Here is a 57,671-nt window from a genome sequence, read left to right on the forward strand (position 1 = left end):
TGGTCGTCGAAGACTTCTGCCCCATCACCGATGAGGCGCACACCGAGCTGCTGCAGACGCTCCTGGTGTTGGAGATGTTCTATCGCATAGAGATCGACCTGCCCCCCGACGATCCGCTGCCGCTCAAACTCGTCGACCAGCGCGCCGCGGAAACCAAGGGCGTGAGTGACTTCCTGTGGGTGCGCATCAACGACGTCCCCGAAACCCTCGGGGCCCGGACCTACGCCGCCGACGCCGACATCGTGCTGGAAGTCACAGACCCGCTCGGGCTGGCTGGTGGGCGCTTCCAGTTGCAGATCCGCGACGGCACCGGCAAGTGCGCGCCCCACGACGGATCCCCCGACATCGAGATCGGGCTGGCCGACTTGGCCACCATCTACATGGGGGCGCACCGGGCCTCCCAGCTGGCCCGCGCCAACCGCGTCACCGAGGTGCGCCGGGGAGCTCTGGGCGAGCTGGACGCCGCCTTCAGCACCGACCGCGCGCCCTTTTGCGGCACGGTGCTGTGAACGGGAGATGTTGCGCAACACCAGCTTCCACCAGTATGCAAATCCGCGTGCCGAAACGCCGAGGACGGAAGACCGATGGCCGACCCCGGCGAGCTCGAACGCTCAAACGCTTGCGCGGCTCCCGGCGGCTATCCTGGAGCGAGGTCGGGATTTCACTCCATGGCGCAACGCCTGTTATTGTCGCCTACGCGGTCTCGGCCGACCACAAGCGCCGTTAGCTCAGTTGGTAGAGCAGCTGACTCTTAATCAGCGGGTCCGGGGTTCGAAACCCTGACGGCGCACCAGCCCACCGAATGGTTATTCGGTGGCTTCTCCACTCGATGGGGGCTCGGCCGATGGTTAGCGATCTCCGAGAAATCCTTGCCTCCCCCGCGAGCCCCATCGCCCCCGCGGCGGGGTTCTCCAAAGGGGACTTGTGAAAACTGAGCTGAAGTGGATCGAACCTTACGAGGGCCACTTCCACGCCAACATCGACGACCGCAGCGAGTACCGAGTCCACGCCGTCTCGACCGGCGGCTTCCGCGCCGAGCGCGTCGATGACGGCTTCGTGCACCACGACCTGGGCCGGGCCGGCACGGCCGCCGAGGCGCAGGCGATCTGTCAGGACCTGCACACCCGGGCCATGCGGCGCGCCGCGTGGGAGGCCTACATGGCCGAGAACGACCCGCCCGGCTGGGAGTAAGCCGGACCGCCGCCGCCACGCTCAGAGCGCCTGATCGAGGCGCTGCAGCAGCGGTGCGGGTTCGAGCCCGGTTATTGCGAGGTCGACGACATGGCCACCAACCAGCCCTGGGCCGACGACATTCCGGTGTACGTGCAGGCCGGCCGCGTCATCGATTCCTGACCCGGCGCACCGCCACCACCACGACGAGGGCCCCGACCCCGGCCAACGACGCCAGCACCACCGGCTTCTGCACGAAACCGATCACTCGGACCTTGAGGTCGTCGGCGAGGCGCCGAGGGTTGGCCCGCTCGGCAAGCGAGTCGACGGTGGCCGCCAGCTGGTCACGGGCGACGTCGATGTCCTGCTTGATGGCTTCGGGGTCCCGGTCCGCCACTGTGTCCTCCAAGTCGCCCACTATCCGGCTCATGTACCTGCCCGAACTACCCTAGATCAGCTGGCGGTAACCCCAACGCTCCGGTGAACAGAAAGGGACTTACCTTGACCGAGACCACGCGGCTTGCACCGGGCGACAAAGCGCCCTCCTTCAGCCTGCCCGACGCCGACGGCAACAAGGTATCCCTGGCCGACTACAAGGGGCGTCGCGTCGTCGTGTACTTCTACCCGGCCGCCTCGACACCGGGCTGCACCAAGCAGGCGTGCGACTTTCGGGACAGCCTGGCCGAGCTCAACGAAGCCGGCCTCGACGTCATCGGGATCTCCCCCGACAAGCCGGAGAAGCTGGCCAAGTTCCGCGACGCCGAGAAGCTGACGTTCCCGCTGCTGTCCGACCCCGAACGCAAGGTTTTGGCCGCCTATGGCGCCTACGGGGAAAAGCAGATGTATGGCAAGACGGTCACCGGCGTCATCCGCTCGACGTTCGTGGTCGACGAGAAGGGCAAGATCGCTGTCGCCCAGTACAACGTGAAGGCGACCGGCCACGTCGCCAAGCTGCGCCGCGACCTGTCCGTCTAGGGGCGATCGCAAGCGCGGCGGAGCCGGGCGCAGCGGGTCGCCACCATCCGGTCTAGCCGATGACGGCGGCCTCGGTGTACTCGGTGATGGGCCGCGCGATCCCCTGCTCGTCGCAGACCCGCTGCAGCTTCTCCAGCGTCTCGTCGATCCCCGGTCCGAGCCGCTTGCCGGGCGTGAACGTGGCCGGAAGGTGCTGCATGCCCTGGATCACGCCGATCGTCGGGTAGTGCACGGTGCCCTCGGGGTCGCAGCGGTAGTCGGGCATCCGGTCGAGCACCGCCGTGAGCATCGACTTGAACACGACGCGCGCGACGTTGGAGCCGATGCAGCGGTGGATACCGAGCCCGAAGCTGAAGTGCCGGTTGTTCTTTCGGCTCAGGTCCACTCGATTCGGATCGGGAAACACTGACGGGTCGCGGTTGGCCATCGCCCAGGACAGCCACAGGCGATCGCCCTCCTTGAACCGCGTGCCCGCTATTTCGAGGTCGGCGGCGATGGTGCGGCCGTCGCCGGGCGCGGGCGTGAAGTAGCGCAGGAACTCCTCGGTCGCCGAGTCGAGCAGCGTTTCCGATTCCCGCCTCAGCAGTTCACGCTGCTCGGGATTTTCGCCCAGCCATTCGAGGGCGTGCGCGGTCAGCGCCGTCGTCGTGTCGAAACCACCGCCGATGATCAAGCTGAGCATCCCGAGCAGTTCGGCGTCGGGCGCGGGCTCGCCGTCGATCTGCAGCCTTGCCAACGCGTCCACTATCCCGGGGCGGGGGTTCCCGCGGATCTCGAGCAGGTGGTTGAACAGGTCCGCTACCATCGCCATCGTCTGCTCCAAAACCCTTGGGGCATCCGGGGAATCGGCGGGGGTGTAGACGTTGGCGTGGGCCGGCTCGCAATACAGCTGCCACTTCTTGAGAGGAACGCCCATGATCGCCAGGGTCAGGACCGCGGGCACGACGTTCGCGAGATCGTCGACGAAGTCGATCCGTCCCGCTTCGATTTTCTCGTCGATGCTGGCCCGCACGATCTCGTCGACAAACGGCTTCCAGCGCCTGACGGCCGCCGGCGACAGGTAGGGGTTGAGGATGCTGCGGTAGGCGGAGTGCTCGGGTTCGTCCATCTCGAGCATGCCGCCGCGGACCCCGGTGCCCTGCGGGAGCGTGGGAATCGTGATGCCCTTGTAGCCGGTGCCTTCGCCGGTCACGTCGTGGTCGTTGGACACCTGCGGGCAGCGAGCGAGCTCGAAGACTTCCCGATTACCCGCGGCCACCCAATGCCCGTCGTAGGTGTCGGTCCACGCCACCGGACACCTGGCATGCATGTCCTGCGTGATCTCGGTGAACCGTTCGCGGTACTCGGGGGTGTGACGGTCAAAGTGGTAACGGTGGATCTTGCCGGCATCTCCGGTCAGGGTGTTTTCCGTGCTCACGGTGGCGTCTCCTGCGGACGAGTGGCTGCATCTAGAAGCAGTATGCGACGAGACGGTCCGTCTACAAAGGCAATCCGGGGTCGAGTTTCGCGGGTTGCCCCAGCCGCCTAGCCCAGGTTGGCCAGCAGCAGCGCCTCGCTGATCGCCGCGCGTTCCAGCACGCCCAGGTGCAGGCTCTCGTTGACGCTGTGGGCCTGCGTCGCCGGGTCCTCGACTCCGGTGACGAGGATCTTCGCCTCCGGGAAGGCCTCGGCGAACTCGGCGATGAACGGAATCGACCCGCCCATGCCCATGTCGATCGCGTCGACCCCCCACGCCTGCCGGAACGCGGCGCGCGCGGCGTCGTAGACGCTGCCGGTGGCGTCGATCGCGTAGGGCTCGCCGATGTCGCCGCGGGTGACGCTGACGTGCGCACCCCACGGCGCATGCTGTTGCAGGTGCGCGGTCAACGCGTCCAGGTGTGCGGTCGCGTCGCCGCCGGGCGCGACGCGCATGCTGACCTTGGCGCGGGCCCGCGGGATCAGCGTGTTGGACGCCTTCTCGATGGGGGTGGTGTCGATGCCGATCACGGTGATGGCGGGTTTGGCCCACAGCCGCTGCGGCGCGGAGCCCGAACCGATTTCGGACACACCGTCCAGCAGGCCGGAGTCGGCCCGCACCCGCTCGGGCGGGTAATCGACTGCGGCGGCAGTGCTTTCGTGCAGACCGGCGACGGCCACGTTCCCGTCGTCGTCGTGCAGGCTGGCCAGCAGCCGCACCAGGACGCTCAGCGCGTCGGGCACCACGCCACCCCAGATGCCGGAGTGCAGGCCGTGGTCCAGCGTGGCGACTTCGACCACGCAGTCGACCAGGCCGCGCAGCGTGACCGTCAGCGCCGGGATGTCGGTGCTCCAATTGTCCGAGTCGGCGATGACGATCACGTCGGCGGCCAGCGCGTCGCGGTGGGCGGCCAGCAGCCGGCCCAGGGACGGCGATCCGGATTCCTCTTCCCCCTCGACGAACACCGTGACGCCCACCGGCGGGCGCCCGCCGTGCGCCCGAAATGCCGCCAAATGCGTTGCGATGCCGGCTTTGTCGTCGGCACTGCCGCGCCCGTAGAGCCGGCCGTCGCGCTCGGTGGGCTCGAAGGGCGGCGACACCCATTGGCTGCGGTCGCCCTCGGGCTGCACATCGTGGTGGGCGTAGAGCAGCACGGTCGGCGCGCCGTCCGGCGCGGGGTGGCGCGCGATGACCGCCGGCGCTCCGCCTTCGCTGACGATCTGCACGTCGCCGAAACCGGCCTGCGACAACAGGTCCGCGACCGCCCGCGCGCTGCGGTGTACCTCGTCGCGGCGGCCGGGGTCGGCCCACACCGATTCGACGCGCACCAGGTCTTCCAGATCGCGGCGCACCGACGGCAGCAGCTCACGGACGCGCTCAACCAGATCGCTCATGGGATCGAGGCTAGTCGGCCGTCGTCTCCAGGATCGCCACCGCGGCGGCGGTATCGCCCTCGTGCGTCAGCGACACGTGAATGATCACGTCGGCCAGGTGTTTGGCGATGTCGCCGCTCAGCCGAACCCGCGGGCGGCCCCACATGTCGGTGACCACCTCGATGTCGCGGTGGATGTCCTCCGGCAGCACCGGCCGCTGGGCGAACCGCGATCCGGACCAGGCCTTGATCACGGCCTCCTTGGCGGCCCAGCGGGCCGCCAGGTGACGTGCCGCCGACGAGCTCTTGTCCGACGCGTCGCGGCGCTCCCCCGGGGTGAACGTCTCGGAGAAGACGGTGCCCGGCTGGTCGACCTGCTCGGCGAAATCAGGGATGGAGACGAGATCGATCCCCACACCGACAATTCCCATGGGTCGCCAGGCTAACGGACCGACGTCATCCGGCGGAGACCTGGTAGGCCTCGCCGTCACCCAGCCGCGAGTCCGGGTTCAGCAGCATCGCCGCCTCCTGACGCTTCTCCGACTGGTCATGGTCGAAGCGGCGGTTCGGCGGCCGCTCGTACATCGGTGCGCCACCGGCGATCGCCGATGCCAGCCGCCGCTGTCCGGCCAGCAGCCGCGCATCCGCGCGCCGCTGGTAGTCCGCGCGCTGCTGCGGGTCGAGCGCCGCGACGAACGCCTGCGGGTGTACCAGCGCCACCAGCCCCGAAACATGGCCGAAGCCAAGGCTGGTCACCAAGCCGGCCTTGAGCGGGAACTTCTCCCCGAGCCGCAGCGTCTCGCGCACCCACACGAAGTGGGCCGAGCCGGCCAGCTCGTCGTCGACGCAATCCAGGCTGCGGTTGGGCGGGATCACCCCGTCGCGCAGCATCTGGCACAGGCCCATCATCTGGAAGACCGCCGCGCCGCCCTTGGCGTGCCCGGTGAGACTCTTCTGCGACACCACGAACAGCGGCGCGCCCTCGGAGCGGCCGAGCGAGTCGGCGAGCCGCTCGTGCAGTTCGGTCTCGTTGGGATCGTTGGCCAGGGTCGACGTGTCGTGCTTGGAGATCACCGCGATGTCGTCGGCGCCCACACCGAGCTTGCCCAGCGACCGGGCCAGCGCCGAATCCTTGCCGCCGCGGCCGGCGCCCAGCGCGCCCAGCCCCGGCGCCGGGATCGACGTGTGCACGCCGTCGGCGAACGACTGCGCGTAGGCCACCACGGCCAGCACCGGCAGACCCATCTTCAGCGCCAGGTCGCCGCGCGCCAGCAGGATGGTGCCGCCGCCCTGGGCCTCGAGGAATCCGAGCCGGCGCCGATCGTTGGGCCGGGAGAACTTCGAGTCGTGGATGCCGCGACCACGCATCATGGACGTGTCGGCGGTGGCCGCCATGTCACCGAAGCCGATGATGGCTTCCAGCGTCAGGTCGTCGAACCCGCCGGCGACCACCAGCTCGGCCTTGCCGAGACGGATCTTGTCGACGCCCTCCTCGACCGACACCGCCGCGGTCGCGCACGCGCCCACCGGGTGGATCATCGCGCCGTAGCTGCCGACGTAGCTCTGAATGACGTGCGCGGCAACGACGTTCGGCAGGACCTCCTGCAGGATGTCGTTCGGCTTGTTCCGGCCGAGCAGGTTGCCGTGATACATCGTCTGCATCGACGTCATGCCGCCCATGCCGGTGCCCTGCGTGCTGGCCACCAGGCCCGGGTGCACCCACCGCATCAGCTCGGCCGGGGTGAATCCCGACGACAGGAACGCGTCGACGGTCGCGACGATGTTCCACAGCGCCACCCGGTCGGTCGAGCTGGCCATGTCCTGGCTGATGCCGAACACGGTCGGGTCGAACCCGGTCGGGATCTGCGCGCCGACGGTGCGCGACAGCTTGGTCTTGCGCGGCACCCGAATCTCGGTGCCCGCCTTGCGGATGACCTGCCAGTCACTGGAGTCGGGCACCGGCCGGATGATCGTGTGCTCGGGGTCGAACTCGACGAAGGCGCGCGCGTCGGCCTCCGAGGACACCACGAACGCGAAGTCCTTGTCCAGGAACACCGACACCAGCAGCGGCGACGCGTGATCGGGGTCGATCGCGCCGTCGTCGACGAACTCGCGGATGCCGCAGCGCTCGACGACGGTGTCGTGGTAGCGCTCGACCAGCTCGGACTCGTCGACCAGATCACCGGATTGCGTGTCGTACCAACCGGGTTGGGGGTCGTCCTCCCAGCGGATCAGGCCGGTGGTCCAGGCCAGCTCCAACACGCCGGCGGCCGACAGTTCGTTGTCGACCTCCATCTCGAAGCGGGTCCGCGACGACCCGTAGGGGCCGAGTTCCGCGCCTCCGACGATGACCACCAGGTCGGCCGGGTCGACGTCGAGGTCCGCCCATTCCGGCGGGGGCGCCGGGGTGAAGCCGCGCGGTGGGGACGGCAGGGCGGCGATGGTGCCGTCGGCTGCCGGAGCTTCGGCGTCCTCGCCCGATGCCGAGGTGGCCTGCTCGCGGGCCTTGGCGGCCAGCTCGGCCATGTCGAGGTTGGCCTCGCCTAGCCCGCCGGTCAGGTCCGCCTTGATCGGCGCACCGGCCGCGGCCACCTTGGACTCGATGTCGCAGAGCGACAGCAACATTGCCGCCATCTCGTCGGTCGAGTACGTGGTGACGCCGGCCTCCTCGACCGCATCCACGATGGCGTCGTTGTGGCCCATCAGCCCGGTGCCGCGGGTCCACCCGATCAGCGCGTGCGCCAGGCTGACCCGGGACGCCCACGACGACTCGGCGTGCCAGCGGCTCACCAGGGCGTCCAGCGCCGACTTGGCTTCGCCGTAAGCGCCGTCACCGCCGAACATTCCGCGGTTCGGCGAGCCCGGCAGCACCACGTGCAGCCGCGACGCGATGTCGCGCTCGGCGCCGATCTTCGACAGCCCGCCGATCAGCCGCTGCACCGCCCACAGCAGCACCTTCATCTCCATCTCGGAGCGGGAGCCGGCCTCGGACAGGTCGCCCGCGACGCGCGGGGCCGCGAACGGGAACAACAGCGTCGGGGTCTGCGCATCCTTGATGTGAATCGATTGCGGCCCAAGGCTTTCGGACTGCTCGGTGCCCACCCACTCGACCAGCGCGTCGATGTCGGAGTAGGACGCCATGTTGGCCGCGACCACCCACAGCGCCGCGCCGAATCGGGCGTGGTCGCGGTAGAGCCCGCGGTAGAACGCCAGGCGCTCGTCGTCGAGCTTGGACGTGGTAGCGATGACGGTGGCGCCGCCGTCGAGCAACCGCCCGACGACCGACGCGGCGATCGAGCCCTTGGAAGCGCCCGTCACCACCGCGACTTCGTGACTGTAGGGACCGGGGTCGGGGTTCTCGGCGCCCGCCGCGATCCGCCCGTACAGCGACGCGTGAATCTGTCGGCCCGCCGCCAGCGCCTTGCCCTGCCACCAGGTGGCCTGCGTGGCCACGACATGGCCTGCGCCCTCGAACCTTTCGGACAGCTCCACCCAGCGGGCGTCGATGTCGCCCTCATCGGTCAGCCAGAGCTTGACCAGGTCTTCGCGGGCGCTGGCCCACCGGTCGTCGAACAGCACGGCCTTCTTCGGCTCGAACACCGGCGCCACCAGGCGCGGCCAGTCGGCGCCGAGTTCGGTGGTCACCAGGTCGATGAGCTCGGCATCGGTGGCCGCCGGCGAAACGCTGACCGGGTCGTCCAGTCCCAGCTGGTTGAGCACCAGGCGCGCGGCCGAGGCCAGCACGCCGTCGCGACCGGTGATCTGGTCGGTGAATTCGCCCAGCGCGGCGGCGTCGATGGTCGCCCCGCCGCCGCCACCGCCCGAGGACGGCAGCGCCACCGCGATGCCACGACGCGCGGCGACGGACGCCACCGCGGCGTCGATCGCCTTGTCGACGGCGGCGGCGTCGGCCAGCGCGCCCTCGTGCAGGTGGCCCATCGCCCCGCCCCGGACGCTGGTGCCCTCGCGGGTACCCAGCGCGACCTCGACCGTGACGTGCTTGGCCCAGCCCTCGCCGAGCTCCCAGGTCTTCTTGACCCGCTCGGCAATGGCACCGGGCCGCTTGCCCGAGGGCCCCAGCACGGTGCGCAGCTGGTCGTTGATCGCGTCGGAAAGCACTGGGCCGTAAGGCTTGTAGGTGCGCGCCAGCTTGGTCACCTGCGCGCGCAGCCCGGCCAGGTCGGCCTCGGCGGCGCCGTCGATGGCGCCCAGGTTCAGCTCCGAACCCAGGTCTACCAGCAGCTGGTTGCGCCGCGAGGACGCACCGTCGGTGATGGATTCGATGGAGTCCAGCTCCTCGATCTGGTCGATGCGCATCTTGGCCGACAGCGCGATCAGCGCGAGCGTGGCGTCGGCGGCATCGAACCCGATGTCGTCCGGCCGGGCCGCGCCCGACGGCGCGGCCGGCGCGGCGGCGGGCGCCGCAGGAGCGGCCGCGGCCTCCGGTGCCGGCGCACTGTCCGCGGGCGCCTCCGGTTCGTCGTCGGGCTCCGGCTCGGGGTCGGTGTCGGTGGCGAACAGCACCGCCGCGTCGCGCTCGGCGTTGAGCACTTCCACTGTGCTGTGTGCATATTCGGGCAGCTTGAGGGTGTTGGTGGCCAGGCCCGCGACCGTCGGTGCGGACTTCACACCGATCTCGACGAACCGCTCCACGCCCAGACCACCGGCTGCCTCCTCGGTGAACAGCAGGTCCTGGGTTTCGATCCAGCGCACCGGGCTGGCGAATTGCCATGCCAGCAGCTCGATCAGGACGATGCGGGCCATCTCGATGCGGCGCTCGGCAAGCCAGGTGTCGTAGTCGGCCAGGATCGGGTCGAGCGGCTCGGCCGGCACCAGGTCGCGGATCTCCTGGATGAAGTCGCGGTCCAGGGTGAACGGCCGCGGCACCAGGTTGGGGATGTAGCGGCCGATGATGACGTCGGGATCCTTGTCGCGCGGCATGACCCGGTCGAGGGATCGCCGGAATTCCGCCACGCCGACCCGCAGCACGCGCGAGTGGAACGGCACGTCGATACCGGGCACCAGGATGAACGAGCGCTTGCCACCGGTGATCTCGCGGCGCCGCTCCACCTCTTCCTCGAGCGCCTCCAGACCGCGCACCGTGCCGGCGATCGCGTACTGGGAGCCGCGCAGGTTGAAGTTGACGATTTCCAGGAATTCGCCCGTGCTCTCGGCGATTCCGGCGACGAATCCCGGCACTTCCTCGTCGGGCAGGTCGATCTGCGACGGCCGAATGGCGGCCAGCCGGTAGTTGGACCGGCCCAGCTCGTCGCGGGGCACGATGTCGTGCATCTTCGATCCGCGGTGAAACACCGTCTCCAGCAAGGCTTCCAGCTCGTAGATGCCGGTCACGCAGGCCAGTGCGGTGTACTCGCCGACGGAGTGGCCGCAGGCGATCGCACCCTCGACGAAGGCACCTTGCTCGCGCATCTCGGCGACCTGCGCCGCGGCCACGGTGGCCATCGCCACCTGGGTGAACTGCGTCAGGTACAGCACACCCTCGGGGTGGTTGTAGTGCACACCGCTGGCGATGATGCTGGTCGGGTTGTCGCGCACCACGTGCAGAACCGAGAAGCCCAGGGTGTCGCGGGTGAACTTGTCCGCTTTGTCCCACACCTTGCGGGCGGCCTTGGACCGGGCCCGGACGTCCATGCCCATGCCCTTGTGCTGGATGCCCTGGCCGGGGAACGCGTAGACGGTGTGCGGGGCCGCCAGGCGGGCCGTCGCCGACATCACCAGATCCGAACCGATCTTCGCCGCGACCTCCAAAACCTCGGCGCCCTGGTCGATTCCGACCCGGTCGACGCGGAACGAGACCTCGTCGCCGGGACGCACCATGCCCAGGAAGCGCGCGGTCCAGCCGATCAGCCGCGCCGGCGGGCGGGCCTGGCCATCGGTGGCGGTCACCGCGTGCTGGGCGGCGGCCGACAGCCACATGCCATGCACGATGGGCGATTCCAGGCCGGCCAGCAGCGCCGCGGCCCGGTCGGTGTGGATGGGGTTGTGGTCGCCGGAGACCACCGCGAACGGGCGCATGTCGACCGGCGCGGTGATGGTGACGTCGCGACGGCGCCGACGCGGTGTGTCGGTCGCGTTCTCCGAGACCGCGCCACCCGCGCGCGCCGGGTCGGTCAGCTCGGCCGTCCCGGTGCGGCCCAGGATGGCGAAACGCTCGTCGAGAGTGGCGATCGCCTGGCCGTCGGTGTCGGTGATGGCGACCGAGACCGGGACGACGCGCCCCATGTCGGTGTCGATCGCCGCCGAAGCCGTTGCGGCGATTGTCAATTGCGACAGTGTCGTCGGGAGCTTGCCGACCATGTGGGCGGCGTGGTCCAGATGCACCAGGCTCAGCAGGCCCTCGACGACCGGGACGCCGGCGTCGGTGACGGCCGAACCGATCGCCGAGAACACCGCGGGCCAGCACGGCCCGACGAGCGCGTCGGGCACGGTGGTGAGGCTGGGCGCCAACGGTTCTCCGAAGGTGGCGGTGACGCCGGTGTGGTCGGCGACCCGCTCGGGGTCCCAGTCCACCGTGACCGTGGCCGTTCCGTCGGTGACCGCGGGCAGGAATTCCGGCCCGTCGACGCCGGCCGCGATGGCCAGCACCGCACGCATGGCCGTGGCGGCGTCCTCGGTGGAGACCACCGGGGTGGCACCGTCAACGGTGTTGGGCGGCAACGTGAATGGGATGTCGATCCATGTTCCCGAGACCGGGACACTGAGCACGACGCGGTCGCCCTCGACCTGAAGCCTCGCACCGGTGGACGAATGCGTGGCGCGGCGGCTCTCGGGTCCCTCAGAGTCTCCGTGCACCAGCCAGTCGGAGGGCTCGGCGATGCGATGCACCGGGTTGGCCGCGGTGCGGCCGGCCCACTGGACATCGGGGGCGTCGAGCACGACGGCCAGCGGGCCGGTGACGTCGGCGCGGCCCATCCGGCGCGCCGTGACGTCCTTGGGCTCCACTCCGGCGGTGAGCGCCTCGTCGATGGCCGCCTGCTCGAAGCGGTCCAGCAGTTCACCGACGGGCTCGTCCATCCGGGTGATGCCCGCGACGGCCGCGGTGCCCGGAATGATGCACACCTGATCGGCGTCGTAGCGGGCGTCGTGCGCCTGCCACAGCGAATCGCTACGCCACCAGCGCCGCACGTCCTTGTCGATCACCGGCACGAAGTTGACCGGCTTGCCCAGCAGTTTGCACAGCGTGACGAAGAACGGGACGTCGGCCGGGTGCAGCTGGACGCGTTCGGCCTCGGGGTAGTGCGACAGCAGGATGGCGATGGCCTCGGCAGGGTTTTCCAGCAGCCGCGCGCCGTCGGCGGTGGAGCCGTCGAACAGCGTCTCGATGGGGCCGAAATCCTGTGCGTGCAAACGGGCTTCGGCCCGCTGGAGCATCTGTTCGAACCGGTCCCGCCAGGTGTCGGCCAGCCACGGGCTGCCCGGCGAAGCGGTGTCGGCGGTGGAATCGCCGTCCCCGATGGACAACTCGACGTAACGCTGCAACCACTGCAAGTAGGTCATCTCACCGACGTCGCCGAAGTACGGCTTGGCGGTGTTGGCCATCGCCGCGATGATCTCGTCGCGGCGCTCCGCGACGGCGTCGGCGTCACCGGCGACCTCGTCCAGAAGGCGGCCGCACCGCGAGGCGCTGTTGTCGATCTCGTGGATGTCCGCACCGAGCTGGCTGCGGCTGGAAGCCATTCCGCCCGAGGCTTTTCCGGCGCCGATCCACCGATCGGTGCCCTGGGTCTCGACCAGCATCCGCTTGACCGACGGCGACGTGGTGGCCTCCTTGGCCGCCATCGCCGCGGTGCCCACCAGGATGCCGTCGATCGGCATCAGCGGGAAGCCATAGGCCTGCGCCCAGCGGCCGGACAGGTATTCGGCCGCGCGCTCCGGCGTGCCGATGCCGCCGCCCACGCAGACGGTGATGTTGGAGCGCGACCGCAATTCGGAGTAGGTGGCCAGCAGCAGGTCGTCGAGGTCCTCCCAGGAGTGGTGACCGCCGGCGCGGCCGCCCTCGATGTGCGCGATCACCGGCTTGGTGGACACCTCGGTCGCGATGCGGATCACCGAGCGGATCTGCTCGACGGTGCCCGGCTTGAAGACGACGTGGCTGATGCCGACCTCGCCCAGCTCCTCGATCAGCTCGACGGCCTCCTCCAGATCCGGGATGCCGGCGCTGACCACCAGACCGTCGATGGCCGCGCCGGACTGACGCGCCTTCTGCACCAGCCGTTTGCCGCCGACCTGCAGCTTCCACAGGTACGGGTCCAGGAACAGCGCGTTGAACTGGTAGGTCCGGCCGTCGTCCAGGAGCCCGGCCAGCTGCTCGACGCGGTCGGCGAAGATCTCCTCGGTGACCTGCCCGCCGCCGGCCAGCTCGGCCCAGTGCCCGGCGTTGGCCGCCGCGGCCACGATGTGGGCGTCGACGGTGGTGGGGGTCATGCCGGCCAGCAGGATCGGCGAGCGTCCGGTCAGCCGGGTGAACTTCGTCGAGAGCTTGACCCTGCCGTCGGGCAGGCGAACCAGCGTCGGGGCGTAGCTGGACCAGGCCCGCGCCACCTCGGGGACGGCGCCGACGGTGAAGAGGTTGCGCTGCCCGCCGCGGGTCGCCGCGGGCACGATGCCCACACCGAGGCCACGGATCACCGGCGCGGTCAGCCGGGTCAGGATGTCGCCGGGACCCAGGTCGAGGATCCAGCGGGCGCCGGCATCGTTGACGCGGGTGATCTCCTCCACCCAGTCGACAGGCCGTACCAGGATGGACTCGGTCAGTTGCCGCGCCAGCTCGACGTCCAGGCCGACCTTCTCGGCCCAGCCGCCGACGATGTCGATGCCATCGGCGAGTCGGGGCGTGTGGAAGCCCACCTCGACCTGCACCGGGTCGAAGACCGGCGAGAACACGTCGCCACCGCGCAGCTTGTTCTTCCGGTCGGCTTCCTCCTTCTCCGAGATCTGCTGGCAGTAGAGCTCGAAGCGGGACAGCTGTTCCGGGGTGCCCGTGATGACGACCGAACGGCGGCCGTTGCGGATGGACAACACGGGCGGCAGCACGGTGCGCACGTCCTGCGCGAACTCGTCGAGCAGCCGGCCGATGCGTTCAGGGTCGGCGTTGGTCACCGACACCATCGGCGGGCGGTCGCCGAGCACCGAGATGCCGCGCCGGCGGGCCACCAGGGTCCCGGCCGCGCCGATCAGCTGGGCCAGCGCCAGCAGCTCGACGTCGCGGCTGCCCCCCGCCTTCAACGCCTCGACGGCGAGCACACCCTGGGAGTGTCCGGCGACCGCCACCGGGGGCGTCGCCTTCAGGTCCATGCCTTGGCGGGCCAGCGCCCGCACGGCGGCGATCTGGGTGAGCAGCACGCCGGGGATCGAGACCGCGGCCGAGGTCAGGTGCTTGTCCGAGGGGACCGGATCCTCGGCCGCCAGCGCACGCACCCAGGACAGCGGCTCGAAGCCGATCGGTCGCACCACCACGAGCTCTTTGGCGACCGGCTCGAGGAGCAGGTTGGCTTCACCGACCAGCGTTGCCAGGTCGGACTCGATGCCGGCCGACGACACCAGTTCTTCGAGGGTCTCGAGCCAGGCGCTGCCCTGGCCGCCGAATGCCACGGCGTAGGGCTCGCCGGCCGTCAGGCGGTCGACAAGGGCGTGGGACTCCCCGGCCTGTGGGGCCTTGCCTTGGCCGTCGTGGTCAGCGGACACCCGGTCGTGCTCGTGGATCGTCACCTTGTCTGTCTCCCCTGTATGCGTCTTTAGGTCTCGTTCGTCGGGCGGTCACCACCGCCGGGCGGGGTTCGGTCGATGCGGCGTGGTTCGGCGTCGAATCACAGCCGGGAAACGGCTCGCCGGTGTGTTGTCGGCGGACCGCTCGGCTGGCGCTGAGCGGCGCGACGGACTCCATCGGCTGTACTAAGAGTGTCATAAGGATCGACCCTCGTTTCGCGTGCTGATCGGTTACTGATGAGTTCTACGCATGGGTAACCGTGTCCTGGGTAACACGCGGTTTCACCGCCGGTGCGAACCCGATTACCAAACCCGCTGCATGAAGGTGGTTACGGTCGAGTAGCTATAACTGCGCAGATCAAGGCAGTCTTGTTATCGAATCGTTATATAAAAATTTTGGGTCGTGGAGCGCCGTCGCGGCGCCCTCGGCGGCATCGGCCGACGATCGCCCGCCCGCGCGCCCCCGGAAAATGAGCGAACGAGTGTTTGCTGGAATTTTTAAGAGTGCGCGCCCCGACGCGGGCGGGCGGCGGCATCGGGCGCTAGGCCCACTGACCGAATTGGGGCTTGAGGATCTCGTTGATGTCCACGCCGACCCCTCCGACGCTGCGTTTGTCGATTTCAACCTGGTGCAGGTTGGCCGCCGGGTGGGCGTATCCCTTGGGTGAGCCCCAGTTGTGCTGCCAGAAGTAGGAGCCCAATCCGTCGTGCAGCGCCCAGTCGATGGTTTTCGAATTGCCGTACACGCCTGTGCGCTGATGGCCGATCACCGACTCCCAGGAACGCAGGTAGGGCGCCACCTGGCTCTTGTACTGCTCGTATGAGGGGTCGTCGTCGATCGAGGCATAAATCGGCGCGCTGGCGGGCCCGCCCGCCGCGGCGTGCAGCTGCATCCCGCGCTGCGCGTGCTGCAGGCCGGCGTTGGCGCCGCCCAGCCAGTCGGCGGTGCTGGCCTTGCCGTACTGGTAGCAGGACACGATTTTCAGCCCGTTGCTGTCGAGGTCGCGCGCCTCGGCAACCTGGATCGGCTTGCCCAGCATCCAGTTGCCGCCCGGGCGGCGGTCCGAGACGTACCGAATCGACCCGACGGCACCCGCGGCCCGGATCTGGCTGGCCGGAATGACGCCGGCGGCGTAGTCCAGCAGGGTGCCGAGCGACGCCGACGCCGGCGCGGCGGCCAGCGACGCTCCGGTCGTGCTCAGGCCCAGCAGGGCCGGGGTTGCGGCCGCGAGTTTGAGCAGGTCGCGCCGCGAAACGGATGACACAAGCCACAGGGTACGACACAAACCCCATATGACACATTGATCACACCGATCACATGTGCATCACGGTGCCGCATCGTTCGTTTGAACGGATTCGCGAGCGGGCAGCACGATGACGCTCACGGCGTCGACCCCGCGCCGGGCGGTCTGCTGCGCGATCTCGTCGATGAAGTGGGCGGCCGCCGGGCTGATCGATCCCGCCCAGGCGCGAAATCCCTGCACGATCACCGGGTCGCGCTCCAGCAGCGGTTGCACGCCGCGCAGCACGCCGACCACCTCGCCGGGCAGGGGGTCGGCCAGCTGCTGGTCGATCCAGCGGCGCGCCAGATCTGGGGCCGCCGCGTCGTCGTCGCCCAGCGCGATCACGTCGGCGGCCAGGCCGCGCAGCCGATCGAACAGCACCTCGTGGCCCGGGGTCTCGGCCAGTTGCGACAGCAGGGTGCTCGCCGCGGTCGGCAGCACCATCTGTCCGAACAACGCGGGAACCGGCAGGTCCCATTCGTCGAACAGGTCGGCGTACTTCGTAGCGACCGGCGCCGGCAGCGGAGCGCTGAGCCGCCCGATCACCCCGATGCTGTCGCGATGGGTGGTCGCCAACCGGTGCAGGATGTCCTCGTTGAGCTCCGCGTCGCCGCGCGCGGTGGCGGCGTCGATCGCCTGGATCAGGTGGTCGATCCGCTCCCGTTGCTGCATCAGCAGCGCGCGGTGCTCGTCGAGCAGGCCGGCCAGCGTGCTGTGCCCGCCTTCGATCAACCGCGCAATGTCGTTGATGCCGACGCCGAGGCTTCGCATCAGGTCGATGCGCAGCAAGTCGAGGACCTGCTCGACGCCGAAGACCCGGTAGCCGTTGGACAGGTGCTGGGCGCGCAGCAATCCGATTTTCTCGTAATGGCGAATTCGGCCGGAAGCGATGCCGGTCAGGGCCGTGACGTCGCCGATCAGCAGCTGCTCAGCCACCCCTTGACCTTACAACTGTGACAAGGTCTGTACTGGGCAGATGGAGCACGATCAGCTCATCGACCTGACGCGGCGCGCGTTGAAGTTGGCGCGGGACAAGGCGACCGACCTCGCTCCGGCCCAGCACACGGTCGACGCGGGCGACTACACGGATACCGAACGGCATCACCGGGATCGGGCCATGCTGCTGGCCAGTCCGCAGCTGGTCGGCTATGTCTCTGAGCTCCCCGCCCCGGGTGCGTACTGCACGAAAACGGTGATGGGGCGGTCCATCCTGCTGACCCGAACCTCCCAGGGAACGGTGAAGGCGTTCAACAACGTCTGCCTGCATCGCCAGTCGCAGGTAGTGGCGGGGTGCGGCACCGCCAAGCGATTCACCTGCCCGTACCACGCCTGGACATACGACAACGCAGGGCGCTTGGTGGCACTTCCGGGACGCGAGGGGTTCCCGGAAGTGGCCATCAAGTCCGACGGCCTGACCGAGCTCCCGGCCACCGAATTCGCCGGATTCCTCTGGGTCGCACTGGATCCCGGAGCGACGCTGGACGTGGCAGCGCACCTGGGCCCGCTCGCCGACGAACTCGACTCGTGGGGCATCGGGCGCTGGTCCCCGCTGGGCGAGAAGGTGCTGGACTCCCCCATCAACTGGAAGCTGGCGATCGACACCTTCGCCGAGAACTACCATTTCGCCACCGTCCATCAGCAGACGTTCGCCACGATCGCGCGCAGCAACTGCACGGTGTTCGACTCCTACGGGCCGCACCACCGGCTGATCTTCCCGCTCAACACCATCCTGGATCTCGACGAGCTGCCCGAGGATCAGTGGAATCCGTTCCACAACATGGTGGTGATCTACGCGCTGTTCCCCAACATTGTGCTCTCGGTGACCATTGCCAACGGCGAGCTGTTCCGGGTCTATCCCGGGGATCGCCCCGGCCGGTCAATCACCGTCCACCAGAACGCAACACCGCAGGACCTCTCCGATGAGTCGGTGGCCGCCGGCGCGCAGGCCGTTTTCGAATACGCGCACGCCACCGTGCGCGACGAGGACTACCGACTGGCCGAGGGGCTGCAAGCCAATCTGGAGTCGGGCGCCCGCGACCACCTGGTGTTCGGCCGCAACGAGCCGGGCTTGCAGCATCGCCACATCACCTGGGCCCGCGCGCTGTCAGAGTCAGCCGGGATCGGATGACAGCACCGCGATCAGATCGTCGAGAAGCTTTGCCAGCGTGTCGTTTTCGACGGGTGCCGAGGCGAACAGCAGCTCGACGGCGTCCTTGCGACGGCCGGCCGCCACCAGCGGCACGACCTGATCCACCATGGCTTGCAGTGTGGGGTCCGGCTGTGCCAGGCCCGCGACGGTGGTGGACAACACGTCGACGAGCTCCCAATCCCGGTACAGGGCCAGCGAGCGCTCGTTGAAGGCGAAGCCCGTCACCGGCTCTCCCCACATCGTTCCGCGGTATCGGTAGGGGCCCTCCATGTACTCGATCGGCAGGCCGTGCGCCGGGGCCGCCACCAACGGCTCGCCGACGAGATCCAGTTGGATTGTGGCACAAGTGATCCGGTGCCGGTCGGGCATGTACCGTGCCGGGGCGAGGGGCCGTACCAGGGGTCGCATCGCCTCCGGCCATCGCACGTAGCTGCTCACCGTGACCTCGATGTCTTCGGCGCACTCCGGCGCGATCGCGGGATCCGGGTGGCTGGTCGTGATACCGGTAAACGGCTGCAGTGCATTGCGGTTGGCGCGATCGAACTGTCGCCAGATGCTCAGGTCGACACCGTTGTCGAAGTTGATCGTGCGCCATTCGTGCGACCTGGCCCTCGGGTCTCCCCCCGATCCCCCGCCGCCGGCGTACTTGGGGAACCACTGCCGGTCGACGTGGCCGCTGGCGCCGGACACCTGCTGGACCATGTCGCCCCAGCGCAGGGTGCCGGTCATCGCCATGCCGGTCTGGAAATAGGAGTAGGTTTCGCTTTGACCGAAGCAGACGATCTTTCCGTTGTACCTCGATGCACCCACCGGAGTCGGTGCGCGCGTTGGCGTTACGGCCAGATCCAATCGCATCGGCCGCCCGGATTGGTCCTCACCGACCAGGCTGACCCGGTAGGTGTAGGGCAACAGTTCGCCATCGCCGTTGCGGCTGGTCGTCCACGACGCGGTTCCCGCGCTGCTGTGGTAGTTGATGTCGAGATGGCCGGATGCCATCGTCAACTTGCGCTGGGCGCCGGGCTCCATGTTGGCCGGCGGCATGTCGTAGTCGGTGAAGGTGCCGTAGTCGCCGGTGTCGAGGTCGAACAGCGCCATCGTGTAGAAGTCCGCGACGACGGTTCCCCCGGGGCGGTTCTTGTTGAAGATGGTCAGGAAGGCAAACGATCGATCCGACTCGGCGGCGTCCAGCTGACCGGCGATGAACCAGGTGTCCGACTCCTGGTCGGGGTGTTCGCCTTCGGCGGCGGGAAACTCCAACTGGTCGTCGCCGGGCACCAACCGGAACGGGTAACTGCGCCAATCGCTGGTCATATCGGGCCTCGCTGCTTTTTTCGCTATGTTAGCGTGAATAGCGAAATTGCGGTCGCGGTCCGATCCCCTGAGGAAGTGCCCCGATGACAGAGACTTCCGCCCATCGCTCCTACAACGAGCTGTTTATCGGCGGCCAGTGGTGCAAGCCGGCCAATCCTCAGCAGCTCACCGTGGTCTCGCCGCACTCCGAAGAGCCGGTCGGACATGTCCAGGTCGCGGGCCCCGAGGACGTCGAGGCGGCCGTCGCCGCCGCACGACGCGCCTTCGACCACGGCCCGTGGCCGCGGATGAGCCATGCCGATCGGATGGCCAAGGTCGAACAGCTCGCCGGGATCTACGCCGGCCACGCCGACGAGATGGCCGACCTCATCACCGATGAGATGGGGTCGCCGCGCAGCTTCAGCCGGATGGGGCAGGGCGCGGCCGCCGCGGCGCTGATCCACCTGTCGCTGGCCGCCGCCCGCGAGTTCCCGTGGGAGGAACGCCGCCAGGGTGCGCTCGGCGAAGTCCACCTGCGCAGGGCCCCGGTCGGAGTGGTCGGGGCGATTGTGCCGTGGAACGTGCCGCAATTTCTGATCATGCCCAAGCTGATCCCGGCGCTGATCGCGGGTTGCACCGTCATCATCAAGCCCGCACCCGAAACACCTTTGGACGCATTGTGGTTGGCCGAGATGATCGAGCAGATCGGGCTGCCCGAGGGCGTGGTGTCGGTGCTGCCCGGCGGCCCCGAGGTCGGTGAGACGCTGGTCCGCCATCCCGGTGTCGACAAGGTCGCGTTCACCGGATCCAGTGCCGTCGGCCGCCGGATCGCCGCCCTGTGCGGCGAGCAGCTGAAGCGGGTGAGCTTGGAGCTGGGCGGCAAGTCCGCGGCGATCATCCTCGACGACGCCGACATCACCAAGACGGTGGCCGGCCTGAAGTCCGCGGGGTTGATGAACAACGGTCAGGCCTGCGTCGCGCAAACCCGGATCTTGGTCAGCGACCGCAAGCACGACGAGGTGGTCGACGCACTCGCCGACATGATGTCGGCGCTGCATGTCGGCGACCCTGCCGACGAGTCGACCGACATCGGACCGCTTGTGGCCCAACGACAACAGCGCCGCGTCCAGGACTTCATCAAATCGGGCCGCAGCGAAGGCGCGCGGGTCGTGCTGGGTGGTGAGCAGAGCCCCTCCGAGCGCGGCTGGTATGTGCAGCCGACGCTGTTCGCCGACGCCACCAACGACATGCGCATCGCCCGGGAGGAGATTTTCGGTCCGGTGCTGACGGTGCTGCGCTACCGCGACGAGGACGACGCGATCCGCATCGCCAACGAGACCGACTACGGCCTGGCCGGTTCGGTGTGGACCGCAGACATCGAACACGGCCTGGACGTGGCGGCCGCCGTCCGCACCGGAACGTACGGCATCAACATGTACACCCTGGACATCGGCGCGCCGTTCGGCGGCTTCAAGCAGTCCGGCATCGGGCGTGAGTTCGGGCCAGAGGGGCTGCACGAGTACGTCGAGCTGCAGACGCTGATATGCAAGGGCCAGCTACCGCCGCTATAGGGACTCCGGTCTCCACGACGGGTCGCGGCCAAGCCGCGCCAAAAGCTTTGCCTGCGCATCGGTTTCGTCGCCGACCGGGACCGGCGCACCGAACATCCCGGACGCGGCCAAGGCCCGCGCACCTTCCGGAAGACCCGCGCAGAACAGCTCACACCACGCGAGGTCCAGGCTGTCGTCGGCGCCCACGGCGCGGGCGAGGTCCCAGGTGTGCACCAGGACATCGCGGGTCAGGTTCGGCATCAACCGGTACTCATCGAGCTGTGCCGCGCCGTCGGAGCCAACGGCCTCAGCCACCGAGTCATAGGTCAATTGCCATCGCGCCTGCGGATCGTCGCGTGGCCGATCGGGCTTACATCCCAAGGGAAGCAACAGAAGAACATCATGAAACCCGATCACGTGCTCGAGCACTCCTCGGGCGTCCCACGCATCGCACGGCGATGGGCGGTCCCACTTTCCGTTCGCCGCCCTGACCGCCTCACCGAACCGTCGGCACACCGCAAGGTGCAAGGCGCTGACGTCATCCATCGCCGGAAGATTCGGGCACCTGCAAGGTCAGCTCGACCGGGCAGCACAGCGCGCCATGCTGATTGGTCACCTCGATTTCGACGTCGACCAGGCAGCGCGGCGGGTCAACCGAGGTGTCCCGGCGCTTCGCCACGGCCCGCCCCCGGCCGACCATCGTATCGCCGGCATACACCGACCCAGCCAGCCGCATGAACCGGCGCACCACCCGCGACCGCGGACCCGCCCAGTCCGTCGCGACGCGGTCGGCGAAACCGGCCAGGTGCATCGTGTTAACGTAGATCGCCGGATTCCCCTGAGCCGCGGCGTAATCCGGATCGAAATGGCCCGGGAAATAGTCCCATGTCGCTCCGGCGTTCTCCACCACCCGCTGGTAGCTGATGTGGTCGATCACTTCCGGCAGCTCCACCGGAACGGTGATCTGGCTCCAGTCCAGGCCGTCGCCGCTCACGAGGAGGCTCCCGGGGTGAAGCGGAACAAGGTATTGCGGCAGGTGGCCACCACGGTCCCGTCCTGGCGGCGAAAGGTCTCCAGCGTCTCGACGAAATGACCGACGCCGAGTCGCGTCCGCTTTTCCGGTGACACCGAGACCAGCTCGTCGACAACGGTCAACACGTCGCCCTCGACGATGGGCTCGCCGAACTCAACCTCGTTGGCCGCGTTGATGAATGTGGTACCGGGCAGCGGCACCCGCAGGGCGATCAACGAAGCCGTCCCGCGACCCCCTGGTTGCCACGGCGGTGCGATCAGCCAACCCATCAACAGCGCCGGCGGCGCCAGCAGGCCTCCCCAGTGCTGCCGGGCGAACTCTGAATCCCAATACGAGCGATTGCCGTCCCGGACCATCGCGGCGAACAACTGGATGCGTGCGGCGCTGACCGCGGTCGCCGCGGTGCGGGGCTCGCTTTTCGTGCCGACCATCCGCAGCGCATCTTCGTAGGTGCCGAAGGCCAGCCGCTGACTGAAATCCTGATCCACGTATCGGTGTCGCTCACATGACGAGCGGGTGTCGACTCGGTACCGAATCCCATTCCAGCACACGGGAAGTGAAATACCAGCCGCCGCGCTCGTAGATCAACTTGTCCTTGAAGGTGCCCGTGGCCCGCAGCGTGATGTCGCCGAACATGCTGGCGAACAGCACGACGACACAACGCTGGACCGCATCGACACCGTCGACTTTGATCTCGTGGTCGACGGTGATCATGCGCTGTCCGTCACCGCCATCGAAGGCCGCGCTCAGATCGTCGAACACCTCGCCATCGCGGGTGTAGCTGGCGCCGGAATGGCGGAAGGTCGCGATCCAGCGCTTGCGGTTGCCGTCGGAATAGGCCCGATTGTGCCGAGCATTGAGGTCCAGGATGGCAGCGCGCCCCGTCGCGGCCTGGAGGAACTGCTCTTGTTGATAGCTCAGGGTCATGGTGGCTCTCCAGCCTCTGTCGGGAAATGACGGGAAATTGCCTCAAGTAACACTAACTTAACTTAGCGGCTGGCGATATAACCGTGTTCTTCACGATCCCAAGTGGCCTCACTCAAGCCACGATTGCGCAACAAATCTTTACGTATTCGTCCAATAACGTTCTTCGGCAGTTCATTGACCGTCTCCACGAATCGCGGTACGCAGAAGTAGGGCATGCGTGCCGCGCAGAAATCCAGGAGCTCCGCGAAATCCAGTGTGGCGCCCGGGCGTAACGTGATGACCACCAGAACGTCGTCCTCTCCCAGCTCACTGGGGACGCCGACCGCGGCGGCCTCCGCGACGGCGGGATGTCGCATGACAACACCCTCCACTTCGACCGAAGAGATATTCTCACCGCGGCGGCGCAACGCATCCTTGATTCGATCCACATACGTCAGATTCTGATCGCAATCGAGCCGCCCGAGGTCGCCGGTGCGAAACCATTCCGGATGCGGCGTTATCTGTGAATCAGCGCCGACGTAACCTTCGCTCATTACGTGCGGATGCCGAGGTCGACAGGCGATTTCACCCACGGTACCGGCGGGCAGCGGGCGTCCTTGTCGATCGAGGATGCGCACGTCGAAATCGGGATTCGGCCGCCCCGAGGTTCCGGGAACCCCGTCGTCGCCCAGCGCCTTGACCGCGATGGGAAACGCCTCGGTGAGTCCGTACATCGTGACGATGCGGCAGCCGTAACGCTTTTCGATCTCGCGGTAGGAGTCCGCGTCGATCGGCGCGGCGGAGATGAACCGCAACGGCAGCCGCGCGTCGGCCGGATCGACGGGCAGATTTCGCAGCATCGACACCATCGCCCCGGCGCCGGCGAATCCGACCGCACCGCGAGCGCGTATGTCACCCCACACCTCGCCGGGGTGAAAAGCCCCGGCCAGCACCGTCGTTGCGCCAACCAGCATGGGCGCCAGGATGCTGGGTGCGGCGCTGAGGTGAAACAGCGGCATCGCCGTCCACAGCACCTCGCCCTCGCGAAATTCCCAGGCCGACGAGACGGTCGCGGCCACCGAAAACAGGTAGTGCCAGGTCGTGGCGACCGCTTTGGACGGTCCGGTGGTGCCCGATGTGTAGAACAAGCACGCGAGGTCGCCAGGCGCCCCGGCGCTACAGGCAGGCGCCCGGTTCGTGTCCTGACACAGCGTCGCGGTCAGCGAATCACCTTGCACCACAATGCTCGTCAGGGTGTCGGCCGCGTCGGCGACCTCGGCGGCGCGGGGCCGGCGGTCGGTGTCGGTCAGCAGCACCTTGGCCTGCGACAGCCGCAGCGCGTGCAGCAGGAAGTCGCCCTTGTTCGCGGCGTTGATCGCCGCGCTCACCGCCCCGATCCGCGCGGCGCCCAGCCAGAAGTACACCCATTCCGGACACGTGCCGGTGAATAACGCGACGCGATCACCCGGTCCGACGCCCAAGTCGGTCAACAGGTTTGCGGCCGCACAGGACCGCCGGCGCATCTGCTCGAATGTCACGTCGACTCCGGCGATCGACATCATCACCCGGTCGGGGTACTGCTGCGCGCGGCGATCGAGCACCGCGGGCACGGTGAAACGTTCGACTCCGTAATCGGAGGGCTGCGCGGGCCCGCTGCGGTCGGCGCACATCAGGGGTGTTTGGCTCTGATCAAGCTTTGGCGGCCGCCGGATCGGGCTCGCCGTCGGCGTCGTAACCGAAGTCGGCGGGCGACGGCTCCTCCCCCGGGTAGAAGCGGTGAGCCCACCGGCGAAGGGCCGCGTAGTCATGCGCCTCTTCCGGTGCCAGGTTCGGCTTCTCCAGGTATTTCATGTTCTCCCAGGTGAAGAAGTCCTGTTTGATGACCTCTTGCTGCAGGGCGAGGAACCGGGCGGCACGTCCGGTGGGCACGCCGCCGTCGTCGTCCGGCTCACGTACGGACGCCTGGGTGTAGAAGTAATCGGTGTAGTCCTCGTCGACCGGCGTCTGGCCGGTGACCTGCACGGTGGCCACCAGCTCGCTGGGAAAGCGCACCACGCCCAGGCCCAGCGAGTAGTTGTCGTAGATGATCTTGGCGTCGACCGGACCGTTGGGGGTCAGCCACGTCTGCGCCCGGCCGCCGCCGAAATGGGCGTTGACGGTGGCGTGCAGGTGGTAGCCGGCCACCTCGAACGACGCCGTGGTGGCCGGGTTGGCGGCCTTGTGCACGTATTGAACGTGATAGGGGTCGGCGGCGTTTTCGATGATCATCTGCGGATGCACCTTGACGCGGTTGAGCATCTGGGTGTGCGGGTGCAGCGGGTAGTACTCGTCGGTTTCCAATTCCGGCAGCACCGGCGGCTGCCAATACGGCGCCCGGCCGTGGCGCTCGTGCCAGGCCAGGATGAAGCCGTACCACTCCATGCTCGGATAGGTCCGGATGCGGACGTTGTTCTTGCAGCCGATCTTGCTGTAGGGAATCAGCGCGTTGGTCCCGTCGCCGCGCCACTGCCAGCCGTGCCAGGGACAGACGATGTTTTCCCCCTCCACGGTGCCGCCGACCCCGAGGTTGGCGCCGAGGTGCTGGCAGTAGGCCTCCATCACGTGCACCTGGCCCGAGGCGGTGCGGAACAGCACCAGCTCCTCGCCGAAGTAATGCGCGCGCCTGACCTGGCCGGGAGCCAGGTCGTTTCCGAAGGCGACGATGAACCAGCCCGTCGGGAAACGGTAGGTCGACAGGGCGATGCCGCCCGGACCGAACTCCCGTTCTGAGGGGTCTGATTCCGGAATCGTATTCGTCACGAGAACTCCGTTTCCCACGCGGCCGGGCGCACTTTGGGCCGCTCTTACCTCACCGCGTTTCGACGACTAAAGTCTATTTTTACTATTTTAGACATTGAACGTCAACGCGGCGCCGGCCGGTGGTCGCGTGTCGCCTGAGCCAATGGGGGTTCGCATGACGGCCGCTGCGGTGGACCTTTCCGACTTCGCCTTGTGGCGTAATGGTTTTCCCGACGAGTTGTTCGCCGACCTGCGGCGCACCATGCCACTTTTCAAGCACGACCTGACACCGGGTGTCGCCGACACCGTCCGGCGCCAGTTCTGGGTCGCCACCAAACACCGGCACGCCGTCCGCCTGCACCGCGACACCGAGTCGTTCACCGCGGCCGACGGCCCCCTCATCCAGCCGGTCGCCATGTTCTCGGCGTCCCCGACGATCATCACGCTGGATCCGCCGGACCTGAACAAGCGCCGCAAACTGATCTCCAACGCCTTCAACCCGCGCGCGATCGCGAAGCTGGAGAACGGCATCCGGGCGCGTGCGGCGCGGATGATCGACGGTCTGCTCGCCAAGGGCGGCGGAGACTGGATCGAGGACGTCGCCGACGCGCTGCCGATGACGGTGATCGGCGACATCATCGGCATCCCGGACGAGGACCGGCCGCGAATCTTCGACCTCTTCGACCGCATCCTCAAGGCCCTTGCTCCCGAGGCGGGCCCGAACGGCCAGGTGGAGCTCGAGCTGTTCGGCTCCGTCTTCAGCTATGCGATGGAGCTCACCGCCGAGAAGCGGCGCAACCCGACGGACGACATCTGGAGCACGCTGGCCACCGCGGTGATCACCGGCGACGACGGCGAACAGTTCAGCCTGCCCGAGAACGAACTCGAGTTCTTCTTCTTCGTGCTGGCGTTCGCCGGCAGCGACACCACGAAGAACGCGCTGGCCATCGGGCTGCAGGCGTTCGTCGACAACCCCGAGCAGATCGACCGCTACCGCGCGGACGAAGCGTTGCGGCCCAGCGCCGTCGAGGAGGTGTTGCGCTGGGCGTCGCCGGTGGCCTATTGGACGCGCACCGCGAAGGTCGACGTCGAGATGGACGGCCAGCACATCGCCAAGGGCGACCGCGTGGTGTCGACGCTGCGATCGGCCAACCGCGACGAGGAGGTATTCGAGTCCCCGTTCACCTTCGACATCGGCCGCCAGCCCAACCCCCACGTGGCGTTCGGGGGCGGCGGACCACATCACTGCCTGGGCGCCATGCTGGCCCGTGCGGAACTCCGCGCGGTCCTCGACGAGCTGTTCCTGCGCTGCGACGACATCGAGATCGGCCCGGCGAAGGTGGCCCATCCGAACCTGACCACCAACATGTCGATCTATGACGAGATGGCCATCTCGCTCACCGAGCGGCGCTGAGCCTGATTGCCGAGTCCGCCCTCGCGCCGTTGCGGCGCTCGTCGAGTCAGTCGATCAGTCGCAGTGCGGCCTTGGGGCATTGGTCCACCGCGGCCCGCACGTCGATCTCCAGGCGCGGCGGCACCGGGCCGTCCGCGATCTGCACCACGTCTTCGTCCCCCAGCTCGAACACTTCCGCCGCAAGCGATTCGCAGAAGCCGTTGGCCTCACACAAGTTCTCGTCGACCGTTACGCGCATCAGATGCCCTCCACTTCTCTAGAGGCCCTTGGGTCGGGTCCCGATCACCCCGCCGGTCGCGAGGCGTGTCAGTTCTTCGTCGGTCAGCCCGCACCGATCGCGCAGGATCTCTTCATTGTGCTCGCCCAGCCTGGGCGGCGGCCGCAACAGCCACTGATCCTGACCGGCAAGCCGGGCGAACGGCGGGCACGGGTACAGCCCGAGGCCAGTACTCGCGTGGTGCAGCGACTCGAAAAAGCCGCGCTCGCGCAGTTGCGGGTTGTCGGTGACCAGCGACGGTGACACCACCGGGGCCGCGGGAACACCCGCGCCTGCCAACCTCTCCACCGTCGGGTCGAGTGGCTGCCCGGCGAACCAGTCCGCCAGCCGGCCGTCGATGTCGTCGGCTCGTTCTCGCCGCCCGGCGATCGTGGACAACGCGTCGTCGCCGCACCAGGCCGGTCGGCCCATCACGTCCACCAGCGCGCGCCACTGCGGGTCGTCGCGAACGGTGATCGCGATCCAGTCGTCGGATCCGGCGCAGCGATAGATGTTCTGGATCGCCGCGCCGTGACCGCGGTTGCCGCGACGGCTCAGCGTCGCCCCGAAGACTTCGGATTCGATCGCCTGGATCGCGGTGGCGTTGAGCACCGTTTCGAGCATCGGCAGCTCCACCAGCTGTCCCGTCCCGGTGCGTTCGGCGAAGTTCAGCGCGGCCAGCACCGCGAAGGCGGCGTGCACACCGGCCAACGGATCGCAGGCCCCGCGCGGTGTCACCGGCGGCGCGTCGGGCAGGCCGGTCACCCAGGCCAGGCCGGCGATCTGTTCCATGGTGGGAGCGAACCCGACGCGATCCCGCCATGGCCCCTCGACACCGAACGCGGGCATCCGGGCGAACACCAGTTTTGGGTTGACGGCGCGCAGCACGTCGTCGGTGAGCCCGAATTGCTCCATCACCCGCGGCGAGAAGTTCTCGATCACGACGTCGGCGCCGGCGACCAACTCGGTGAACAGGCGGCGACCCTGCTCGGAGCCCAAATCCAGTGTGACCGAACGCTTGTTGGTGTTCATCGCGTGGAACACCCAGCCGTATTCCCACCAGTCGTCCACGTCGGTGCGCATCCCGCCGGAGTATCGGATGCCGTCCGGACGCTGGATCGACTCGATCTTGACGACGTCGGCGCCGAAGGCTGCCAGCAGATGGGTAGCGGCCGGCCCGGCCCAGAAGGCGGTCAGGTCGACGATGCGAACGCCGGCCAACGGCAGCCCGTCCAGTTCCGGAGCGGCGTCGGATTCCGCACGGCGCCAAGGGGACTCGCCATCGGCCTCACCACACACGGGCGTGTCACCCACGGGTGCGGGCGCACACACCGACATCAGCCAGGGCGGCCGGGGCTGGTCGAACCCGGCGGGGTTGTGGCAGAAGACCCCACGCTCGCGCACGTACTGCAGCTCCCGGATGGTGGAGCCGTTGCCCAGCGCGGCGATCGGCAGCCGGAACAGTTGCCCGAGTTCGACGATCTCGGCGACGGTGCGCTCGGCCAGCCACGGGCGGATCTGCTCGCGGATCAGGTCGCGATACTGCCACCGGCCGATCTGGAACCGCAGCTGTTCGATCTCCTCCAATTGCGGGCATTCGACCATCGCGGCGAAGTCGAGCCACTGCTGACCGGTGACCATGGTGATCCCGACGTAGCCGTCCTTGGCGGGTTCGATCGACGGGACCTCGGTGGTTCGCCGGATCGGCGGGACGCGCAGCAACTGCGAGTGCAGCCATTCGCTGCTCTGCATCGTGGTCAGCGCTTCCAGCATGGACAGGTCCAGGTGCTCGCCGGGCCCGCCGCGCTCGACGCGACGGCGCAGCGCCAGGGCGCCGAACGCGGCGAATACGCCACCCATGTACTCGCCCAGATCGCCGCCGATGGAGATCGGCGGCCCGGCCGGATCGCCGCGGAAGCCGGGCGAACCCGCAAACGCCTGCAGGGTGAACTCGGTGGCGGCCCGCTCCGCGTAGGGTCCGTCCCAGCCGAAGTCGGAGACGCTGACGATGATCGCCCGCGGCGAGTCTTGCAGCAGCTGTGGTGGGTCGACGCCGAGCGCCGCGGCGCGGGCCCGGCCAGCGGTCACGACGACGACGTCGGCGCCGGCCAGTTCGTCGCGATAGCGCTGCGAGTCGGGCGCCCAAGTCATGCTGCGCTTGCCCGCGTTAAGGTAGCTGAAAAACGGCCCGGTGCGGTCCTGGGGAATCGAGGAGCCGCTGGCGGAGTAGCGCCGCAACCAATCCCCTTGCGGCGGTTCGATTTTGTGGACCTGCGCGCCGGCGTCGCGCAGCAGCTTCCCGCAGTAGCTGCCCGCTATCCGGTCACTGATCTCGACGACACGCAAATCGTGTAGCGGCGTCGGCCGGCCTTCGGACCGCTCGCTCAATTGCACCCGCCCTTCCGATCGACACGCGACCAGAGAAGCTATTTATATCATTACTGCTAAAATAGCTAAGCCAGCGAGTTGCTTTGTTTCGAGGATCGGATGACCGCCTTGGGAATTGGCCCCGACGCCCGGCGCCGGTTGTCGGCGCCGCGGATCGCCGAAATCGTAGCCGACGAGTTGCGCCGTCAGATCATCGACGGCGAGCTCGCGGACGGTGATCTCCTGCCGCGCCAAGAGGTGCTCGTCGAACAGTTCAACGTCAGCTTGGTGTCGCTGCGCGAAGCGCTGCGGATCCTGGAAACCGAGGGGCTGGTTTCGGTGCGGCGGGGCAACCGCGGCGGTGCCGTCGTCCACGCCCCGGCGAAGACCAGCGCCGCGTACATGCTCGGCTTGTTGTTGCAGAGCGAGTCCGTCGAGGTCACCGATCTCGGCATGGCGTTGCAGGAACTCGAGCCCGCCTGCGCCGCGCTGGCCGCCCGCCGGCCGGACCGGGCGGACACCCTGGTGCCCGAGCTCACCCGGATCAACGAGTCGATGGCCGAAAACCTGGACGACGGACGGCTTTTCACTGAAATCGGCCGTGAATTCCACGATCAGGTCGTCCGCGGCTGCGGCAATCACACGATCATTGCGGTGGTGGGCAGCCTGGAGACGCTGTGGACCAGCCACGAACGGCAGTGGGCCGACGAGAGCGCGTCGCGCGGCACTTACCCCTCCCTCACCCAGCGCCGCGCGGCGCTCAACACTCACGTCAAGCTGACGGAGACGATCGCCGACGGTGACGTCGACCGGGCCCGGCGCATCGCGGGTCGCCATCTGGCCGACACGCAGACCTATGTCCTGTCCGGCCAGCACGATCAACGCATCTACGCGCTCTCCCCGCAGGCGTTGGCGCGGCCGCGCGATATCCGGCACTCCTGAAGGGCGGCCTGCAACGGTGATGCGAACCGCATTGGTCACCGGCGGCAGCGGCGGGATCGGAAAGGGCTGTGCCCGCAAGCTGGTTGAGCGCGGCTACGATGTGGTGCTCTCGGCGCGCCGCGAGGCCCCGTTACGTGCCGCCGCCGAGGAGATCGGTGCCCGCCATATCGTGGCCGACGCGTCCGACCCCGACGGATTCCCCGCTGCGATAAGCACATTGGAGACGATCGACCTCGTCGTTCACGCGGCCGGTGCGCTCGGGGGTACCTACGCGCGCAAGCAGACCTTCGACCAATGGCAAGCCATCATGTCGGCCAATCTGGATTCGTGCTTCGTGGTGACGTCCGCGGTGCTGCCGAAAATGACGGCGGGCTCGCGGCTGGTGTTCATCTCGTCGTCGGCGGCGCACGAGCCGATGCCGGCCCGCACCGCCTATTCCGCGTCCAAGGCCGGCATGAACGCGTTCGCGCGCGCCCTGGCGCTCGAGGTCGACCGCGACGGCATCAGCGTGCACATCGTCACGCCGGGGCCGGTGGCCACCGAAATGCTGCAGGACGTCCCGTTCGAGATGTACGCCATCGCGGTGTCCGACGTCGCCGAGGCGGTCGCCTGGCTGGACACCGTCGATCCGTCGGTCGATCTGCCGGAGATCCGGCTGTCCGCCGTGGAGCGCGGTCCCTTCGCGCGACCGCCCGTGGTGCCCACCGAGGCGCGGCGACGCGCGCAAGGCGGTTGAGGACTACCGCGCCGGGAAGGCTTTGATCACCGATTCGCCGAACTCGTGCAGGGAGTCCGGGGCGGCGAAATCGGCGAACCATATGTAGAACCGCCCGACGCCCCGGGCTGCCAGGCCGCGGAAGTGCCCGATCAGCTCGTCGGCGTCGCCGCAGACCAGCCCGGACCCGAGGTTGCCGAAGCGACGGGTGCTCACCTCGCGCACGGCGTCGGGGTCGGCGCCCGACCGCACGAAGCCCACCATCTGCTGGATCGACACCCGCGCCGTTCCCGCGGCCGGAGCGAGCTTCGGCAGCCTGTCCAGCTGGTTGGCCGGTAGATTCCACCAATCCGCGTATCTGCGAACGAGTTCCATCATCTTGGGCCCGCTCCCACCCAGAACCAGCGGTATCGGGTAGCTTCGGCGCGGAGATTGCGGGGCCGGCCCGGGTTGTTCGCCGTTGTCGCCCCAGTACCGCCTGATCAGTTCCAGGTGGCGGCCGAGCTGTTCGACCCGTGCCCGCGGATCCTGTTGGCCGACATCGAATCTCGCGAATTCCGCCGGCCACGATCCCGCCCCAGGCCCAACTCGAACCTGCCCCCGGAGGCCTCCGACAACGTGACGGCCTGCTTGGCGAGCACGGCAGGATGCCGAAACGCGTCACACAGCACCAGGTGACCGATCCGCAGCCGCTGGGTCTTGGCCGCCACCCAGGTGGCAACGCCCATTGCCTCCCAGATGCTTTCGTCGGGAAGCCCGGGCGCCTCGAGGTGATCGATGAAGGCGATCCCGTCGAAGCCGCTGGCCTCGGCGTGACGTGCCCGGTCCGCGATGTCGGCCGCCGACAATCGCACCTGCGGCAAGAACAGATACCACTCGGCCATGCGCCACCTCTGCGTCGGGACCCGTGCGATTGACGGCTCGGCTAGTTTATTATCTTTACTATGTTAGAGGTCTTATGGATGTCGGGCTGAACCCGGAGCAGCTCTCGCTGCGCGACACCGTACGCGACATATTGCGTACGGAGTGCCCGCCCGACGCCGCTCGTCAAGCGATGACCGATCCGGAGCGCTGGCGCACGCTGTGGAAGACCGTCGTCGACCTCGGCTGGACCGAGCTCGCCGCCCCGGATGCCGGCGACTACGGACCGGTCGAGCTTGCCGTGGTCCTCGAGGAGTGCGGCGCCGCCCTCGCACCAATTCCGTTGCTGAGCAGCGTCGGTCTGGCCGCGGGCCTGTTGCGCAGCACCGGGCTCGACTCGATGCTGACCGACATCGCGGGCGGCGTCGTGGCCACCGTGGCCGTCCACGCCCAGGGGGCCCGGCTGCCCGGCGCGCCGATGACGCTGCGCCAGGGACGTCTGCGCGGCACGGCGGTTGGCGTCCCCAACCTGTCGCGCGCAGAGCTCGTCGTCACCCTGGCCCGCTCCGACGACGGCGGCACCGTGGCGGCCGTCGCCCGCTGCGGCGACGGGGTCACCGCGGTGCCGGCGGCCGAATCCACCGATCCCGCTCAGCCGTTGGCACGCGTCGAGATCGACGCGGAGCCCGTCGCGGTTGCACCCGTCGACCTCGAGTCGGCCTTCGCGGCGCCCTGGGTGGCCGCGGCCGCCGACCTCCTCGGCGTGGCGAGTGCGGCGTTGCACCGCTCGGTCGAGTACGCGAAGTCGCGGTGTCAGTTCGGCCTGCCGATCGGCGCGTTCCAGGGCGTCAAACACGCGCTGGCCGACAACTACGTCAGCGTCGAGCGCGCCCGCAGCCTGACCTACGCCGCGGCGGCCCGGCTCGCCGATCCGGCCCCGGCACCGACCGAGGTGTGGACCGCCGCGGCGCTGGCCAAGGCGGCGGCCAACGACGCGGCGAGCGGCTGCGCGCGCACCGCGGTCCAGGTGCACGGCGCCCTCGGGCAGACCTGGGAGCACGACGCCCACCTCTATGTCCGGCGCGCCTGGCAGGGCGCCGCCGTGCTGGGCGACAGCCGCTCGCTGTATGACGAGGTGGGCCGCCGGTTCTGCGGGGGTGCCGCATGAGCCGCACCGGCGACGATGCAGAGCGCAGCGATGAGGAGGAGTGGTGCGCATGAGCGCCCTGGTGCAGGAATTCGGTGCGTGGCTCGCGGAGTTTCTGCCCGACGACTACTACGCGGACTATCGGCAATACCGCTGGGACCTGGGGTTGCGGCGCGATTACCAGCGGGCCTCGTTCGAGGCCGGCTGGCTACAGCCGACCTGGCCCCGCGAGCACGGCGGTCGATCGCTGGGCCTGCGCGACGCCATGGAAGTCCGGATCGAGGCGGCGCTGCGGTCCGCGCCTAAGCTGCCCAACGTCCAGGGTCCCGGTGTCGCCGCGCCCGGCATCCGTCAATTCGGGACGCCCGCCCAGATCGAGCGTTACCTCGTTCCACTGCTGCGTGGCGACGAGTGGTGGGCGCTGGGCATGTCCGAGCCCGAGGCGGGATCGGATTTCGCCGGCCTGCGCACCCGAGCGGTGCGTGACGGCGACGTATTCCGGGTCAACGGCCACAAGATCTGGACCACCCACGCGCACCTGTCGCGGTGGTGCACCCTGTACGCCCGCACCGATCCGGAAGCGCCGAAACACCGTGGCATCTCCTGCCTCATCCTCGATCTGCATTCCCCGGGGGTCAGGATCGAGCCCATCCGGATGGCGTCGATCTCCGACGAGACGTTCTGCGAGGTCTTCCTCGACGACGTCGAGGTGCCGGCCGATAATCTGCTGGGGCCGCTGAACGGCGGCTGGAACGTCGCCCTGTCGTCGCTGCATCATGAGCGCCAGATGATCTGGATCATGAATTGGGTCGAGATCAAGCGCGGGCTCGACTCGGTGCGCGAGGCCGCCTCCGCGGACTCGCGCCGGGACGTGTACGCCGAACTCGGTTCGCTGCTCGCGGATGCCGAAGCGTTGCGGGCCACCGGGTATCGCGCCTTGGGCAACGAGCTCGCGGGACGGCCCAGCTCGGAGGCCGACACCATGAAGCTGCTCGGATCGCTTACCCTGCAGCGTGTTTGGGAGCTGAGTGCGGCCGCCGCGGGACCGGATTCGGCCACCGATCCGGATCTACTGTTCGAGCGTCAGGACGCGCTGGCCGCAACGATCTACGGCGGAACGTCGGAGGTTCAGCGCAACATCATCGCCGAGCGGCTGCTCGGGTTGCCGAAGGGATGACGACCATGGATTACGACCTCGGCGACGACGCCGGGCAACTGCGCGGCCACCTGCGCGAGCTGGTTGCCAACCACATCCCCGCCGACTTTCTGGGTGCCTGCACCGAGAACCCGCAGGACCTCGCCACCACCGAGACGTTCTGCAAACTGCTGGCCACCGAGGGGCTGCTGGCGCTGGCGTGGCCGAAAGAGCATGGCGGCGGCGGTGGTTCGGTCTGGCAGCAGACGGTGCTGCGCGAGGAGATGTGGGCCCAGCACGAGCCGCGCGGCCCGCAATACATGGGGATCAACTGGGTCGGTCCCGCGCTGATGCGGTACGGGACGGCCGAACAGAAGGCCAAGCACCTGTCCGCCATCGCCTCCGGAGACGTGATCTGGTGCCAGGGCTTTTCGGAGCCGGAGGCCGGCACCGACCTGGTGTCGTTGCGTACCCGCGCCGTCGCCGACGGTGATGGCTGGCGCATCACGGGCCAGAAGGTGTGGACGTCGTACGCGCTGATGGCATCCTGGTGCGTGTTGGCCGCGTGCACCGATCCCGAGGCTCCAAAACACAAGCGGCTCACCCTGTTTCTGATCCCGATGGACCGGGCCGGCTTCACCGTCCGGCCGATTCCGTCGATGCTCGGACCGCACCACCTGAACGAGATGTTCTTAGACGACGTGCAGGCGTTCCCGGGCGACGTGCTCGGCGAGGTCGGTGACGGATGGCGGGTGATGCGCGAAGCCCTGGCTTTCGAGCGGGTGGGCATCGCCCGCTACGCGCGCTGTGAGTCGCTGCTCGAACGCATGCGCGCCCAACTCGGCGACGACTGGGAGCAGCTGCCCGAAACGATCCGCACCCGCTGGGTGCGCGCACTCGTCGACCTACGAGTCGCCCGCTTGCTGGCCTATCGCGCGGTCTCGCTGCAGGACGACCCGGCGGCGGGGCCGCGGCCAGCGCCGCGCGCATCATCACCACGACGTGCGACCAACTCGTCGCGGAGCTGCTGTTCGACGTGCTGGGCCCGACGGCGCTGGACAGCGGAACCTCCGCGGCGCTGCACGGGGCCATCGAAGACCATTGGCGTTACGCACAAGCGGCGACCGTCGCATCGGGCACCATCGAGGTGCAGCGCATGCTGGTGGCACGAGACGTGTTGGGAGAACACAGGTGAAAACCGATCTACCACAAGACATCAGCGACTTCGCCGCCGTCGCCGCCAAGCGGCTCACCCGGCTGGGCGGACCGCAGGCCGCGCTGCGCGCCGAGACCGACGAGGCCATCCGGGACGCCGCGCGCGCCGCGCTGAACGACGTCGGCGCTTTCGACCTGGACGTGCGCTCGGCGCCCGACGACCTACTGGCCGCGGCGGTGCTGTGCCAGGCCGCCGGCGCGACCGTGCTCCCCTACCCGCTGGTGGAGGAGCTGCTGGCGATCGACGGCGCGCGCCTGGCCCTGGTCAACCCGAAAGCCCCGCGCATCGACCACGGCGATCTGGCCGGTGACTGGGTCGCCGCGGACCTGGACGGCAATCGGTACCGGCCGCAGCCGGGCTCGCGGACCGGCGCCAAGCTGGGACCGTTCCTGGTCCCGGCCACCGTGAGCGCACCCGAGGGAACCGTCGGGGCCGCCGACGTTAATCTTCATCTCGTGCTGGGATCATGGCGGATTCTGGGGGCGCTGCAGCAGTCGTTGCGCATTGTCACCGAGCATGTACGCGCCCGGATTCAGTTCGGCAAGCCGCTCGCGGATTTTCAGGCGGTCAGATTCACCGTCGCCGACGCGGCCGTCGCGGTCCGCGGACTGCACGAACTCGCGAAATTCACCATCTGCCGCCCGGATTCGCTTCCGGCGCAGATTCATTCGGCCGATGCCCTGATTCTGCGACTCAAGGCCGCCGACACGGCACGCCAGGTGATGCGCTCGTCGCACCAGTTGCTCGGAGCGCTGGGCTTTTGCGACGAGTCCGACGTCAGCGTGCTCGATCGGCACACCCAACCGCTGATGCGGCTGCCGGTGGGCACCGAGGAGCTCGCCGTGCGCCTGATGTCCTGCGTGTCGGACGGGTCGTTCGAGACGCTGTTCAGCGAGCCGGTATCGGCATGAGCCCCGCCGGTGACGATGCAGAGCGAAGCGATGAGGAGGAGCGGCGCAGATGAGCCACGCCCCCGCGGCTGCGGTGACGCCCAATCCGTTCGACGAGGGAGTCCCCTTCGGGGTCAAACTGCAGCAGCTGGCCGAGGAGCGGCGTGACGATCCGGGCGTCACCATCGTCGCGCTCGACGGCGCCGCGGAGCCGCTGACCTTCGGCGAGCTCGATGCCCGCGCCAACCAGTGGGGGCGCGCCCTGGCGGCCAGCGGCGCCCAAACGGGTTCTTTTGTCGCGCTTGCCATCCCGAATTCCCGGCATCTCGTGCTCGCCACGTTGGGGTGCTGGAAGATCGGCGCCGTTCCCGTTCCCATGCACTGGGATCTGCCCGAATGGGAGCGTGATCGGGTTCGGGCGGTGATCGATCCCGCCGTCGTCGTCGACGAACAGACCCGCTGGGAACTCGAGGCCCGCGCGGCCGCGGAGTCCGCCGACGCCCTGCCGGTCGCCGTCTCCCCCACCGCCAACGGGATCTGCAGCAGCGGGTCCACCGGTGTGCCCAAGGTGATCCTCAATTTGGCGCCGTCGCTATGGATCCCGCAGCAGGGCGAACCGTTCCTGGCGAACTGGACACCGGTGGCCCAGCCGCAGACCATCATGGTGCCCGCGCCGATGTATCACACCAACGGCTTCGCCACCTTCCTGATGATGCTGGGCGGCGACCATCTGGTCATCCTCGAAAAGTTCGATGCGGCATTGGTTCTCGATGTCATCGAACGTTTCCGGATCACCAACTTCACCGCCACGCCCACCATGCTGGCGCGCATCGCGGCCCGGCCCGACGTGCGGCAGCGGGACCTGTCCAGCATCGTCTTCGTCCTGCAGGGCGCCGCGGTGATGCCGCCGTCGCTGCTGCACACCTGGTTCGAACTGCTCAGCCCCGAGCAGATGGTGACGGCGTACGGCATGACCGAGAACCTCGGCCTCACCGCGTTGCGCGGCGACGAGTGGCTCGCCCACCCGGGCAGCGTGGGCCGCGGCTTCCGGGACACCGAGATCCGGATCCTGGACGCCGACAAACGGCCGCTCGGACCGGGCGAGGACGGGGACATCTACCTGCGGGCGCCGATGAGCGCGGGATACCGCTACCTCGGCGGGGCGCCACCGCTGCCGTCGACCGAGGACGGCTTCCGCTCCGCCGGCGACATCGGTCACCTCGACGAGGACGGCTTCCTCTACATCGTCGACCGCCGCGTCGACATGATCGTCACCGGCGGCGCCAACGTGTTTCCCGCCGAAGTCGAGTCCGCGCTCGCCGGCCACCCCGGCATCGCCGACGTCGTCGTGATCGGGCTGGCCGACAAGCAGTGGGGGCGCCGGGTGCACGCGGTGATTCAGCGCGCCGACAGCGACGGCGCCGCGCCGCTGACCGAACAGCAGGTGATCGAGTATGCGAAGAATCGCCTGGCCCCGTACAAGGCGCCCAAGACCGTCGAGTTCGTCGAGGCGATTCCCCGGACCGCGGCGACCAAGGTCAATCGCTCGGCGATGATCGAGGCGCGCGGCGGCTGAATTTGCGGTGAGCGTGAGGCCCAGGGACGGGTTTGGGGGCAATCGCGTGCTTCACGTCCGCATTCGGAGGCCAAACAATCTGTACGACCCGGCCCGCAGTCGCGGTAATCTCATTCTCATAGCGCGACCGGCGCGCTAGGGAAGGGGACCGATCGCTCATGGCCGACCCCAGCGACGACGTCGAGGTCACCCGCGGCGACCGCTTCATCAAGACCGCCGTGGCGATACTGGGCGAGACGGGCCGCACCGACTTCACCGTGCAAGAGGTGGTCGCGCGCTCCAAGACGTCGCTACGCGCCTTCTACCAACACTTCAGCAGCAAAGATGAACTGCTGCTCGCGCTGTTCGACCGAACCATCGCTCAATCGGTGCAGTCGTGGCGCGGCGAAACCACGGGGCTGGACAGCACGTCGGCGTTGAAGTTGCTGATCGATCGGCTCAGCCAGCAACCGGAGTCGAGCACCCAGGACAGCCTCAACCGGGCATTGACCCTCTACAACCAGCACCTGGCCGAGACCCGCCCCCGCGAATACGCCCGGGTGCTCTCTCCCCTGCACGGCCTGATTCGCGACATTGTCGGGCAGGGCATCACCGAGGGAGTCTTCAATCCCGGCCTGGACGTCGGAGCGGCGGCCGCCATCGTCATGCAGACGATGATGGGTGCGCAGCGATTGCATTGGCTCGGTTCGGAATTGAACGGATCACCGGTCGACGCCGGCCAACTCTATGACTTCTGCAGCCGCGCCCTGGGCATCCGCGACACCGACGAAGAATCGTCCGCCGCCCCCTCGCTGGCCGAGCTGTTCGCCCAGATCGGCATGCGGCCCGGCACCCGCAACGGCGAATTCGCCATGACCATGCCGGTCAGCCCCGCGGTGGTCAACACCTCCGGCGCGCTGCAGGGCGGGCTGATCGCCACGCTCGTCGACGTGGCGGGCGGGCAATTCGGGCTGGACTACCTGCAGCCGGGCACCACGATGACCACCGCTGACCTGTTCATCCGGTACCTGCGACCGGTTCGGCAGGGCGCGGCGTTCGCGGTACCCACGATGCTGCGCTCCGGACGCCGCGCGATGGTGATGCAGGTGGACATCTACGGCGACGGCGACGACGAGCTGCTCGCCACGGCGACGGTGAATTTCGCCGTGATCGAGGGGACCACGCCCAAGCTCCCGAGCTGGCCGGGGACCTGAGCCAGCGGGGCCGATCCGCGGACCCGGTACACCTGATTGCGCATCAGTGGTAACGTCATTACCAGGCAGTGAGAATCTAAGACTTTTACAAGGAGATCGCCATGCCGTCTCGCGAACTTTCCTTCCCCGTGTTCGACGCCGACAACCACATGTACGAGCCGCAGGAAGCGCTGACCAAGTTCCTTCCGGACAAGCGCAAGAACGTCATCGACTACGTCCAGGTGCGCGGCCGCACCAAAATCGTTGTGCGCGGCCACATCAGCGAGTACATCCCCAACCCGACGTTCGAGAAGGTCGCCAAGCCCGGCGCCCAGGAGGACTACTTCCGCAACGGCGCGCAGGGCAAGAGCTACCGCGAGATCCTGGGCGAGCCGATGAAGGCCATCCCGGCGTTTCGCGAGCCCGGCCCGCGGCTCGAGGTCATGGACGAGCTGGGCATCGACTACGCGCTGATGTTCCCCACCCTGGCCAGCCTGGTCGAGGAGCGCATGAAGGACGACCCGGAGATGACCCACGACGTCATCCACGCGCTGAACGAGTGGATGTATGAGCAGTGGACGTTCAATTACCAGGACCGCATCTTCGCCACCCCGGTCATCACCCTGCCCATCGTCGAGCGGGCGCTGGAAGAACTCGAGTGGGTCCTGGAGCGGGGCGCCCGCACCGTGCTGGTCCGCCCTGCGCCGGTGCCCGGCTTCAAGGGCAGCCGGTCGTTCGGGCTCGAGGAGTTCGACCCGTTCTGGCAGGCCTGCATCAAGGCCGAGATCCCGGTGTCGATGCACGCGTCGGACAGCGGTTACTCCGAATTCGCGAACGTGTGGGAGCCCGGCGACGAGTTCCTCCCGTTCAAGCCGACCCCGTTCCGCAGCTTCGCGATGGGCCATCGGCCGATCCTGGACGCGATGGGTGCGCTGGTGTGCCACGGTGCGCTGTCGCGCAACCCGGAGTTGCGGGTCCTTTCCATCGAGAACGGCGCCGACTGGGTGCCCGACCTGTTCAAGGGCCTCAAGGGCGTCTACAAGAAGATGCCGCAGTCGTTCAGCGAAGACCCGATCGAGGCGTTCAAGCGGTGCGTCTACATCACCCCGTTCTGGGAGGACCGCTTCACCGAGATCGTCAACATGGTCGGCACCGACCGGGTGCTGTTCGGCTCCGACTGGCCCCACCCCGAGGGCCTGAAAGATCCGATCTCGTTCGTCGACGAGCTCACGGACTTCTCCGAATCCGATATCGCCAAGATCATGGGCGGCAACCTGATGAAGCTCATGAAGGTGTCCGCGCCGGCCAAGAAACCGGTCTCAGCCTGATCTCTCGTCGGTGCCCGCTGGGTGTAGCCGGACCGTCGGAGGGTACTCGTCGACATGACCGTTGACGAGCCGGACTTGACGGCGGATGGAGGGCAGATGAGCGTGGCACCGCACGCCGGCACCCCGGTCAGTATCGATGACGACGTCGCGTTCCTCACCGAGCAGATCGAGGCGCTGCACCGGCTCGGGCAGCGCGACGACGTCGACGACGAAGAGGTCTACGACCTGAGCATCAGGTGGGGCACCGCGCTCGCCGGGCGATTGCCGCGCTTGGCGCACTACGATTCGCTGGGGCAACTCGGCGCCGACGATCAGCGGCGGTTCCGATCGCTGTGCGACCAACTTCGCGAGTTGTCGCCCCTGATAGAGCGATTCGATCTGGCTCGGCCGCGGCTTCCGGGATCGACGGACGGTCAAGCTAGCGGGCGGCGTCGCTCTCGGCAGCGTCCGAGTCGCTTGCTGCGTAGGTGAGGAAGTCCGTGTCGCGCAACCTGATCGCGGTCCGCGGCTTGGGGCAGTCCGGATTGCGGCAGGTCAGCGCGACCATGTAGGCATCGGCATCCTCGTCCAAGAACAGGAAACCGAGGTACAGGGCGTCGCCGACGGCGAAATCCGTTGCGCCGCAGGCTTCGCAATGTCCGCCCTTCGCCGCGATCTGTTCGAGTACGCGATGGTGCGCCACCGCATCCAGGCTGATCAGCTCGGGGCGTACCCCGATTCCCTCGGCCGCCGTCTCGGTCATCTCAGATTTCCACGTCCTTGTCGTAGTACACGCGATCCTCGCGCCAGCCGCCCGTGCCCATGCCGATTCCGGTGTAATCCTCCACGAATTCAATCTGGTTGATCCACTTGGCCATTTTGAAGCCCACCTGGGTTTCCACCCGCAGGCGCAGGGGCGCACCGTGTTGGATCGGCAAAGGCGCGCCGTTCATTTCGTAGGCGAGCAGAGTCTGCGGCTTGTCGGCGAACTCGCGGTCGAGCACCTCGTAGAACTGACCTCCGCCGTGCGACGCCGGTTCGTCGGTGCTGTTGTCCTGCATCGTCAAAAAGCAGATGTAGCGCGCCTGCGGCAGCGGTCGCACCAGGTCGACCAGCTGATGCAGATGAACGCCGGTCCATTCGCCGATGCTGGTCCAGCCCTGGACGCAATTGTGCATCACGCATTGCGTTTCCGACTCGGCCAGCGCGCGCAGCGCGCTCAGGTCCAGAGTCACGGGGTTTTCCACCAGCCCGCCGACCCGCAGTCGCCAGTCCACGAAGTTGTGCACGGCCATCACCTTGTATTCCGTACTGGTGGGCGGCTTTCCGTTGATGCGGTGCTGCTTGGAGATTTTGTGCGCCGGATAATTCTGCCGTGAGTTCAACGGTCGCAGCAGCAGCAGGCGGACCGCGGTGACGACGGCCCCCAGCACGCGCTGCACCGACCGGGGGTTGCGCAGACTCCAGATCGTCGCCGCGACGTGGACGGCGACGATCGCCGCGATGATCAGCAGGGAGATCGCGGTCGCCCAATAGGTGTTGCGGACGGCGCCGAAAATCATTGACGCGGTGAGCCTGCCCCAGCCCCAGAAGAAAATCATCGACAGATGAATCACGATGAAGACCAGGAACGCGACGAGCCCCAGGAAGTGCAGGCTCCGCGCCCATTGCCGGCCCCCCCACATTTGCACGTACCACGGGAACCGCGCCTCGATCGCCGGCGACTGAGCGGCCCCGGTGAGGATCTGAAACGGCGCCAGAACGAAGATGACTCCCGCGTAGGTCAGCTTCTGCATGGCGTCCAGCGGTTCGCCGGGCAACACCGGCGGCAGATTGAACGTCAGGTAGGTGACGATGTCGTCCCACGCTTCGGGGAAGATCGACCACGAGGCGGGCCAGTAGCGATGCCACTGGCCGGTGGCGAACAACAGGATGTAGTAGGACAGGCCCAGCAGGATCCAGCCGATGACCACAAAGAAGTGCCAGTGACGACCCACGCCGAGTTGCGCGCGGCCGGGCAACGAAATAAACGGGCTGTAGTCCTCTTCCTCATCCAGGGTGTCGTAGATCCTGTCCCGCGGCATCACCTTTCGGGTGAAGCGTGCCCACTCCGTGCCCGGTTTGCTGTCGTCGTGCCAGTACAGCTTGGGGTGGGTGGCCAGGATCTCGAGGCCGCTGCGCAAGATCAGCGTCACGAACAAAACGTTCAGCCAATGATCGATGCGCAACCACGCCGGATAGTCCAACGTCGTCATGCTTGGGTCCCGTCAGTCATGCCACTGCCGGCGTCTCGGGTAGGCCACGTTGATGCCCGACAACACGGTCGTGTGCACGGCGATAAACGCCGCCGCGCAAGCCATTCCCAATGTCCCTGGCGCGAAGTCCCATCGGGCGGTCACCGTGACCAACCCGGGCAGGCTGACCCAGCGAGTGACCAGATACAAAGCGAGAAAGGCCGCGCAAACCAGACTGCCGAGATACCAACCGGCTTGGGGCACAGCAGGTCTGATGCCTACCACCATAGCGGTCGCCGCGGTCAGGCAGCCGGCCGCCAGCACCAGCACGTAGCCGGCGAAATAGCGTGGCAGGCCCGGCTCGGTGGCCAGCAGGTAGACGTGCACCGCCACCAGCCCGGTGAGCAGAGCCCCGCCCAGCGCAGTCACCGTGCGCGGCAGGTTGAACGCCACCCAGCCGTTCAAGGTCAGTACCGGTGACGACAGGAGGCGCCGCCAGAGCGCCGTCGTGCGTCGCGCCACAAGATCGGCCACGACTGCGAGGTACCCGTCCCGCACGCCCGCAAACGGGCTGCTCGGCGGTTTTGCGGGCTGCGATTTTCGCAGCCGTCAATTGCATTTGTCGGCCAATTTGCCGACACCGGTGACACTGGTATCAAACCGTTGCAATATGCATGCAACAACGATTGCTAATCTGAACACCTACGTGTGCAAATAGGTCAGCGCATTTGACCCGGTTTTCGACTCGGCCCGCTTTGCGGGCCGCTCGGAGGCTGCTAGGAGGAACGGCCAGATGGTGGCCGAAAAGGACTGGGACAGAACCGTCGGCGCGGCGGACGACGTGCGCCGCGTCTTCGACAATGTCCCCACGCTGTTGGTCGGGCTCGAGGGGCCCGACCACCGCTTTATCGCGGTCAATGCGGCTTACCGCACCCTGAGTCCGCCAATTGACTCCATCGGGCTATTCGTGCGCGACATCTACCCCGAGTTGGAGAGCCAGGAAATCATCCAGATGTTCGACCGGGTATATGAAACCGGCGAGCCGCAGTCGGGCACGGAATGGCGTGTGCAGGCCGACTTCGAGGGCGACGGGCGCGCCCAGGAACACTTCTTCGACTTCATCGTCACGGCGCGGCGGGCAGAGGACGGCTCGATCGAGGGCGTGCAGCTTGCCTTCGTCGACGTAACCAGCCGGGTGCAGACGCGGATGGCCGCCGAAGCACGCCTCGAGGAGATGTCCGAGCGGTACCGCAACGTACGCGACTCCGCCACCGTCATGCAGCAAGCGCTGCTGGCGCCGTCGGTACCCATCGTCCCCGGCGCGGACGTGACCGCGCAGTATCTCGTCGCCGCGGAGGACACCGCGGCCGGTGGCGACTGGTTCGACGCGATACCCCTCGGGGACCGGCTGGTGCTCGTCGTCGGAGACGTGGTCGGCCACGGCGTGGAAGCGGCGGCGGTGATGTCGCAACTGCGGACCGCGCTGCGCATGCAGGTCGTCGCCGGGTACCCGATCGCCGTGGCGCTCGAGGCGGTCGACCGATTCCGCAAGCACGTCCCGGGGTCGAACACGGCGACCATCTGCGTCGGCTCGCTCGACTTCGGCACGGGCGAATTCCAGTACTGCACCGCCGGACACCCGCCGCCACTCTTGGTGACGGCGGATGCCACCGCGCGTTATCTCGAGCCCTCCGGCGGTGGTCCGCTCGGCAGCGGCACCGGCTTTCCGGTGCGTACCGAATTCCTCGACGTGGGCGACTCCATCCTGCTGTACACCGACGGCCTGATCGAACGACCCGGCCGGCCGCTGGGCGCCAGCACCGCCGAATTCGCCGAGCTGGCCGCGAACATCGTCGGCGGCCAGCGCGGCTTCGTCATCGAGTCATCGGTGCGACCGATCGACCGAATCTGCTCGGAGACACTGGAATTACTGCTGCGCTCGACGGGCTACAGCGATGACGTGACGCTTCTGGCGGCGCAACGCCGGACCCCGGTCGCGCCGCTGCACCTGACACTGGATGCGACCATCCGGACCGCGCGTGCGGTGCGCACCCGCCTGCGGCAATGGCTGTCGGAGATCGGCGCCGACGCCGACGACATCTCCGATGTGGTGCACGCGGTCTCGGAGTTCGTCGAGAACGCGGTGGAGCACGGTTATGCCACGGAGGTCTCCGACGGCGTTGTCGTCGAGGCGACGCTGTCGGGCGACGGCAACCTGCACGCCTCGGTGACCGACCGGGGACGGTGGAAGGATCATCGCGAGGGCGAGACGGGCCGCGGGCGCGGCCTCGCGATGGCCGAGGCCCTGGTGTCCCAAGCACACGTCAGCCATGACGCCGGCGGCACGACCGCCAGTGTGACGCACCAACTCTCGCGGCCGGCCAATTTCGTCACCGACTCGGTGGTCGGCCGGGCGACCGACCGGCGGGCGGTCAGCGCGGAATTCGTCTCCGAGGTCAGCGAACCGGGCCGCATCGTGGTCAGCGGCGACGTCGACTCCAACACCGCATCCACCCTGGACCGGCAGATCGCGGTCGAAAGCCGTTCCGGCGTAGCTCCGTTGACGGTCGATCTCACCGCCGTCACCCACCTCGGGTCGGCCGGCGTCAGCGCGCTGGCCGCCGCCCGCGAGCGGGCGCGCCGACAGGGCAGCGAGTACGTACTGGTGGCCCCGCCGGGAAGCCCGGCGCACCACGTGCTGTCGCTGGTGCAGATCCCGGTGGTCAGCGGCCTCGCCGAGAACCTCGTCGCCGAGGGTTAGGCCCGGTCGGCTCGCTCGCCGTGCCGCACCTGGTTGAACGGAACCCCGCGATCGGCCGCGTACTCCCGGGGGAAGCCCAGCACCCGCTCGCCGATCACGTTGCGGGCCATCTCCGTCGTGCCGCCGCCGATGGCCACCGTCTGCCGGGACAGATACCGCAGGCCCGTTTCGAGTCCGGCGCCCTGCTCCCCCACCACGCCCGCGCTTCCCGCGATCGCCAGCGCCGTGTCGACGTCGGTCGTTGTCGTCTCGGCGTGGAACAGCCTGATGAGCGTTCCGGCGGCGGGCGGCAGCGCGCCGTCTCGGACGCTGCGATACACGTGACCGATCAGTTGTTCGGCCACCGCTCGGTGCACCAGGGCGCGACCGGCCATCTCGTGCACGCGTTCGTTGTCGGCTTGCCCGGTCTTCTCCGCAAGCGCCACGTAGTCAACGGGAATCGCGTTGCCGCCCTCGCTACCGCTGCCGCTGGCGAACTCCGACCCCTGCCCCACCGCTCGGCGTTCGTGGTACAGCTGCCGGGAGGCCACCGCCCAGCCGCCGTTGACCTCGCCGACGACGGCGTCATCACCGACGTCGACACCGTCGAGGAACTCCTCGCAGAATTCGGTGGAACCGCTCAGCATGGTGATGTGCCGCAACGTGATTCCCGGATGCGCGATGGGCACCAGGAACATCGTCAGGCCCTCGTGCTTGGGCACGTCCCAGTCGGTGCGGGCCAGACACAGGCCGTAATCGGCGGCGAACGCGCTCGTGCTCCAGGTCTTGGCGCCGTTGATGATCCAACGATCACCCCGGCGCTCGGCCCTGGTGAGGACACCGGCCAGGTCCGATCCGCCGCTGGGCTCACTCAACAACTGCACCAGCACTTCCTCACCGCGCAGCGCCGCGGCGATGTGCTGCCTCTTCTGCTCTTCGCTACCGGTGTCGAGCAGGGTGGCGCAGCAGATGGTGAACGTCGGGGTGTTGAGAATCAACGGCATCTCGTAGTCGACGGATTCGACGTCGAAGGCCTTCTGGTATTCGTAGTCCAGCCCGAGGCCGCCGTACTCGCGGGGGAAGCAGATGCCGGCGAATCCCCCGTCGTACAAACGCTTTTGCAGTTCCCTGGCCCTCAGCCAGGAGCGTTCCTCGTCGCGCGGCGCGGCCGGCGGGGCCGCACTGTCGACGGGGGCATGTTGTCCGCCAGCCAAGCCCTGGCCCGGGCGGCGAACTCCGCAACGGACTCGGTCGACGTCATCGGATGGTCCTCATTTCGCCGAACGACCCGCCTTCTCGAACTCGTACACGCGCAGATTGTGCTCCTCGGGCGTGCCAAACATGCTGCGGTACAACGTGATCCGGCGAAGATAGAGGTGCAGGTCGTGCTCCCAGGTGACACCGATTCCGCCGTGCATCTGCACACACGCCTGGACGATCTGACCCGCCATCTCGCCCACGTAGGACTTGGCGATGCTGGCCGAGACATTGGCTTCCGGCGCGCGGGCGGCCACGTCGGCGACCGCCGCCGAGGTGGTGGCGCGGCACGCTTCCAGCCAGAGCTTCATGTCGGCGAACTTGTGCTTGAGGGCCTGATACGACGCCAGCGGCCGACCGAATGTGTGACGGTCCAGCGCCCAGCGCACGGTGAGGTCGAACACCGTCTGCAGGGCACCGACCACCTCGGCGCACTGCAGCACCTGGGCGATCTGGCTCTGCCGATCGACGAGCGCGGCCGTCTCACCGGCGGTGCCGACGGCCGCCGACCGCGGCACCACGACGCCGTCGAAGCGCACCCGGCCGTATTGCTTGACCAGATCGACCGATTGTTGGGGCTCGATCCGGACCCCCGGCGCGTCCGTCGGGACCAGGAACTGGCGAATCTCGGCGCCCGCGCCGCAGCGCGCCACCACCAGCAGCAGCGCGCTCTGGGCGGCCGCCTCGACACGGTCCTTGACGCCGTCGATGCGGTACCCGGAATCGGTTTCGGTGGCCGTCACCGTCGGATGCAGCGGTGCCCAGCCCCGGCCCGGCTCACAGACCGCCCACGACGCCACGGATTCACCGGCTATCAGCGCCTCGATGGCGTCGGCGTGCTCGCCGGAGTTCGTGCACTCGACAAGCCCGGCCAGCACGGTGCTGACCGGGTAGAGCGGCCCCGGAGCGACCGTCTTGCCCAGTTGCTCGGCGACCATCGCCAGATCGGCGAAGCCGTTCTCCGAGACACTTCCCCCGCCCAGCTCCTCCGGCACCAGCAGGCCGGTCCAGCCGAGCTGCGCGGCGCGCTGCCACCACGCGGGATCGAATGACGTGCCGGCGGCGTGCAGCTCCCGCACCCGACGCAGCGGCGCTTCCTTTTCCAGGAACGCTTGGGTGGTCGAGGTGAAAAGGATCTTTTCGGGAGAGTCGAGGGTGGTCATAGTGCCGAGGGGATCCTTCTTGACATTCGATCGCTGCGGCTGCAACGGAATCGATTTGAGTGTTTGATCATCCGCCCGATCGGTCCTCGGTTGGCTGCCGATTCCGATGTTAGCAACGGTCGATACGGTAAGAGATACCGGAGTTCAGTCGGTAAAAGCGGGGCCGAGCGCTACATCGCGAACACGCGCCGCACCGCCTGCGCGTGCAGCGCCCGATTCTCCTGGGAAACAATCCAATCGGGGACCATCGAGTCGAAGCCGTTGAAGGTCGCGGCGATCACGTGCAATTCGGTATGGACGTACGCGTGCAACAGCCGGTTGGCGTAGTCGATGGCCTCGTCCCGGCACGGATCGATCTCGGAGCAGCTGACGAACGTGGGCGGCAGGCCCTCGAGATTGGCCCGGTGCGCGGGGACGTGCTGGCCGTTGGCGCGGGCGTCGCCGAGATAGTGGTTCCACGCCCGGCTCACGGCCGGACCGTTGAGGCCAGGGGTGCGCTGGAATTCACGGCGCGACGGCGTGGCATCGGAATCGAGCATCGGCTGGTGCAGAATCTGCATCAGGATTGCCGGACCTTCCTGGTCGAACATGCGCTGGGTCAACGCCGCGACCAAGGCCGCGCCCGCATCGCGGCCCATCACCGCGATGCGGCTCGCGTCGGCGTCCAGTTCGGCGCTGTTCTCGACGGCGTAACGGAAGGCCGCCTCGACGTCGTCGAGCGCCGCCGGGCACGGATTTTCGGGGGCCAGACGGTAATCGACCGAAACCACCAGACAGCCGCCGTCACGGGCCAGCTCCACGCAGTGCGCGTGGTCTGTCTCCAGGTTCCCGGTGACGAACCCGCCGCCATGCGCGTAGACCACCAGAGGTGCGCGGGATTCGGTGCGGCCACGGTACAAACGCAGGCCGAGCTGCTGACCGTCCGGACCGGCGATGGAACGTGAATCGATGGCGACGCCAGTGGTATCGGCCGCAGCGGCGCGCTGCGCGGCCAGCAGGTTCGCGTGTTCCCGCTCGGCCGGCAGTGTCTCGGCGCGGAATTCGAAGGCGCCCAACTCCACGGCGGCATCGCGCAGCACCGGATCAATGCGGCTGAGGCCGTGCGGCCGGGCCAGGTTCGTCTGTGTCATGTCAACTCATTTTCGGGCTCGTCGTGCGGGCTCATCGGCGGTCTCGGAAGGTCAGCCTTACCGAGCACCACCTTCAACGTAGACCTGCGCTTTTGCCCGGCGACACACCAGGTGCTCGGCGCCGCGAACCGGACCGGCGCGACAGAAATGCGGTCCTACCCAGCGGCCCTAACGGCGCGTTGCGGATCGGTCGCCGGCCACCCCGGCGAGCACACGCCATTGGGCTTCGTTGCTATTTATACTATGATAGCTATTTTCCGCTCGGTACACCCGCCGGCGTGGATTTCGCGGGCACTCGTCATCCGGTCCGCGTGAACCGCCTTATCCGTTGTTTCAGGAGGAGCGCTGATGACGCTCAGCACCGGCCCGAAAGGTCAGCCCGTGGCACCCGCACTGGATTTCACGGGTGAAACCAGCCCCTACCCGTTTTTTCAACACATGCGTCAGACTGACCCGGTGTGGCACGGTTCCCTCAACGACAACACCCAGTTGCCGGAAGAGCTGCGACCCAGTGACGAGTGGGTCCTGTTCGATTACGACGGTGTCTCCCAAGCCTTTCGCGACGACCGGATCTTCACGTCGGCCGCCTACGACAAGACGATCGGGTTGGTGATGGGGCACACCATCCTGGCGATGGGCGGCCGGGAACACCACGATCACCGCAACCTGGTGGCCAAGGCATTCCGCGCGACCGCGCTGGAACGCTGGGAACCGTCGGTCATCGGACCGGTCTGCGATCGACTGGTCGACGAGATCAAGAACGACGGTCAAGCCGATCTGGTGAAGGCGGTGACCTTCGAGTTCCCCACGCGGATCATCTCGACGCTGCTCGGTCTGCCCGCCGAGGATTTGGACCTCTTCCGGCGTTTGTCCCTCGATCTGATCTCGATCCCGACCGATATCGAGGCGGGCTTGAACGCCGCCGCGGAGCTCTACGATTACTTCCTCAAACAGGTCGAGCAACGCAGGCGCAAGCTCACCGATGACATCATCGGCGACCTGGTCGCCGCCGAGATCGACGGTGAGAAACTCACCGACGAGGCCATCATCGCGTTCCTGCGGCTGCTGCTCCCGGCGGGCCTGGAAACCACCTATCGCTCGTCGGGCAATCTGCTGTATCTGCTGCTGACCCACCCCGAACAGCTCGCGATGGTCAACCGGGACCGGTCGCTGATACCGATGGCGATCGAGGAGGGCCTGCGGTTCGAAACGCCGCTGACCATGGTCATGCGCACCACGACCGAAGAGGTCGAAATCGGCGGCAAGACAATCCCGGCCGACGCCCAGATCGACATGTGCATGGGCTCGGCCAACCGCGACGAGACTCGCTGGACCGATCCCGACACGTTCGACATCCGCCGCCCGCGGCAAGCCCACATCGCCTTCGCCGGCGGTATCCACATGTGCCTCGGCATGCACCTGGCCCGGCTGGAAACCCGGGTCATGCTGAACAGTCTGTTGGACCGGGTCGAGAACCTGGCGTTCGCGCCCGACGACGGAACCGGCGAGGAATCCAAGATCGTCGGGCTCACCTTCCGGTCGCCGAACAAGCTTCCGGTGACGTTCGCCCCCGCCGCATGAGAAGCCGCGCGGCGATCCTGCACGACGTCGGCGGGCCGTGGTCCGTCGAGGAATTCGAGCTCGATCCCCCCAGGGCCGGCGAGGTCCTGGTGCAGATGGCGGCGGCCGGTTTGTGCCACTCGGACGACCACATCCTCAAAGGCGACATGTCGGCGCCCAACGAGGTGATGCGATCGATGGGGCTGCCGACCATGTTCCCGACGATCGGCGGCCACGAGGGCTCCGGCATCGTGCGCGAGGTCGGCCCGGGTGTCACCGACTTCGAGCCGGGTGACCACGTGGTGATGTCGTTCGTGGCCGTGTGCGGCCAATGCCGTTGGTGCGCCAGCGGAATCGAGTACCTGTGCGACGTCGGCATCGGCACGATGATCCCGGGGATGCCGACGGACGGCACGTTCCGCCACCACACCGCCGACGGCCGCAGCCTTGGCCATATCGCCAAGATCGGGGCATTCGCCGAACACACCGTGGTATCGACGAATTCACTGGTGAAGATCGAGCAACATCTGCCGCTGACATCGAGCGCCCTGCTGTCCTGCGCCATCCCGACCGGCTACGGCTCCGTTGCCAACCGGTCCAACATGCGCGCCGGCGACACGGTCGTGGTGATCGGCGTCGGCGGGATCGGCACCGGCGCGATCCAGGGGGCCCGCATCAACGGCGCCGCGCAGATCGTCGCGGTGGATCCGGTTGACTTCAAACAGAAATCGGCGCTGCAGTTCGGCGCGACACATAGCGCGGCGACCATCGACGAGGCGCTGGACCTGGTGCGCGGCCTCACCTACGGGGTGATGGCCGACGCGGTCGTGGTCTCGCCCTCGTTGATCACCCCGGAGGACGTCCGCGACGCCGTGAAGCTCACCCGCAAGGGCGGCACCTGCGTGCTCACCGGCATGACGTCGCAGTTGACCCGGTCGGTCAAGATCGACCTGCAGGACTTCATCCTGATGAACAAGACGTTGGCGGGCACCATATTCGGCTCCTGCAACCCGAAGGCGGACATCTCCCGGCTGGCCAGGCTGTATGAGACGGGCCAGCTTCAGCTCGACGAGATGATCACCAAGCGCTATCGCCTCGACGAGGTCAACGACGCCTACGACGACCTACTCAACGGCAAAATCGTCCGGGGCATCATCGATTTCGGGATCGGCTGAAAGCCCACCTACATCTTGATCGCGGGGATCAGCCTGCCCAGATTCCACAGCCGGTCTCTTCGCGCCGACAGGCACGAGATCGCCAGCGCGACGGCCGTGATCCCCACCAGCACGACGATCGCCTGCCACAGCCGGGCATCGATGCCGCCGAGTATCAGCTGCCGAAGCCCGTTGACGCCATAGGTCATCGGGTCGAAGCGGTGCAGAACCTGGAATGGCCGCGTCGTGGTTTCCACCGGATACATGCCGCCCGCACTGACGAGCTGCAACATGAGCAGGGCCATGATCAGCACCCGGCCCACCGCAGGGCCTACGAGCGCATTGATCGCCTGCGTCCCGGCGACGAACGCGCCGGAAATCAGCATCATGAACCCCAGCATCGCCGCCGGGTGCACGGCGTGCATGCCGAGCGCGAACCGGACCACGCAGTACAGGATGAGGGCCTGGAATACCGCGATCGCGGCGGCGGGCAGGTAGCTGGCGAGCACCACGCGGATCGCGAGCACCTCCGCGGCGATCGCGCGAGTCTGCAAGGGCCGCAGCACCATCCACAGCACCAGGGCGCCGAAGAACAAGGCGAGTGTGAGGAAGAACGGCGCCATCCCGGTGCCGAAGTTGGGCGCGGCGTTTTCGTGTGAAGCCTCGAGTTGCACCGGACCACCGATGGTGTCGGCGACCGCCTCCTTTTGCTGGGTCGTCCAGTTGGGCACCTGCTTGGCTCCGTCGGCGAGTTTCGTGGCCAGCTCGGCGGATCCCGTCTTGAGCTGTCGTGCGCCATCGTCAAGTTTGGCGATGCCGCCGGCCAATTCGGCATTGCCCGTGGCGACTTGCTGGGCCCCGTCGCGCAATTGGGTGAGCTTGTTCGTCAGGTCCTGCCCCTTGCTGCCGACCTGGTCGAGCGCCGACCCGAGCGGGCTACCCGGGTTACGCAAGCCCGATGTCATGGCGATCGCGGCGTTCTGCGCATCGGTGAGCTGCTGGCGGATCTGGGGCGTGTACTGGTGGCCCCGGAGCTGATCTTGGATGCCGCGCAGATTGTTCGCCAGCGGATCCTGTCGCGCGGCAAGCTGATCGATCACCGACGAAAGCGAGTTTGCGGCGGCATCCTGCGCCGCGGCGATGGCACCGATCTGGTCGTTGACCTGTGCAAGCGCGGTCGCGCCCTGCTGCAGTTGCTGCGTGGTGCCGCCGATTTGCGACACCGCCTTGGTCACCGCGAGCAGCGGGTCGGTGGCCTGGTTGATTCCGTCTGACAGTTGCTTGGCACCAGCGGCAAGCGTCGCCGACCCGGACCGCGCGGTGTCCAGGCCCGCCACCAGCTGACCCGCGCCGTCGTCGAGCTGAGCCGCACCGTCTGCGGCCTGCTTGATGCCCGATCCCGACGAAACCACCACGGACAGCATCTGATTGACGGCCTGGCCCGAGATCCGGCTGGAGACGGCGTTGAGGACCTGGCCGATGGCGGTACGACCGATACTGGTGGAGATGTAGTTGTTGGCGTCGTTGTAGACGGCGATCAGGTTGGCCTTCTTGGGTTGCCCGGTCACCGGCGAAGCGATCGCCGCGCTGAAGTCCGGCGGCAACTCCACCATGAAGTAGTACTTGCCGTGGTCGACCCCGTTGCGTGCCTCCGCTAGATCCACGACGTGCCAGTCCAGGCCGCCGTCCGCGGTCAGGCTCTTGGCGATCTCCGCGCCGGCGTTGAACTGCTGCCCGGACACGACGGCGCCGCGATCGGAGTTGACCAGTGCCACCGGCATCTTGTTGGTGTGGCCGAAGGGATCCCAAAACGCCCACAGGTACAGCGCCCCGTACACCAGGGGCAGCAGCATCAGCACGACGATGGCCACGCGCGTCAATCGGCTGCGGCCGAAACGTTTGATCTCCGAGCCAAAGGCGAGTCCAGCCAGCATCTTTCAGCCCTCTCCGGTCAGGATGCGGTGATCGTGTAGTTCGTGTTCGGGTGCGTCGGTGCCGAGCGGATTGGTCACCCCGACGACGACGGTGCGCTGTTTCGCGATCACGCCGAGCCGGTCGGCCGCGATAGCCCGCCGGGAATTGTCGCGGACCTGTTCGAGGTCGCCGACCACCAGGATCGGACGGTCCGACAGCAACGCCAGCGTGATGCGCAGCAAAAACAGTTCCAGGTCCGACAATTCGACGATGTAGGTGTCGTGCGACGGCGGGTTCATCTCGCCGAAGACCTCGTTCAGCTCGGCCGGACCCGATTGAATCGGCACCGATGAATACCACGGCGCCAGCCACCGGCGTTGCTCGGCCAGCACGGTCTCCACGGTCACCGACTCCTCCAGCTCGTCGATGTCGTCGAAGGCCGCGATCGCGCACTGCCGGCGGATCGCACGCGGCGTCGTTTCGCGGAGCACGCTCAGCGAGCCGTGGCTCGGCTTGAATCGTCCCGCGAGCGTCAGCAACAGCGTGGTCTGCCCCGGACCCCCGGGCATCTGGATCGCGTGAAACCCGGGCGTCAGGGCCAGGTCGACGCCCGAGAAGAGCGGCCCGTGCTCACCGTCGACCCCCAATCCGGTGGCGGTGATCACCGGTGTGACGTCGTCCGGTTCGTCTGTGGCATCCATGGTGTGGCTTTCCCTATTCGCCTTCAAACCGGAATCGATTCCAGCAGTGCGGTGATCAGTTGCGCGAGCAGGTCGGGGTTGATGGTTCCGGGACGCAGCACCTCTTCCATCGCGACGCCCAGGTTGAGGGTGACGACGAGCTGGGCGACGTCGGTCAGCCGCCGGTCGCCCGGCACGGTGTCGGTCGATTCGACGATGTCCAGCGCCTGGTCGGCCGCGGCGCGGCGGCGCTCGATCAGGCGTTCCCGCAGCTGTGGATCGCGCTGGGCGCGCAGCCAGTACTCCACGAGCAGCACGTAGTAATCGGAATGATCGCGGACCGAGTCGAGCACCGACCGGCTCACCTCCCGCGCGGCCGCGGCGCTGTCGCCGTCGCTGCGGTCCAGCGCTATCGCGATCTGCTCCCCGCGCAGCTCGAACTCGCGGTCGAGCAGGGCCAGGAACAGTTCGTCCTTCGACTCGAAGTTGGAATAGACCGCGCCCTTGGTGAAGCCCGCGGCCTGACCGATCGCGTCGATGGTGGCACCGGCGAAACCCTCGGCCGCGAACACCTTCGACGCCGCATCCAGGATCCGGTCGCGAACCTCGCCCCGGGTGGGGCGGGTGCGAAGCGGTTTGACAGGCGACATGTGCAGCAGCATACCCGCGAGTATCGGTTAGATACTAGCGAGTATCGAAGATCACCCGGGCGGGAGCCGTCAGCCGAGCCTGGAGGCGGTGCGCTCCCACAGTTCGGCGGCCAATCGCGGGTTCTGGGCCAGGCGACTGGTTTTGGCGATCTTGCGCTTGGCGTAGTACGCGCCGGGCGTCCACTCCACAACGGGTGTGCTCGACGCCAGCCGCACCAACTGGTCGGCGCCCTGGTCCGGGGTAGAGATGAACAGCACCGCCGGGGTGTACCGCTGCATGAAGACCAGAAATCGCGAACCCGACGCGACACCGATGTTGGAGTTGACGTTGCCGGGATGCACGGCCGCGACGGAGAGGCCGTCGGCACGGTAGCGCCGGTGTAATTCCTTGGTGAACAACATGATTGACAGCTTCGAGAACGCGTAGGCGGCGGCGGGCCGGCGGATCGCGGTGTTCTCCAGGTCGTCGACGGTGGCCCGGAAGATCAGCTTGTGCGACGAGCTGGTGGTGTTGACGATCGTGGCGCCTGACTCCAGCAGGACATCCAGCAATCGGGTGGTCAACAGGAACGGTGCCAGGTAGTTGACCTGATAGGTGCGTTCGTAGCCGTCGGGGGTCAGCTCGATCTTGCTGGCCATCCTGCCCGCATTGTTGAGTAACACGTCGATGCGCGGGTACTGCGAACGAATCTTGTCCGCCAGCGCCCGCACCTGGGACAGGTCGGCGTAATCGACGACGAAGTAGTCCGCGTCCAATTCGGCGGCCACCGCGGCGGTCTTGGTGTGGGAGCGGCCCACCACGACGATCTGGTCGCCGGTGCGGCCGAGGCGACGCGCCGCAGCCGCGCCGATGCCGTCGCTGGCACCCGTGATGACGATCGTCCTGCGCGTCATTGCGAGACCTCCACGGGGAGTGTAGCGAGGGCCCCGCTCGATGAGGCGGCCGCAGTCAGGTCAGCGAGTACCGCACCGGCAGGTGCTTGAGGCCGCCCACGAACGTGGTGGCGACCAGCTCCGGATCACCGGTCAGCTCAATGGATTTCAGCCTGGGCAGCAGCTCGGAGAAGAAGCTGTTGACCTCCATGCGGGCCAGGGCGGCGCCCATGCAGAAGTGCACGCCGTAGCCGAAGGCCAGGTGCTTGTTGGGGTCGCGCCCGACATCGAATCGGAACGGGTCGGTGAACACGTCCTCGTCGCGATTGGCGGAGACGTAGGACAGCAGCACGGAATCGCCCGCGGCGATCGGCACTCCGCGTACGGTGGTGTCCGCGTTGGCGGTGCGCATGAATTCCTTGACCGGAGTGACCCAGCGGATCATCTCCTCGGTGGCCAACGGCATCAGGTCGAGATTGCCCCGCAGCCGCTCGAGCTGGTCCGGATTCTCGATGAGAGCTTGCAGCCCACCAGAAATGGTTGCGCTGGTGGTGTCATGACCGGCGGTGGCCACGATCAGGTAGTAGGACACGGTGTCGATGTCCGACAGCGGTTCGCCGTCGACGCGGGCGTTGGCGATCGCGGAGGCGAGATCCTCGGTCGGGTGCTCGCGGCGAGACGCCGTCACACCGTTGAAGTACTGGAACATGTCGAACAGTGCCGGCAACTGATCCTCGTTCGTGCTACCCCGTTTGAATTCGGAGTCGTCGCTGCCGAACAACTCCTGGGTCAGCTTGAGCATCCTCGGGAAATCGGCCTCGGGCAGTCCGAGCAGCGACATGATGACGTAGAGCGGATAATTGACCGCGACCTCCTGGACGAAGTCACATTCGGGCCCGGCCGCCATCATCTTGTCGACGTAGATCTTGGCCAGCTCGTCGACCCGGACCTTCAACGCCCGCATCGCCTTTGGACGAAACCAGTCTGAGCCGATGGCGCGCACCACCCGGTGCTGTGGGTCGTCCAGATGGATCAGCGTGCGCACACCGGCGGCCGCCTGCATCTCGTCACCTTCGGCGGTCGTCAGCACGGGCCGGGGCCAGTTGGTGAAGAGCATGTTTTCGCGTTCGATATCCATGATGTCGACATGTCTGGTGATCGCCCAGAACGGCCGGTAGTTCGGGACCTCCACCCAGGACACCGGGGCATTGGCGCGCAGGTGCGTCAGCGCCGCATGCAGCCGCCGCTCGTCGGTGTACGCCAACGGGTCCGCCAAGAGCTTCGCGGCCTCGTCCATCGTCGTTGCGCTCACTGCTGAGACTCCTCGATTTGGGACGCCCCGCCGACCTCCAGGCAGGCGGCGTCGGACATGCGGGTAACTTTACAGTAAGCAATCCAGTATGTGACCCTGCAAATCTGCTCGCGCGACGAATCCGTATGAGGTAGGACATAGGCATGGCGAAAGCCCAGGACTGGGGAGAAACGCTCAACGATCTCGAGCGGCGCCGTCAGCACGCACGGGCAATGGGCGGGCCGGAGCGACTCGACAAGCACCACAACAAGGGCAAGCTCGACGCCCGCGCACGCATCGAGTACCTCCTCGATCCGGGCAGCTTCCGCGAACTCGGCA

Annotated in this window: 45 protein-coding genes, 1 tRNA gene and 4 pseudogenes (2 of these 50 cut by a window edge); 22 read left to right on the forward strand and 28 right to left on the reverse strand. The window is 67.7% G+C overall.

All coding sequences use genetic code 11. The features are described from left to right. From B9D87_RS11525 to B9D87_RS27935, 4 genes and pseudogenes are all read left to right on the forward strand, one after another. Positions 1 to 509, forward strand: the final stretch of a protein-coding gene (locus B9D87_RS11525; protein WP_007774067.1) for a GNAT family N-acetyltransferase. It extends 730 nt beyond the left edge of the window; the window shows 509 of its 1,239 coding nt (coding positions 731-1,239); the start codon falls outside the window, past its left edge; its stop codon occupies positions 507 to 509. Positions 510 to 717: 208 nt separating this feature from the next. Beyond that, positions 718 to 793: transfer RNA gene (locus B9D87_RS11530), tRNA-Lys, on the forward strand. Between the two features lie 131 nt (positions 794 to 924). Further along, a complete protein-coding gene (locus B9D87_RS11535) occupies positions 925 to 1,191 on the forward strand; it encodes a hypothetical protein (protein ID WP_007774066.1) in 267 nt (88 codons plus the stop codon). 21 nt (positions 1,192 to 1,212) lie between these two features. Beyond that, positions 1,213 to 1,353, forward strand: a pseudogene (locus B9D87_RS27935) (hypothetical protein); the annotation flags it as partial. Here B9D87_RS27935 and B9D87_RS11540 read toward each other — a convergent pair. After that, on the reverse strand, positions 1,340 to 1,567 hold the full coding sequence (locus B9D87_RS11540) for a DUF3618 domain-containing protein (RefSeq protein ID WP_007774063.1): 228 nt from the start codon (positions 1,565 to 1,567) through the stop codon (positions 1,340 to 1,342). The pseudogene B9D87_RS27935 and the gene B9D87_RS11540 overlap by 14 nt on opposite strands. A 104-nt stretch (positions 1,568 to 1,671) precedes the next feature. Between B9D87_RS11540 and bcp the strand changes: the two genes are divergently transcribed. Then, entirely contained in the window at positions 1,672 to 2,145 is a 474-nt protein-coding gene (gene bcp / locus B9D87_RS11545) for a thioredoxin-dependent thiol peroxidase (RefSeq protein WP_007774061.1), read from the forward strand. A gap of 52 nt (positions 2,146 to 2,197) precedes the next feature. Here bcp and B9D87_RS11550 read toward each other — a convergent pair whose 3' ends face one another. From B9D87_RS11550 to B9D87_RS11580, 6 genes are all read right to left on the reverse strand, one after another. Then, positions 2,198 to 3,562, reverse strand: a complete 1,365-nt coding sequence (locus B9D87_RS11550) for a cytochrome P450 (protein ID WP_007774059.1) — start codon at positions 3,560 to 3,562, stop codon at positions 2,198 to 2,200. Positions 3,563 to 3,669: 107 nt separating this feature from the next. Further along, positions 3,670 to 4,995 carry a dipeptidase gene (locus tag B9D87_RS11555; RefSeq protein ID WP_007774058.1) on the reverse strand — a complete coding sequence of 442 codons (1,326 nt, stop codon included), beginning with the start codon at positions 4,993 to 4,995 and terminating at the stop codon, positions 3,670 to 3,672. Between the two features lie 10 nt (positions 4,996 to 5,005). Next, positions 5,006 to 5,404 carry a holo-ACP synthase AcpS gene (acpS, locus tag B9D87_RS11560; RefSeq protein ID WP_007774057.1) on the reverse strand — a complete coding sequence of 133 codons (399 nt, stop codon included), beginning with the start codon at positions 5,402 to 5,404 and terminating at the stop codon, positions 5,006 to 5,008. 25 nt (positions 5,405 to 5,429) lie between these two features. Continuing rightward, on the reverse strand, positions 5,430 to 14,702 hold the full coding sequence (locus tag B9D87_RS11565; protein ID WP_007774055.1) for a type I polyketide synthase: 9,273 nt from the start codon (positions 14,700 to 14,702) through the stop codon (positions 5,430 to 5,432). A gap of 539 nt (positions 14,703 to 15,241) precedes the next feature. Next, the gene (locus B9D87_RS11575; protein ID WP_007774052.1) at positions 15,242 to 15,964 is read right to left on the reverse strand and encodes a DUF1906 domain-containing protein; all 723 of its coding nucleotides are present in this window, start codon (positions 15,962 to 15,964) and stop codon (positions 15,242 to 15,244) included. Positions 15,965 to 16,024: 60 nt separating this feature from the next. After that, complete coding sequence (locus tag B9D87_RS11580) at positions 16,025 to 16,918, reverse strand: MerR family transcriptional regulator (RefSeq protein ID WP_007774051.1); 894 nt, start codon at positions 16,916 to 16,918, stop codon at positions 16,025 to 16,027. Positions 16,919 to 16,958: 40 nt separating this feature from the next. Here B9D87_RS11580 and B9D87_RS11585 point away from each other — a divergent pair, with 40 nt between their 5' ends. Beyond that, the gene (locus tag B9D87_RS11585) at positions 16,959 to 18,110 is read left to right on the forward strand and encodes an aromatic ring-hydroxylating oxygenase subunit alpha (RefSeq protein ID WP_007774049.1); all 1,152 of its coding nucleotides are present in this window, start codon (positions 16,959 to 16,961) and stop codon (positions 18,108 to 18,110) included. Here the strand turns inward: B9D87_RS11585 and B9D87_RS11590 are convergent. Continuing rightward, entirely contained in the window at positions 18,093 to 19,442 is a 1,350-nt protein-coding gene (locus B9D87_RS11590; protein ID WP_007774048.1) for a lipocalin-like domain-containing protein, read from the reverse strand. The two genes, B9D87_RS11585 and B9D87_RS11590, sit on opposite strands and share 18 nt — an antisense overlap. Positions 19,443 to 19,525: 83 nt before the next feature. Here B9D87_RS11590 and B9D87_RS11595 point away from each other — a divergent pair, with 83 nt between their 5' ends. Then, positions 19,526 to 20,992 carry an aldehyde dehydrogenase gene (locus B9D87_RS11595; RefSeq protein WP_007774045.1) on the forward strand — a complete coding sequence of 489 codons (1,467 nt, stop codon included), beginning with the start codon at positions 19,526 to 19,528 and terminating at the stop codon, positions 20,990 to 20,992. On the opposite strand, the gene B9D87_RS11600 is transcribed toward B9D87_RS11595, so the two are convergent. The 6 genes from B9D87_RS11600 to B9D87_RS11625 form a co-directional block, all read right to left on the reverse strand. After that, entirely contained in the window at positions 20,987 to 21,517 is a 531-nt protein-coding gene (locus B9D87_RS11600; protein ID WP_040631211.1) for a maleylpyruvate isomerase N-terminal domain-containing protein, read from the reverse strand. The two genes, B9D87_RS11595 and B9D87_RS11600, sit on opposite strands and share 6 nt — an antisense overlap. Beyond that, positions 21,510 to 21,965, reverse strand: a complete 456-nt coding sequence (locus tag B9D87_RS11605; protein WP_007774043.1) for a MaoC family dehydratase — start codon at positions 21,963 to 21,965, stop codon at positions 21,510 to 21,512. Before B9D87_RS11605 ends, B9D87_RS11600 begins: the two co-directional genes overlap by 8 nt. Next, entirely contained in the window at positions 21,962 to 22,492 is a 531-nt protein-coding gene (locus B9D87_RS11610) for an FAS1-like dehydratase domain-containing protein (RefSeq protein ID WP_007774042.1), read from the reverse strand. Before B9D87_RS11610 ends, B9D87_RS11605 begins: the two co-directional genes overlap by 4 nt. Positions 22,493 to 22,505: 13 nt before the next feature. Continuing rightward, positions 22,506 to 22,931 carry a nuclear transport factor 2 family protein gene (locus tag B9D87_RS11615; protein ID WP_007774041.1) on the reverse strand — a complete coding sequence of 142 codons (426 nt, stop codon included), beginning with the start codon at positions 22,929 to 22,931 and terminating at the stop codon, positions 22,506 to 22,508. Between the two features lie 62 nt (positions 22,932 to 22,993). Next, on the reverse strand, positions 22,994 to 24,580 hold the full coding sequence (locus B9D87_RS11620) for an AMP-binding protein (protein WP_007774040.1): 1,587 nt from the start codon (positions 24,578 to 24,580) through the stop codon (positions 22,994 to 22,996). 19 nt (positions 24,581 to 24,599) lie between these two features. Next, positions 24,600 to 25,709: an aromatic ring-hydroxylating oxygenase subunit alpha gene (locus tag B9D87_RS11625; protein ID WP_007774039.1), complete on the reverse strand. Its 1,110-nt coding sequence runs from the start codon at positions 25,707 to 25,709 to the stop codon at positions 24,600 to 24,602. A gap of 94 nt (positions 25,710 to 25,803) precedes the next feature. Between B9D87_RS11625 and B9D87_RS11630 the strand changes: the two genes are divergently transcribed. Continuing rightward, on the forward strand, positions 25,804 to 27,102 hold the full coding sequence (locus B9D87_RS11630; protein ID WP_415623576.1) for a cytochrome P450: 1,299 nt from the start codon (positions 25,804 to 25,806) through the stop codon (positions 27,100 to 27,102). Positions 27,103 to 27,148: 46 nt separating this feature from the next. Here B9D87_RS11630 and B9D87_RS11635 read toward each other — a convergent pair whose 3' ends face one another. Beyond that, positions 27,149 to 27,340, reverse strand: coding sequence for a ferredoxin (locus tag B9D87_RS11635; protein WP_007774036.1), 192 nt, complete (start codon positions 27,338 to 27,340; stop codon positions 27,149 to 27,151). A gap of 18 nt (positions 27,341 to 27,358) precedes the next feature. Continuing rightward, positions 27,359 to 29,752 (reverse strand): CaiB/BaiF CoA-transferase family protein, encoded by a 2,394-nt coding sequence (locus tag B9D87_RS11640; protein ID WP_007774034.1) that lies wholly within the window; start codon positions 29,750 to 29,752, stop codon positions 27,359 to 27,361. Positions 29,753 to 29,845: 93 nt separating this feature from the next. Here B9D87_RS11640 and B9D87_RS11645 point away from each other — a divergent pair, with 93 nt between their 5' ends. Continuing rightward, entirely contained in the window at positions 29,846 to 30,667 is an 822-nt protein-coding gene (locus tag B9D87_RS11645; protein WP_007774033.1) for a FadR/GntR family transcriptional regulator, read from the forward strand. 19 nt (positions 30,668 to 30,686) lie between these two features. Further along, complete coding sequence (locus B9D87_RS11650; protein ID WP_007774031.1) at positions 30,687 to 31,403, forward strand: SDR family oxidoreductase; 717 nt, start codon at positions 30,687 to 30,689, stop codon at positions 31,401 to 31,403. Between the two features lie 3 nt (positions 31,404 to 31,406). Here B9D87_RS11650 and B9D87_RS11655 read toward each other — a convergent pair. Continuing rightward, positions 31,407 to 32,266: pseudogene (locus B9D87_RS11655) on the reverse strand (LLM class flavin-dependent oxidoreductase). Positions 32,267 to 32,340: 74 nt separating this feature from the next. On the opposite strand from B9D87_RS11655, the gene B9D87_RS11660 reads away from it, so the two are divergent. The 8 genes and pseudogenes from B9D87_RS11660 to B9D87_RS11695 all read left to right on the forward strand — a co-directional run bounded on the left by B9D87_RS11660 (position 32,341) and on the right by B9D87_RS11695 (position 41,178). After that, positions 32,341 to 33,411 (forward strand): acyl-CoA dehydrogenase family protein, encoded by a 1,071-nt coding sequence (locus B9D87_RS11660; protein ID WP_007774028.1) that lies wholly within the window; start codon positions 32,341 to 32,343, stop codon positions 33,409 to 33,411. A 49-nt stretch (positions 33,412 to 33,460) separates the two neighbouring features. Next, complete coding sequence (locus B9D87_RS11665) at positions 33,461 to 34,567, forward strand: acyl-CoA dehydrogenase family protein (RefSeq protein WP_040631208.1); 1,107 nt, start codon at positions 33,461 to 33,463, stop codon at positions 34,565 to 34,567. Next, positions 34,564 to 35,720 (forward strand): annotated as a pseudogene (locus B9D87_RS11670) (acyl-CoA dehydrogenase family protein). Before B9D87_RS11665 ends, B9D87_RS11670 begins: the two are co-directional and overlap by 4 nt. Beyond that, complete coding sequence (locus B9D87_RS11675) at positions 35,717 to 36,652, forward strand: acyl-CoA dehydrogenase family protein (RefSeq protein WP_007774024.1); 936 nt, start codon at positions 35,717 to 35,719, stop codon at positions 36,650 to 36,652. Before B9D87_RS11670 ends, B9D87_RS11675 begins: the two are co-directional and overlap by 4 nt. 49 nt (positions 36,653 to 36,701) lie before the next feature. Next, entirely contained in the window at positions 36,702 to 38,207 is a 1,506-nt protein-coding gene (locus B9D87_RS11680) for a class I adenylate-forming enzyme family protein (RefSeq protein WP_007774023.1), read from the forward strand. A 158-nt stretch (positions 38,208 to 38,365) separates the two neighbouring features. Continuing rightward, the gene (locus tag B9D87_RS11685) at positions 38,366 to 39,400 is read left to right on the forward strand and encodes a hotdog fold thioesterase (protein WP_007774021.1); all 1,035 of its coding nucleotides are present in this window, start codon (positions 38,366 to 38,368) and stop codon (positions 39,398 to 39,400) included. Between the two features lie 101 nt (positions 39,401 to 39,501). Further along, the gene (locus B9D87_RS11690; protein WP_007774020.1) at positions 39,502 to 40,707 is read left to right on the forward strand and encodes an amidohydrolase family protein; all 1,206 of its coding nucleotides are present in this window, start codon (positions 39,502 to 39,504) and stop codon (positions 40,705 to 40,707) included. A gap of 96 nt (positions 40,708 to 40,803) precedes the next feature. Beyond that, positions 40,804 to 41,178 (forward strand): hypothetical protein, encoded by a 375-nt coding sequence (locus B9D87_RS11695; protein ID WP_007774019.1) that lies wholly within the window; start codon positions 40,804 to 40,806, stop codon positions 41,176 to 41,178. Here B9D87_RS11695 and B9D87_RS11700 read toward each other — a convergent pair. The 3 genes from B9D87_RS11700 to B9D87_RS11710 are packed head-to-tail and all read right to left on the reverse strand — an operon-like array spanning position 41,126 to position 43,454. Further along, positions 41,126 to 41,449 carry a hypothetical protein gene (locus tag B9D87_RS11700; protein WP_007774018.1) on the reverse strand — a complete coding sequence of 108 codons (324 nt, stop codon included), beginning with the start codon at positions 41,447 to 41,449 and terminating at the stop codon, positions 41,126 to 41,128. The two genes, B9D87_RS11695 and B9D87_RS11700, sit on opposite strands and share 53 nt — an antisense overlap. A gap of 1 nt (position 41,450) precedes the next feature. Next, the gene (locus tag B9D87_RS11705; protein ID WP_007774017.1) at positions 41,451 to 42,941 is read right to left on the reverse strand and encodes a molybdopterin-dependent oxidoreductase; all 1,491 of its coding nucleotides are present in this window, start codon (positions 42,939 to 42,941) and stop codon (positions 41,451 to 41,453) included. Between the two features lie 12 nt (positions 42,942 to 42,953). Further along, positions 42,954 to 43,454: a hypothetical protein gene (locus B9D87_RS11710; protein ID WP_040631261.1), complete on the reverse strand. Its 501-nt coding sequence runs from the start codon at positions 43,452 to 43,454 to the stop codon at positions 42,954 to 42,956. Between the two features lie 259 nt (positions 43,455 to 43,713). On the opposite strand from B9D87_RS11710, the gene B9D87_RS11715 reads away from it, so the two are divergent. Further along, on the forward strand, positions 43,714 to 45,681 hold the full coding sequence (locus B9D87_RS11715; protein WP_007774015.1) for a SpoIIE family protein phosphatase: 1,968 nt from the start codon (positions 43,714 to 43,716) through the stop codon (positions 45,679 to 45,681). On the opposite strand, the pseudogene B9D87_RS11720 reads toward B9D87_RS11715, so the two are convergent. From B9D87_RS11720 to B9D87_RS11730, 3 genes and pseudogenes are all read right to left on the reverse strand, one after another. After that, positions 45,678 to 46,921, reverse strand: a pseudogene (locus B9D87_RS11720) (acyl-CoA dehydrogenase family protein). The gene B9D87_RS11715 and the pseudogene B9D87_RS11720 overlap by 4 nt on opposite strands. A 10-nt stretch (positions 46,922 to 46,931) precedes the next feature. Then, the gene (locus B9D87_RS11725; protein WP_007774013.1) at positions 46,932 to 48,080 is read right to left on the reverse strand and encodes an acyl-CoA dehydrogenase family protein; all 1,149 of its coding nucleotides are present in this window, start codon (positions 48,078 to 48,080) and stop codon (positions 46,932 to 46,934) included. A 170-nt stretch (positions 48,081 to 48,250) separates the two neighbouring features. Then, complete coding sequence (locus B9D87_RS11730; protein ID WP_007774012.1) at positions 48,251 to 49,210, reverse strand: alpha/beta hydrolase; 960 nt, start codon at positions 49,208 to 49,210, stop codon at positions 48,251 to 48,253. 348 nt (positions 49,211 to 49,558) lie between these two features. Between B9D87_RS11730 and B9D87_RS11735 the strand changes: the two genes are divergently transcribed. Further along, positions 49,559 to 50,791: a cytochrome P450 gene (locus B9D87_RS11735; protein WP_007774010.1), complete on the forward strand. Its 1,233-nt coding sequence runs from the start codon at positions 49,559 to 49,561 to the stop codon at positions 50,789 to 50,791. Further along, positions 50,788 to 51,945 (forward strand): Zn-dependent alcohol dehydrogenase, encoded by a 1,158-nt coding sequence (locus tag B9D87_RS11740; RefSeq protein WP_007774008.1) that lies wholly within the window; start codon positions 50,788 to 50,790, stop codon positions 51,943 to 51,945. Before B9D87_RS11735 ends, B9D87_RS11740 begins: the two co-directional genes overlap by 4 nt. An 8-nt stretch (positions 51,946 to 51,953) precedes the next feature. On the opposite strand, the gene B9D87_RS11745 is transcribed toward B9D87_RS11740, so the two are convergent. From B9D87_RS11745 to B9D87_RS11765, 5 genes are read right to left on the reverse strand one after another with little or no spacing between them, the layout of a single operon-like run. Next, positions 51,954 to 53,858: a YhgE/Pip domain-containing protein gene (locus B9D87_RS11745; RefSeq protein ID WP_007774006.1), complete on the reverse strand. Its 1,905-nt coding sequence runs from the start codon at positions 53,856 to 53,858 to the stop codon at positions 51,954 to 51,956. A gap of 3 nt (positions 53,859 to 53,861) precedes the next feature. Continuing rightward, positions 53,862 to 54,539, reverse strand: coding sequence for an ATP-binding cassette domain-containing protein (locus B9D87_RS11750; RefSeq protein WP_007774005.1), 678 nt, complete (start codon positions 54,537 to 54,539; stop codon positions 53,862 to 53,864). A gap of 23 nt (positions 54,540 to 54,562) precedes the next feature. Further along, positions 54,563 to 55,180, reverse strand: coding sequence for a TetR/AcrR family transcriptional regulator (locus B9D87_RS11755; protein WP_007774003.1), 618 nt, complete (start codon positions 55,178 to 55,180; stop codon positions 54,563 to 54,565). A gap of 57 nt (positions 55,181 to 55,237) precedes the next feature. Beyond that, a complete protein-coding gene (locus B9D87_RS11760) occupies positions 55,238 to 56,062 on the reverse strand; it encodes an SDR family NAD(P)-dependent oxidoreductase (RefSeq protein ID WP_007774001.1) in 825 nt (274 codons plus the stop codon). A 55-nt stretch (positions 56,063 to 56,117) separates the two neighbouring features. Continuing rightward, on the reverse strand, positions 56,118 to 57,338 hold the full coding sequence (locus tag B9D87_RS11765) for a cytochrome P450 (protein WP_040631205.1): 1,221 nt from the start codon (positions 57,336 to 57,338) through the stop codon (positions 56,118 to 56,120). A 158-nt stretch (positions 57,339 to 57,496) separates the two neighbouring features. On the opposite strand from B9D87_RS11765, the gene B9D87_RS11770 reads away from it, so the two are divergent. Beyond that, positions 57,497 to 57,671: the start of an acyl-CoA carboxylase subunit beta gene (locus B9D87_RS11770; RefSeq protein ID WP_007773997.1), read on the forward strand. It continues 1,322 nt past the right edge of the window; only the first 175 of its 1,497 coding nucleotides appear in the window; the start codon lies at positions 57,497 to 57,499; the stop codon falls past the right edge of the window.

The organism is Mycobacterium colombiense CECT 3035 (assembly GCF_002105755.1).
GTDB lineage: Bacteria > Actinomycetota > Actinomycetes > Mycobacteriales > Mycobacteriaceae > Mycobacterium > Mycobacterium colombiense.

Coding starts and splice junctions, on each gene's coding strand:
- B9D87_RS11590 (WP_007774048.1), bottom strand. CDS start 19,442: ATGACCAGCGATTGGCGCAGTTACCCGTTCCGGTTGGTGCCCGGCGAC.
- B9D87_RS11615 (WP_007774041.1), bottom strand. CDS start 22,931: ATGACCCTGAGCTATCAACAAGAGCAGTTCCTCCAGGCCGCGACGGGG.
- B9D87_RS11660 (WP_007774028.1), top strand. CDS start 32,341: ATGGATGTCGGGCTGAACCCGGAGCAGCTCTCGCTGCGCGACACCGTA.
- B9D87_RS11600 (WP_040631211.1), bottom strand. CDS start 21,517: ATGGATGACGTCAGCGCCTTGCACCTTGCGGTGTGCCGACGGTTCGGT.
- B9D87_RS11620 (WP_007774040.1), bottom strand. CDS start 24,580: ATGTGCGCCGACCGCAGCGGGCCCGCGCAGCCCTCCGATTACGGAGTC.
- B9D87_RS11755 (WP_007774003.1), bottom strand. CDS start 55,180: ATGCTGCTGCACATGTCGCCTGTCAAACCGCTTCGCACCCGCCCCACC.
- B9D87_RS11745 (WP_007774006.1), bottom strand. CDS start 53,858: ATGCTGGCTGGACTCGCCTTTGGCTCGGAGATCAAACGTTTCGGCCGC.
- B9D87_RS11690 (WP_007774020.1), top strand. CDS start 39,502: ATGCCGTCTCGCGAACTTTCCTTCCCCGTGTTCGACGCCGACAACCAC.
- B9D87_RS11765 (WP_040631205.1), bottom strand. CDS start 57,338: ATGGACGAGGCCGCGAAGCTCTTGGCGGACCCGTTGGCGTACACCGAC.
- B9D87_RS11595 (WP_007774045.1), top strand. CDS start 19,526: ATGACAGAGACTTCCGCCCATCGCTCCTACAACGAGCTGTTTATCGGC.
- B9D87_RS11695 (WP_007774019.1), top strand. CDS start 40,804: ATGAGCGTGGCACCGCACGCCGGCACCCCGGTCAGTATCGATGACGAC.
- B9D87_RS11645 (WP_007774033.1), top strand. CDS start 29,846: ATGACCGCCTTGGGAATTGGCCCCGACGCCCGGCGCCGGTTGTCGGCG.
- B9D87_RS11730 (WP_007774012.1), bottom strand. CDS start 49,210: ATGACACAGACGAACCTGGCCCGGCCGCACGGCCTCAGCCGCATTGAT.
- B9D87_RS11735 (WP_007774010.1), top strand. CDS start 49,559: ATGACGCTCAGCACCGGCCCGAAAGGTCAGCCCGTGGCACCCGCACTG.
- B9D87_RS11650 (WP_007774031.1), top strand. CDS start 30,687: ATGCGAACCGCATTGGTCACCGGCGGCAGCGGCGGGATCGGAAAGGGC.
- B9D87_RS11555 (WP_007774058.1), bottom strand. CDS start 4,995: ATGAGCGATCTGGTTGAGCGCGTCCGTGAGCTGCTGCCGTCGGTGCGC.
- B9D87_RS11700 (WP_007774018.1), bottom strand. CDS start 41,449: ATGACCGAGACGGCGGCCGAGGGAATCGGGGTACGCCCCGAGCTGATC.
- B9D87_RS11685 (WP_007774021.1), top strand. CDS start 38,366: ATGGCCGACCCCAGCGACGACGTCGAGGTCACCCGCGGCGACCGCTTC.
- B9D87_RS11635 (WP_007774036.1), bottom strand. CDS start 27,340: ATGCGCGTAACGGTCGACGAGAACTTGTGTGAGGCCAACGGCTTCTGC.
- B9D87_RS11665 (WP_040631208.1), top strand. CDS start 33,461: ATGAGCGCCCTGGTGCAGGAATTCGGTGCGTGGCTCGCGGAGTTTCTG.
- acpS (WP_007774057.1), bottom strand. CDS start 5,404: ATGGGAATTGTCGGTGTGGGGATCGATCTCGTCTCCATCCCTGATTTC.
- B9D87_RS11715 (WP_007774015.1), top strand. CDS start 43,714: ATGGTGGCCGAAAAGGACTGGGACAGAACCGTCGGCGCGGCGGACGAC.
- B9D87_RS11740 (WP_007774008.1), top strand. CDS start 50,788: ATGAGAAGCCGCGCGGCGATCCTGCACGACGTCGGCGGGCCGTGGTCC.
- B9D87_RS11585 (WP_007774049.1), top strand. CDS start 16,959: ATGGAGCACGATCAGCTCATCGACCTGACGCGGCGCGCGTTGAAGTTG.
- B9D87_RS11705 (WP_007774017.1), bottom strand. CDS start 42,941: ATGACGACGTTGGACTATCCGGCGTGGTTGCGCATCGATCATTGGCTG.
- B9D87_RS11680 (WP_007774023.1), top strand. CDS start 36,702: ATGAGCCACGCCCCCGCGGCTGCGGTGACGCCCAATCCGTTCGACGAG.
- B9D87_RS11760 (WP_007774001.1), bottom strand. CDS start 56,062: ATGACGCGCAGGACGATCGTCATCACGGGTGCCAGCGACGGCATCGGC.
- B9D87_RS11750 (WP_007774005.1), bottom strand. CDS start 54,539: ATGGATGCCACAGACGAACCGGACGACGTCACACCGGTGATCACCGCC.
- B9D87_RS11725 (WP_007774013.1), bottom strand. CDS start 48,080: ATGACCACCCTCGACTCTCCCGAAAAGATCCTTTTCACCTCGACCACC.